Source organism: Microbacterium panaciterrae (assembly GCF_039541635.1).
Lineage (GTDB): Bacteria > Actinomycetota > Actinomycetes > Actinomycetales > Microbacteriaceae > Microbacterium > Microbacterium panaciterrae.
In genome coordinates this window covers 1-56695 of the sequence record NZ_BAABGP010000005.1, presented here as the reverse complement: position 1 = coordinate 56695, position 56695 = coordinate 1, and the positions used below count along the sequence as shown (strand labels likewise).

The following is a 56695-nucleotide window of genomic DNA, read 5'->3' as shown; positions in this document are numbered from 1 at the left end:
CTGCACCACGGCAGCCGCCTCGCCGAGCGCACCGTCGTCTACACGCATCGCGATCCGGCCAAGGTCATGGCGCCGTGGGCGGGCAAGCGGATCCATCGCTCCGAGGACATCCGGCTGTTCAGCTTCGACCCCGGCTTCATCGAGCAGGCCGTGCCCCTGCTCGAGCGCCGCAACACCGTCACTATGACCGTCACCGAGCACACGCTGTACCTGGACCTGAACGGCATGACGCTCAGCTCCGCCCTGCACGAGCACGAGCTCGCCTGACCGGTTGCCGGATCCGTCGGAGATGGAAACCGCTCCTCCGATGCCCGTCTGAGCGACACTTTCCATCTCCGAGTGCGGACGCGTGGGACCCGCGCTGTCCACGCGCCCCGAATGGTCGCTCAGTCGGCCTCGCCCGCCGTGGCGGGGCCGTGCTCGCGCAGCTCACGGCGGGTCAGCGCGTGCTCCACGGGGGCTTCCGCACTCGTCGCCGCGACCGCCGAATCCGAGCCCGCATCCGAGCCCGCACCCGCCTTCGCCGCGCGCTTCGCGGCCCGGCGCTCCCTGGCGCCCTCGACGAGGTTGTACAGGGTCGGCAGTACGAGCAGCGTCAGCACGGTCGACGACACGAGGCCGCCGATCACGACGATCGCGAGCGGCTGCGAGATGAACCCGCCATGCCCGGTGATGCCGAGCGCCATCGGGGTGAGCGCGAAGATCGTCGCGAGCGCGGTCATCAGAATCGGGCGCAGGCGCCGGGATCCTCCCGCGATCGTGGCGTCGTGCGCATTCATGCCCTTCTCGCGATACTGGTTCACCAGGTCCACGAGCACGATCGCGTTCGTCACGACGATGCCGATGAGCATCAGCACGCCGATCAGCGAGGCGACGCCCAGCGGCACGCCCGTCACGATCTGCAGCAGGATCGCGCCGGTCGCCGCGAACGGCACCGAGCTGAGCAGCAGGATCGGCTGGCGCAGCGACTTGAACGTCGCGACCATCACGATGTAGACGATCAGGATCGCGGCGAGCATCGCGAGGCCGAGCTGCCCGAACGCGTCCTGCTGCTGGGTCACCACGCCGCCCAGCGATGCGTCGGCCCCGGACGGGAGCTTCGCCTTCGTGATCGCCGCGGTCACCGCGGCAGAGGCGCTCGCCAGGTCGTTGCCCTTCGGGGTGATCGTCACCGTCGCCGTGCGCTGGCCGCGCTGGGTCGTGATCGAGGCGGGGCTCTCGCTCTGCTGCACGCTCGCGATCGCGTCCAGCCGGATGATCCCCGTGCGGGTCGGGATCGCCAGCGCCTTCAGCGCGTCGATCGTCGTCGGCGGGGTCGCGCTCTGCAGGTAGACGGTGAGGGCGGATCCGTCGATCTCCACGGATCCGAGCTGCTGCGGGCGCATCGCCTGCGACACGATGCCGCCGACGGCGACCTCGCTGAGGCCGTGCTGCGCGGCGGCGGCGCGGTCGACCTGCACCGCGATGTACGGCAGCGACGCGGAGAGGTTGCTGGAGACCTGGCTGAGCGCCGTCCCGGCCGCTGAGCCTGTCGAAGCGCCTGCCGATGGGTGCTTCAGCTCGGCCACGAGCGCATCGGTCGCGGCGGCGAGGGTCTTCTCGTCGGGCGCGGTGACCTTCACCTGGATGTCACTGGATCCGAAGCCCTGGGAGGCTGCGATCGTGAGATCTCCGACGCCGTCGAGCTTCTTCACGGCGGCGCGGACGTCGGCCTGCACCGTCTCCTGGTTGGCGGAGGGATCCGTCGTGATCGAGTAGGTGATGCCGGATCCGCCGCCCGAGAACGCATCGCGCAGCGCGGATCCGCTGGAGCCGATCGACACCTGCACGGTCTTGATGCCGTGGATGTCCTTGATCGCCTCCTCGACCTTCTGCGCGGCCTTGTCCTCGGCGTCCAGGCTCGGAGCCTGGCCCAGGGACTGCGTCATGGTGAACGTGTTCTGCCCGCTGGATCCGAGGAAGTTGACCTTCATCAGCGGCGCGATGGCCATCGTGCCGACCAGCACGACGACGACGAGCACGAGCGTGATCCAGGAGTGCCGGAGCGTCCAGCGCAGAATCGGCAGGTACGCCTTCTGCAATCGCGACGGCGGGGCGTCCTCGTGCTCGGGGTCGATCGCGCGGCCGTTCTCATCGAGCAGCTGCTTGCCGGGGCGCAGGAACCAGTACGCGAGCACGGGAACGATCGTCAGCGCCACGAGCAGGGAGGCGGTCATCGCGATCGTGACCGTGAGTGCGAACGGGCGGAACAGCTCGCCGGTCATGTCGCCCACGAACGCGATCGGCAGGAACACCGCGACCGTGGTGATCGTCGATGCGGTGACCGCCATCGCGACCTCGCGCACGGCGCTGAGGATCGCGGTCTTCTTATCCGCGCCGCCGACGTAGTGCCGCTTGATGTTCTCGATCACGACGATCGAGTCGTCGACCACACGGCCGATCGCGATCGTGAGCGCGCCGAGCGTGAGGATGTTCAGCGAGTAGCCGAACGCCTGGATCCCGATGAAGGTGATCAGCACGCTCGTCGGGATCGAGATCGCGGTGACGAGCGTCGAGCGCACCGACAGCAGGAAGATCAGGATGATGATCACCGCGAACAGAAGGCCCAGCAGGCCCTCCTGCGCGAGCGACTCGATGGACTGCTGGATGAACGGGGCCTGATCGAACACGGTCGTGAAGGTCGCGCCGGGCAGATCCTTCTTCAGCTGCGGGATCAGATCGGTGACGGCGTTGGACACGTCGACCGTGTTCGCGGCGGGCAGCTTGGTCACCGCGATCGTGAGGGCGGGCTTGCCGTCGACGCGGGAGAGCGAGGTGATCGGATCCCCGTCGAGCTTCACGCTCGCGACCGTGCCGATCGTGGTGCCGGGGGCGGCTCCGACGAGCGGGATCGCCTGCAGCTGCTCGACACTGGTGAGCTTGTCACCGGTCTGCACCGTGAGCGTCTTGTCCGCCTCTGTGATCGCCCCACCGGGGAAGAGCGTGCCGTTCTGCTGCAGGGCGTCCTTGATCGCGGTGGGCGCGGCGCCCGCCCGCAGCAGGGCGGCGTCATCCGGCGTGATCGTGACGCGCTTGCCCTGACCGCCGACGAGCGAGGCCGCGTTCACGCCCTTGAGCCGCTCGATCTTCGGGAGGATCGTGCTCGTGATCCGCTGCTGTGCCGTCTCGGCATCGGAGAATCCGGTGACGGCGAGCTGGATCACCGGGAAGGCGTCGATCGACGCGGTGATCACCTGCGGGTCGACGCCGTTCGGCAGCTGCGCCTTGATCCGCCCGATCGCCTGGTTGATCTTCTGCTCGGCGGTGGCCAGGTTGGTCCCGTAGGTGAACGACGCCTGGATCACCGAGGAGTTCGTGGTGCTCGTCGCCGTCGAGGTGTCCAGCCCCGGCACCCCCTGGATGGCCGTCTCGATCGGCGTGGACACGTCGTGCTCCACGACCTCGGGCGAAGCGCCCGGGTAGCTGGCCACGATCGCGAGCTGCGGGAACTCGATCGACGGGATCAGCTCCTGCTTCAGGCTCGTGAGGGCGAGTCCGCCGAACACGGCGGCGACGATCGTGATGAGGGCGATCAGGGCACGGTTGCGCAGACTCAGGACGGCGAGCTTTGACATTCGATTCCCTCAGATCCCCCTGCTTCGCGCAGGCGTTCCCCCGTGCGCGCGTACAGGGCCGAGTCTACGGGCGCCGGAGGAAGGGGCCCGGCTCGCCGAGTCAGCCGGCGAGCGCGGCGCCGAGTGCGAGCCCCGCCACGGCGGCGGCGATCCCGAGCAGCAGCATCCCGGCGGCGTTGAACGCGGCCGCGCGGGAGGATCCGTCCCGCCACAGCGCGACGGTGTCGAGCATCGCGGTGCTGAACGTGGTGTATCCGCCGAGCAGGCCCGCCCCGATGACGAACGCCGCGCCGGGGAAGCCTCCGGTGATCACGCCGAGCACGAAGGATCCGCTGACGTTGATCACCAGCACGCCCCACGGGTACCGCGTGCCGGTCAGCCGGGCCACGCCGAGGTCGACGAGATAGCGCAGGCCCGCGCCGGCGCCTCCGGCGAGCGCGGCGAAGAGGAACACCAGCGGGCTCATCCGTGCGCCTGGGTGTGCGTGGAGCGGGGGCGGGCGAGATCCAGCCCGAGCGCCGCGGCGCCGATGCCCAGCACGACGCTGATCACCGCGTAGCCCGCGGCGAGCCAGGGCTGCGTCTGCCACAGGGTTACCGTGCCGACAGCGAAGGCGCTGTAGGTCGTGAAGCCGCCGAGCGCGCCGGTGCCCAGGAGCACTCGCACCGCACTGGATCCGGGCAGCCGCGCCGCGAGCACGCCGATGAGGAACGCGCCGACGATGTTGGCGATGAGCGTCGCCCAGGGCACGGCGCCGAGCCCTGCCGCGGCACCCGTCGCGGGCGGCAGCGCGAGCCCGAGGCCGAGCCGGGCCGCGGTGCCGACCACGCCGCCCGCGACCACGAGCGCGAGACGGAGCGGGATGGGCGAGGTCACGCCCGCCAGCCTATTCCTCACCGTTGCCCGCATGCCCGCCCCACTCGAGCCATTCCCGGGCCGTTCTGCACCGAGCAAGGCCCGGTGGTCGGCACCGGCCACACCCGGGTTCCGTAGACTCGGCCGGGTGAGGGGCGGCCGATCCGAGGAGCCGATCCGCGGGCCGGGCCCGATCGAACCGGGGCCGGTCCCGACCGATCCGAGCCGACCGAGGAGGACGATGCGCGAGTGAGGATGAGGATCGCCTTCGGCTGGGCGCGGCTTCTCACCGCGGCCGTGTGCGTCTTCGCCCTCGTGGCCCGGCTGTTCTGGGGCCTGAGCTCGCAGACCGTCGCGGGGCAGAACTTCTTCGCCTACCTCACGATCGAGTCGAACGTCGTGTTCGCGATCCTCGCCGTGATCGCGGGCGTCATCGCGTTGCGTGCCCCGGAGGATCCGGCGTGGCTGACCACGGCCCGGGCGGTCGTGCTCAGCTGGACCATCACCGCGGGCCTGGCGTTCGCGCTCATCGTCTGGCAGGCCGGCGTCCGGGACATCCCGATCACCGTGCCGTGGTCGGACGTGGTGCTGCATTTCGCATTGCCCGCCTGGACCGTCGCCGCCTGGATCTTCGGGCCGGGCAGGCGCGCCGCCTCGTGGCGCATCGTGCCGTACGTGCTGCTGTATCCGGCGGCGTGGGGCGTGTTCACGATCTGGCGCGGCGCGGCGGTGGGCTGGTATCCGTACTACTTCCTCGATCCGCGGCAGGTGTCCGGCCCGCTCGAGATGGTGCTGACGTGCGCGATCGCGCTGGCGGTCTTCGCGCTCGTCGCCTGCGGTCTGGTCGCGGTGAGCACGCTGCACCTCACGGTTCCGACCGATCCGGATCGTGCGCAGGATCCGGCGCATCCGGCCTGAGGATCAGGGCGTCGCGGTCGCTGCCACGAAGAAGGCCAGGGACTCGCGCGCGGTCGCCTCGGCCTCGGTGTCGCCGAGCTTCGCGAAGGCCTCCGCCTCCGGGCCGCCGATCAGGCCGACGAGCACCGGCCGACCCGTGACGGGCTGGAGGTTCAGCCAGGTGCGGACGGGTCCGTCCCCTCCCACGACATGCCAGAGGTCGGCGTCGACGTTCCAGAACGTGCGGTCGAACTGCAGCCACACCGTCTCGACGTAGCCCGAGGCGAGGGCCGCGATCGCCCCGCGGTGCGCGAACGGCAGCGGGGGCGAGAACTCGATCGCGCGCTGCTGCAGCACGCCCAGCGGGACGGTGACCACCACGCGGTCGAAGGACAGGGACTCCCCCGTGCCCAGACGCAGGCTCACCCCCGAGTCGTCGTAGGCGACGCGGATCACGGGAGAGGCGAGCGTGACCTTCACGTCTTTCAGCGCGTCCTGCACGATCACGCCGAGATCGCCGTCCGCGCCCACGAGCGAATCGGGGGCGACCGTCGGCGGATACCAGCTCGACGCCTTCGCCGCATCGACCCCGCTCCTCGCCTGCAGCCAGGCGAGCGCGGCCGCGAGCGCCGGGTCGCCGGGATCGGATCCTGCCGCCTTCAACGCCGCCGCGATCGACACATCGGAGGCGCCGTTCGCCGCCTGCGCGACCGCCTTCTGCACAGGCCCCGCGTCGATCGTGGGCGCGACGCCGTCCTTCGACCAGCCGGTGGCGGTGCCGAACGAGAGCAGGTGGATCCCCTGCGCGGCCGCCACGCCGCCGAGCGTGCCCGCGTCCTGACCGGTCGACAGCCACGCGCCGAGCTGCACCGGGATCGGCCAGTCCTTGTCGACGATCGAGCGGATCCGCCCCCCGACGCGCTCGCGGGCCTCGAACACGGTCACGGCGAGTCCGGCGTCGGCGAGGGCACGGGCGGCCGCCGCACCCGCTGCACCCGCGCCGACCACGGCCACGCGTTCGCCGCTCGCCGCCGCGCCGATCACGGCGGCGGCGGCGCGTTGCCCGGAGGACACGGCGCCGGGCACCGTGCCGGGATGATCGGAGTCGGTCGCCTCCCCCGCCAGGAACACCCGATCGAGGACCGGGACGGCGAGGTCTTTGCGGAGCTGCGGGGTGGTGCCCGCAGGCAGATAGCTCATCGCACCGCGGGAGTAGGGATCCGTCGACCAGGTGCTGCGCATCCAGGTGGTCGGCTCCGGCACGGCCCCGGTCGGGATCGTCGGCCGCGGGGAGGGCGGCGCGGACGAGGTCGGCGTCGGGCGCGGCTGCCCCGTGCAGGCCGCGAGGACGACCGCGACGACGCCGGTTCCGGCGCCGACGAGCAGGGTGCGACGCGAGATGCCCATCGTGCAGTCAGCCTAGCCCGCGGTGTCTCGGCGAGGAGCGCGGCCAAGCGCGGCCTCCCGACGGAAACGGCGTTTCGTCTCGGTCGGCTCCGCCGTCCTCGCTCAACGACCCCGGGGAAGGCGCCCCTCGGGGTCGTTGAACGAGCACCGAGCGCAGCGAGGAGCGAGACGAAACGCGCTCGAGACGCCCTAGAGGTTCGACTCGGCGTAGATGCGCAGGGCGTCGCGGACGAACTCCGGGCCTGCGGTGCCGCCGGATGCCCGGTCCGACTCCGTGGCGTAGTTCGCGCCGAAGCGCGGATCCGCCACGTACATCTCGCCCAGCCCGATGACGTAGGCCCTGCAGTCGCCGCCGGCCTCGTTTGCGGGCGTGCCGGGGATCCCGGTCAGCCACTCCACGTGCCGGCGCGCGAGGTCCTGAGCCTCGGCGGATGCCGGATCCGTCCCGCTCGCGGCGAGCGCGATCCAGTCGGCGTTGAGGTCCGCGACGCGCTGCTTCCACGTCGCCTGTCCGTCCTTGCCCAGCCCGCGCCACCAGCGGTCGCTGTCGGCGTAGGCCTTCTTGCCCCAGCGGGTCTCGACCTCGTCCTTGTACTGCGTGTGATCGAATCCGTCGAACATGTTCTCGGCCATGAGCGGCCCTCCTTCTCTGAGCGTGGTGATGGTGGTCTCGACCGACGCGATCTGCCGCGCCAGCCGGGTCTGCTCCGCGCGCAGCAACGCGAGGTGCGTCTCGAGCGCGGTGGCTTCGGGTCCTGCCTCCGCGTCCGCGCCGTGGACGACCTCGGCGATGAGCGGCAGTCCGAGCCCGAGCTCGCGCAGCAGCAGGATGCGCTGCAGACGCACGAGCGCGCTCTCGTCGTAATGCCGATAGCCGTTCGCGGCGATGCGCGTCGGCGGCAGCAGGCCGATGTCGTCGTAGTGCCGCAGCGTGCGGCTGGTGGTGCCGGTCAGCCGGGCGATCTCCTGGATGGACCAGTCCCGATCCGTCATGGCGTGCTCCTTCCGTCGTCCATAAGGCCACGATAAAAGTTGACGTTGCGTCAATGTCAAGCGCCTTCTCTGCCTCGCCGACGCCGCGCGCGGTACGTTCGTCCCGTGACCCCCGCCGACACCGCCGCCACGCACCCGCTGCACGCCACGCACCCGCTCGCGCTCGCCCCGGTGGGAGCGCCGCCGCTCACGGTCGACGGGTTCGTCGCGCAGTTCCTGCACAACCTCAACTACGACGGCGGCGTGACCCTGTCCGCATCGAGCACGAACGACCGCTATCTGGCTCTCGCCTGCACGGTGCGCGACTACCTGATGGCGCGGTGGCTGGAGGATCAGCGCGCGCAGCTCCAGCACCAGGCGAAGAGCGTCTGCTACCTCTCCGCCGAGTACCTGCTCGGGCGCCAGCTCGACAACGACCTGATCGCGTCGGGGCTGGCCGAGATCGCGACCGAGGCCCTCGCCACCTGCGGGATCGACATCGCCGAGCTGCGCGGGCACGAGATCGAGCCGGGGCTCGGCAACGGCGGCCTCGGGCGCCTGGCCGCCTGCTTCGTCGACTCGCTCGCGACCCTGGGCGTGCCGAGCACCGGATACGGGATCCGCTACGAATACGGGATCTTCCGGCAGACGTTCGAGGATGGCCAGCAGGTCGAGCAGCCCGATGCCTGGCTCGCCCTGGGCTCGCCGTGGGAGTTCCCGCATCCCGAGCAGGCGCAGACGATCTCGTTCGGCGGTGCGACCTCGACCTCCGATGACGCCGGTGTCACCCGCACCCGGTGGACCCCGGCGTGGACGGTGCACGCCGTTCCCTACAACTACATGGTCCCGGGCTTCCAGAACGGCCGGGTCAACACCCTGCGGCTGTGGAGCGCCGTCGCGACAGACGCCTTCGACCTGCGCATCTTCAACGCGGGCGACTACGAGCAGGCCGTGCGCGCGCAGACGTTCGCGGAGAACATCTCGAAGGTGCTCTACCCCGAGGACTCCACACCCCAGGGCAAGGAGCTGCGTCTGCAGCAGCAGTACTTCTTCGTGGCCGCCTCGATCGCGGACTTCCTGGATCGCCTGCCGGCCGACTTCGATCTCGCACGCCTCCCCGACCGGGTGATCTTCCAGCTCAACGACACGCATCCCGTGATCGCGGTGCCCGAGCTGATGCGAGTGCTGGTCGACGAGCGCGGGATGGACTGGGACGCCGCCTGGGCCATCGCGCAGCAGTGCTTCGCGTACACCTGCCACACGCTGCTGCCGGAGGCGCTCGAGGTCTGGCCTGTCGAGCTGCTCGGCCGGCTGCTGCCCCGGCACCTCGAGATCGTCTACCGGATCAACGAGGAGTTCCTCGCCGCGGTGCGCGCACGATACGGCGACGACGAGATGAGGATCCGCGACATGTCGATCATCGCGGAGTTCCCGGAGCGCTCCGTGCGCATGGCCTATCTCGCGGCCGTGGCGGGCTCGCGCGTGAACGGGGTCGCGGAGCTGCACTCGCAGCTGCTGCGCGAACGGGTGCTTCCGGCGTTCGCGGAGTTCTTCCCGCAGAAGTTCACGAACGTCACGAACGGCGTCACGCCGCGGCGGTTCCTGCGGCTCGCGAACCCCGGCCTGTCCGCCCTCCTCACCGAGGCCCTCGGCGACGGCTGGGTCACCGATCTGGATCGGCTGCGCGGGCTCGAGCCGTTCGCGGAGGATCCCTCGTTCCGCGCGGCGTTCGCCGAGGTGAAGGCCGCCAACAAGCGTCGGCTGAACGACGTGCTGCAGGCGAGGGACGGCATGGCGGTCGGCGACGGACACCTCGTCGACGTGATGGTCAAGCGGCTGCACGAATACAAGCGGCAGCTGCTGAAGGTGCTGCACGTCGTGAGCTCCTACGAGAGCGTCGTCTCGGGACGGATCCCCGTGTCCGCCCTGCAGCCGCGCACGGTCCTGTTCGGCGCGAAGGCCGCCCCCGGCTACACGATGGCCAAGCGCATCATCCACCTCATCAACGCGGTCGGATCCGTGGTCAACACGGATCCTCGCCTGGACGGCCGGCTGCAGGTGCTGTTCCCGCCGAACTATAACGTCACGCTCGCGGAGAGCGTGATCCCGGCCGCCGACCTCAGCGAGCAGATCTCGCTGGCCGGCAAGGAGGCGTCGGGCACGGGCAACATGAAGTTCGCCCTGAACGGCGCCCTCACGATCGGCACGGACGACGGTGCGAATGTCGAGATCCGCGAGCTGGTCGGCGACGACAACTTCTTCCTGTTCGGCATGGCCGAGCCCGAGGTCGATCGGCTCGACCGCGCGGGCTACCGGCCGAGCGAGGTGTACCAGGCCGACGCCGAGCTGCGCCGCGCCATCGACCTCATCGCCTCCGGCGCGCTCTCCGGAGGCGACCGCTCGGTCTTTGAGCCGATCGTTTCGAACCTGCTCTACGAGGACCGGTTCATGGTGCTCGCCGACTTCTCCGCCTACGTCGCCGCGCAGGCCCGGGTCGACGCCGCCTACGCCGATCAGGACGCCTGGACACGCTCGGCGATCCTCAACGTCGCCCGCTGCGGTTTCTTCTCCTCCGACCGCTCGATCCGCGACTACATCGACCGGATCTGGCACACTCCGCCCACGCTCTGAGGACGCACAGGGATCTCTCAGGAGGAACCCTTGACAGACTCGAGATATATCGTGTTACGCTCGCAAACACGATATATCTCGATCCTGCGGGATCGGATCCTCACACCTCAGGAGAACAGACATGACCGAGAAGTGGCTCATCGCCCCCGGGCAGGAGCGCGTGATCGACATCGAGCGCGCGTCGAAGCTCAAGATCGGACTCGTGGGCGGGCAGGTCGACATCATCGCGCACGACGAGCCGGGCATCCGGATCGAGGTGCACAACGTCACGATCAAGGACCTGCGCGTCGAGTCCGACGGCACCCAGATCGAGATCGACCACCCGCAGATCGGCTGGGACAACTTCCTCGAGGTGTTCCGCAACTTCGGCGCCGGCGGTCCCAGGGCCGAGATCAGCGTCGCGGTCCCCCGCGACATCGCGCTCAACCTCGGCGTCGTCAGCGCCGGCGCGCTCGTCTCCGGCCTCACCGAGGACGCCCGCCTGAACACGGTGTCCGGCGAGATCATCGTCGACACCCACACCGGGGACGTGAACCTGAACACCGTCTCCGGCGACGTGCACGTGCGGGGTCTGGACGGATCCGCCGCGGCCAACACCGTGTCCGGCAGCGTGACGCTGACCGGAGCGATCCGCAAGGCCACGATCGACAGCGTCTCCGGCGCGATGCTCATCGACGCCACCGGAGCGGTGAACACCGTGTCGCTGAACAGCGTGGCGGGCGACGCCACCGTGCGCCTCGACGAGAACCTCGCCTCGAATTACGTCACGCGCACCATGAGCGGGCGGGTCATGATCGACGGCGTCCCGCGCGGATCCTCGGGACCCTCGACCTTCACCGGATCCCGCGGCGAGCTCTCCGGATCCTTCGCCGACGTCCGCGTGAACACCGTCTCCGGCGACATCACGGTGCTGCGCCGTGACGCCGCCGAGGCGCCCGTGGCGTTCACCGCCGACGGGGAGGACCTGCTGTGAGTCCCGCCGTCTTCTCCCATGGCGATCTGCGGCTGTACCTGCTCGCGCTGCTCGCCGAGTCGCCGCAGCACGGCTATGGCGTCATCCAGGCGCTGACCGACCGCACCGGCGGCACCTACACGCCGAGCGCCGGCACGATCTACCCCCGTCTCGCGAAGCTCGAGGAGGAGGGCCTGGTCACCAAGACCGCCGACGGCCGCACCACGATCTACGCGATCACGGATGCCGGCCGGGCCGAACTGGCCTCCCGTGAGGGCGACCTGCAGGGGATCGAGGCCGGGCTGAGCGACTCGGTGCGCCTGATCGCGAACGAGGTTCGTCAGAGCGTGCAGGAGGCGATGAAGAGCCTGCGCGCCGATCTCGCCGCCGCCGCGCACGAGGAGCGGACCGGATCCGCGAGCTCCTATCGCGAGGCGTCCGCCCGGGCCGATGACCGCATCGCGGGCCGCGAGGAGCTGCGCCGCGCCGACGCCTCGATCAACGCGTTCCGCGCCCAGGTGCGCGCCGACCTGCGCACGCATGTGGCCCGCGGCGGGGCGCTGCCCGCGAAGGTCGTGTCGGAGCTGGACGCCGCGCTCGACAACGCCGCGCACGCCGTCACCGCCGCCCTCGCCGCGCTCCGCCCCTGACCCGCGCCGAGCCCGGCCGGGCGCCCACTTTCTTTCCGCGAGACTGCATCTGCGCGACGAGACTGCTGCACGTTGCTGCAGTCTCGCCGCGCCGTTGCGGTCTCGCGGGCCAGGTGGGCGGGCGCGGGGCTACTCGGCCCAGGGGTCCTTCTTGTCGTCGGGGACGGGCTCCTCGAGCGGGACGACCAGGATCGGCGTGGACTGGCGGTGCGAGAGGCGGGCGGCGACCGAGCCGGTGAAGAACTCGCGGATCGACTCGCCGATCCCGCGGCTACGCGTGCCGACCACGATGAGCTGGGCGTCCAGTTCGTGCACCAGGTGCTTGATCGACAGGGCGGGATCGCCCACCAGCTGACGGGCGGTCCAGGTCAGTCCGGATCCGGCCAGCGCCTTCTCGGACTCGGCGCGCACCTGCGCGAACTCCTCCGCGCCGGTGTCGATGTTCAGGTCGATCGGGGCGGAATGCACCATCCCGTCGGGATCCTCGAAGGTCACGAACCGGGTCACGTCGACGTGCACGACGACGAGCGGGGCGTTCAGCAGGGCGGCGTATCGCTTGCCCTCGGCGAGCACACGCGGCCGCTGGCCGGCACGGACGGCGACGATCACCGCCTTCTGCAGTCGTTCGTTCTGGGCTTCATCGACGTGCTCGTCATCACCGGGGGAGGAGGCGGTCTCCGACATGATCGTCCTTCCGTTCCGCGGGTCCGATCACGGCGGGGTGATCCGGCCCTCGTGCTATCCTGGATGCTACTCTTACCGGCCGCGAGCCGGTGCCGTAAATAGACATCGGGCCCCGTTCCGCCCGTTGCTTACAGTAAGGGGGTCTCGCGCATGGGCCGTGGCCGTCAGAAGGCAAAGCACACCAAGATTGCCCGCGAACTCAAGGCGTACAGTCCGTCGGTGAACTACTCCGCGCTGGAGCGCGAACTCGGGCACCCCGAGTCCGAAGACCAGTACGTCGACAAGTGGGCCGACCAGTACGCCGACGAAGACGAGGACGAGCTCGAGAAGGCCTGAGCTCGCACCGTCGGAACCCCGCCCGCGCGCACCGGGCGGGGTTCGTCGTTCCTGCGCATGCTCCAGAGCGCCGGTGCGGGCGCGCAGCCGTCGAACAGGCGGTGCCGTCAGCGCCGGGCCGGCGCCGCGGTACTGGCCCGCACGACGAGTTCCGTCGGGATGAGCTGCACGTCCGGAAGCCCGGATCCTGATCCCTCGGATCCTCCCGTCGCTCCATCGAGCTCCGCGATGAGCGCGTCGACCGCGAGCGCCCCGACCTCCTCGAAGTGCTGCCGCACCGTGGTCAGCGGAGGCCACACGTACCCCGCGTCCGAGCTGTCGTCGAATCCGACGACGCTCACGTCCTCCGGCACCCGCCGCCCCGCCTCGTGCAGCGCACGCAGGACGCCGACGGCCATGCCATCGTTCGCCGCGAACACCGCGGTGACGTCGTCGCGGGCGGCGAGCCGCTTCCCCGCGGCGTAGCCGGACGCGGCCGACCAGTCCCCCACCAGCGCCGCGGGCACCTCCGCACCGTGCTCCTCCAGCGCGGCCTTCCAGGCGTCTCGGCGTCGCGAGGCCGCATACGACGAGTCCGGACCGGCGACATGCCAGACCGTGCGATGCCCGAGGGCGAGCAGGTGATCGGTCGCCTGGCGCGCTCCGAGGGCCTGGTCGTTGTCGACGAACGGGTGCGGGAGCCGCTTGTTCGAGTCGATCACGACGATCGGCAGACCGCGAGGGATCTCGATCTCTGAGCCGTCCAGCTGATGCGCCTCGATGAGGATGATGATGCCGTCCACCGCATGCTCCGCGAGACGGTGGAACGCCCCGTTCACGGTCGACAGGTTGCCGGCCTCGACCGGGATGAGCGTGAGGGCGTAGCCGGCCTGCGCCGCCCGCACCGCGATCGCGTCGAGGGTGCGGTGGTTGCCATAGGGCGCGAGCGTGAACATGATGACGCCGATCGCGCGGAAGCGTCCGGAGCGCAACGCCCGCGCGGCGCTGTTCGGGCGATAGCCGAGCTCGACCATCACGGCCTCGACCTTCGCCCTCGTCGCCGCGCCGACGTAGCCGCGCGCATTCACGACACGGGAGACGGTCTGCCCGGAGACGCCGGCCGCGCGCGCCACATCCTCCATCGACGGCTCGCGACGCCGCGCGCCCCCGCTTCCGGCTCCGACACCCGCAGCGACGCCGGCTGCAGGATCCGGACGGGAAGACTCCGTGCTGTCCATGGTGCGCGCCCTCCTTCTGTTGACGTTGACACATTAGCGCTGATCTGTGTATGTTGACGTTGCCATATGGGGAGTCTCCCGCTCCCGTCATTTTTCAAGGAGGCGTCGATGACGACACTGCAGGAGGCGCGACGCGCGACGCGACGCGACCGGGCGGACTGGCGAGGATGGGCCTTCGTCGGCCCGTTCCTGGTGGTCTTCGCCCTCGTCTTCCTCGCCCCCCTCGCCTACTCGATCTACCTGAGCCTGTTCCGTCAGCAGCTCGTCGGCGGCAACGCGTTCGTCGGTCTGGACAACTACGTGCAGGCGCTGACCGATCCGCAGTTCTGGGAGTCGTTCGGCCGCGTGCTGCTGTTCCTCGTGGTGCAGGTGCCGATCATGCTGGCCCTCGCCCTCGGCGCGGCGCTCGCGATCGACAGCGGCCGGCTGCGCGGGGCGTCCTTCTTCCGAATCCTGGTGTTCCTCCCGTACGCGGTGCCAGCCGTGGTCGCCGTGCTCATGTGGGGCTACATCTACGGCGACCAGTTCGGTCTCGCCGGGAACATCAACCACCTCGTCGGCTTCGAGCTGCTCACCCCGTTCGCCCGGCAGTGGATCCTGGCGTCGATCGGCAACATCGTGACCTGGGAGTTCGTCGGCTACAACATGCTGATCTTCTACTCGTCGCTCAAGACGATCCCCGGCGAGCTCTACGAGGCCGCTGCCCTCGACGGCGCGGGGCAGTGGCGGATCGTCACGGCCATCAAGATCCCGGCCGTCCGAGGCGCACTCGTGATCGCGACGATCTTCTCCCTCATCGGCAGCTTCCAGCTGTTCAACGAGCCGAACATCCTGCGCCCGCTCGCCCCGAACATCATCACGACGTTCTTCACCCCGAACATGTACGCGTACAACCTCTCCTTCGCCGGCCAGCAGTTCAACTACGCCGCGACGATCGCGATCGTGATGGGCGTGATCACCGCCGTGATCGCCTACGTCGTGCAGCTGCGCGGATCCCGGGCGGAGGTGCGCTGAGATGACCACCGCCACCTCGCCCACGCGCAGCGCCCGCACCGGCACGCGCAGCTCGAAGCTCCTGCTGCTGGTCATGGTGCTCTACGCGCTGTACACGCTCGTGCCGCTCGCCTGGCTGCTGATCAGCGCGACCAAGACGCAGGCCGGTCTGTTCGGATCCTTCGGGCTCTGGTTCTCGGGGGACTTCGCGTTCTTCGACAACCTCGCCCAGACGCTCACATACCGCGACGGGATCTTCCTGCGCTGGCTCGGCAACACCGTGCTGTACGTCGTGATCGGCGCCGGCGGGGCGACCCTGCTCGCGACCCTCGCCGGCTACGGGCTCGCCAAGTACCGCTTCCCCGGCCGCCGTGCGGTGTTCGCCGTCGTGCTCGGCGCGGTCGCCGTGCCGGGTACCGCCCTGGCCGTGCCGACGTTCCTGCTGTTCAGCCAGATGGGCCTCACCAACACGCCGTGGTCGGTGATCATCCCGTCGCTGATCAGCCCGTTCGGGCTGTACCTGATGTGGGTCTTCGCCTCCGACGCCGTGCCCACCGAGCTGCTCGAGGCCGCGCGGATCGACGGCGCCGGCGAGTTCCGGATCTTCTTCATGATCGCGCTGCGCCTGCTCGCGCCCGGTGTCGTGACCGTCATCCTGTTCACGGTCGTCGCGACCTGGAACAACTACTTCCTGCCCCTGATCATGCTCAGCGATCCGTCCTGGTATCCGCTCAGCGTGGGGCTCAACCAGTGGGCGGCGCAGGCCTCCGGCGTCAGCGCGCAGCCCATCTACAACCTCGTGATCATGGGGTCCGTCCTCACGATCATCCCGATCGTCATCGCGTTCCTCCTGCTACAGCGGTTCTGGCAGGCCGGGCTCAGCGCTGGCGGCGTCAAGCAGTGACGCAACCCCTGCACCGCACCACGAAGATGTGAAGGAGAAACACATGGCACGCACTCGCACCGTGCGCCGCACCCTGATCGCGGCGACCGCCGTCCTCGCGACGGTCGGCGCCCTGGCCGGCTGCTCCAGCGGAGGCTCGACCGGCGGATCCGGATCCGCCGGCGACCTCGACGCCGCGCTGAGCAAGGGCGGAGAGATCACGTACTGGTCGTGGACGCCGAGCGCGGAGGCGCAGGTCGCCGCATTCGAGAAGGCCTACCCGAAGGTGAAGGTCAAGCTCGTCAATGCCGGGACCAACACCGAGGAGTACACGAAGCTGCAGAACGCCGTCAAGGCGGGATCCGGCGCCCCGGATGTCGCGCAGATCGAGTACTACGCGATGCCGCAGTTCGCGCTCTCCGACTCGCTCGTCGACCTGTCCGCGTACGGCATGGCCGACCTGAAGTCGAAGTACAGCGCGTCGACCTGGGGGGCCGTGAACATCGGCGGCAAGCTGGTCGGCCTGCCCCAGGACTCCGGCCCCATGGCGCTGTTCTACAACAAGAAGGTGTTCGACACCTATGGCATCGAGGTGCCGAAGACCTGGGACGAGTACGTCGCCGCCGCCAAGAAGCTGCATGCCGCCGACCCGACGAAGTACATCACCGCCGACACCGGCGACTCCGGCTTCGCGACCAGCATGATCTGGCAGGCCGGCGGCAAGCCGTTCACGACCGATGGCACGAAGGTGACGATCGATCTGGCCGACGAGGGCACCAAGAAGTGGACGTCCGTGTGGAACCAGCTCTCCGAGCAGGGCCTGCTCTCCACGACTCCCGGCTGGTCCGACGAGTGGTACAAGGGCCTGGGCGACGGCTCGATCGCGTCGCTCGTGATCGGCGCCTGGATGCCCGGCGTGCTCGAGTCGAGCGTCGCGAACGCGTCGGGCGACTGGCGGGTCGCGCCCACGCCCAGCTATGACGGCACCGCGGTCAACTCCGAGAACGGGGGCGGCGGCCAGGCCGTCATGAAGCAGTCGAAGAACCCGGCGCTCGCCGCCGCGTTCCTGCGCTGGCTGAACAGCGACCCCGCCTCGATCAAGGTCTTCCTGAAGTCGGGCGGGTTCCCCTCGACCACCGCAGACCTGGCCGACCCGACCTTCCTCTCCGCGGCACCCGAGTACTTCGGCGGTCAGAAGATCAACGAGGTCCTCACGCAGGGATCGAAGGACGTGCGCCCGGGCTGGAGTTACCTGCCGTTCCAGGTGTACGCGAACAGCATTTTCGGCGACACCGTCGGCCAGGCGTATCAGAACAAGACCGACCTGAACGCCGGGCTGAAGGCCTGGCAGGAGGCGCTCGTCACGTACGGCAACGCCCAGGGCTTCACCGTCAACAAGTAATCGCACCTCGGGGAGGGGGCGCCGAGCCCCCTCCCCGATCCAGCCGGCGCCGCGCGCGCCCCCAGGGAGCACCCCCGTGACCACCTTCTCGATCGGCGAGACCGACTTCCTCCGCGACGGAGAGCCGCACCGCGTCCTCTCCGGCGCGATCCACTACTTCCGGGTGCATCCCGATCACTGGGCGGATCGGATCCGCAAGGCCCGCCTGATGGGGCTGAACACCGTCGAGACCTACGTCGCATGGAACGCGCACGAGCCGCGGCACGGGGAGTGGGACACGACCGGGGCGAACGATCTCGGCCGTTTCCTCGACCTGATCGCCGCGGAGGGGATGGATGCGATCGTCCGGCCCGGGCCGTACATCTGCGCCGAGTGGCACAACGGCGGACTCCCCGTCTGGCTCACCCGCGACGAGCGGATCCGGCTGCGCAGCTCGGATCCCGCCTTCCTGGCCGAGATCGAGACGTACCTGCGCCGGGTCTCCGAGATCGTGGTTCCGCGGCAGATCGACCGGGGCGGCCCCGTCGTGCTGGTGCAGATCGAGAACGAGTACGGCGCCTACGGCGACGACGCGGCCTATCTGCGCGCGCTCGTCCGCATCACCCGGGACAGCGGCATCACCGTGCCGCTCACCACCGTCGACCAACCGCAGCACCAGATGCTCCGCGATGGCAGTCTCCCCGGCCTGCACCGCACCGGATCCTTCGGCTCGCAGGCCGCTCGGCGCCTCAAGACCCTGCGCGCGCACCAGGAGACGGGCCCGCTCATGTGCTCGGAGTTCTGGGACGGCTGGTTCGACTGGTGGGGCGGCGTTCATCACACCACCAGCGCCGAGGACGCGGCCGCCGAGCTCGACACGCTGCTGAGCGCCGGCGCCTCGGTGAACATCTACATGTTCCACGGCGGCACGAACTTCGGGCTCACCAACGGCGCCAACCACAAGGGCCGCTACCTGCCGATCACGACCTCCTACGACTATGACGCCCCGCTGGACGAGGCCGGAGATCCGACCGCGAAGTTCCACGCCTTCCGCGCGGTGATCGCGAAGCACGCTCCTGTCCCGGCCGGGGAGCTGTCCGCCGCGCCGCCGCGCCCTGCCGCGACGGCATCGCTCGTCGCCCGCGGACCGTGGGTCGTTCCGCCCGCCGCCGGAACCGTGCACACGGACCCGCCGACCTTCGAGGCCCTCGACACCCTGGCGCCGCTCGTCTGCTACCAGACGACCCTGCCCGGGACCGATCGGACCGTCGCGGATCCGTCCCGCGCGGCGACGGACGCGACGTGGCTGCTGGCGTTCGGAGAGGTGCGCGACGCCGCGCTGGTCAGCGTCGACGGGGTCGTCGTCGGGCGGATCTCCCGCACGGCCGCGCAGAACTCTCTTCGGATCCCTGCGGGCGGCCGCACGCTCACCGTCCTCGTCGAAGAGCAGGGCAGGGTGAACTACGACCACCGACTCGGCGAGCGCAAGGGGCTCATCGGCGCCGCCACGCTCGACGGCGCACCGCTGCAGCACTGGCGGGCTGCTCCTGTCGATCCCGCGGCGGCGCTCACCGCCCTGGACGCCGCAACGGCGACGGGGCAGGACCCGACGGGGCCCACCGGGCCGGGCGCGATGGCCGGGCCCACCGGGCCGGGCGCCGTCGCCGGGCCGGGCGCCTGGCGTGCCGAGGTCTGGCTGGACGCGGCGTCCGACCTGTTCCTGGACACGAACGGGTGGGGCGATGGCTTCGCGTTCGTGAACGGGTTCCTGCTGGGTCGCTATCGCCGCACCGGTCCGCAGCGGACGCTGTTCGTGCCGGCGCCGGTGACGCGGGCCGGAGCGAACATCGTCGACGTCCTCGAGCTCACGCACCTCGACGATCCCACAGTGCGATTCGTGCCGGAGCCGCTGCTCGGCCCGCTCGAGGAGTGAGCGGATCCGCGACGTGATCCCGCGCGCCCCGCACCAGTGAGGTCGATCCGCCGGCGCACCGCCCGTCGGGAGACCCTGCGAGGATGGACCGCATGCCCCGCGTCGTCGCCCTGTACCGCCACCCCGTGAAGGGCTTCACCCCCGAATCGCTGGATGCCCTCACCGTGCAGGCCGACGGTCGGATATCGGGGGACCGGGTGCTCGCCTTCCGGTTCGCCGAGGCCGCCGCCCCGGAGGATCGCGACGGGCTGGACCACTGGCCGAAGTCGAAGGGGCTCGCGCTGGAGTCGTTCCCCGCGCTCGCCGCGCTGCGGCTGACATACGACCACGCGTCGACCCGGGTGCGGATCGACCACGACGGGACGACGCTCGTGGATGCAGGGCTGGACGACGCCGGACGGGCCGCGCTCGTCGACGCGGTCACGGCGTTCGTACGGGCGTCGCCGGGGGGCGGACGTCTGAAGCGGCCCGGCCGGCTGCCGCTCGTGCTCGTCGGCGACGGCGTGACCGCGCGGTTCCAGGACCGCCATCGCGGATATGTCTCCGTGCACAGTGCCGCCAGCGTCACCGCGCTGAGCGCCGCCCTCGGGCAGCCGATCGACGACCGCCGATTCCGCTCGAACATCGTGATCGACGACGTCGAGGCCTGGGACGATCTCGGCTGGGAGGGCGAGGTGCGCATCGGCGACGTGCGCCTGAGCACGGCCGGACCGATCGTGCGCTGCCTGGCCACCCACGCGAACCCCGACAGCGGCGAACGCGACGCGAAGGTCCTGACGACGCTGACCGGGCGGGTCGGTCAGGCCGAGCCGACCCTCGGCCGACTGCTGATCCTGCCCGGGGTCAGCGGTGCGGTGGGTGACGGATCCGGCACCGGGGGCATGATCCGGCTCGGCGACGAGGTCGTCCTCGCCAGCGGTCCGAAAGCGGCCCCGCGCCCGTGACCGGTTCCGCTACCAGCGCCGGCCGTGCCGGCGCTCCCACGCCGCCTCGACCGTGATGTGGCGGCCGGCGTAGATCCCGGCGGGGATCGACGCCACCAGCAGCGCCACCAGCACGATCAGCGGGATCTGCCAGCCGTCAGTCGCCGTGTGCACGAGTCCGAGCAGCAGCGGGAAGATCGCGGCGATCACGTAGCCCGCGCTCTGCACGAAACCGCTCAGGGCGACCGCGGTCTCGGGTTCGCGCGCCCGGATGCTGATCAGCACGAGCGCAAGCGGGAACAGGAGCCCTGCGAGCCCGTACAGCAGCACCCACAGCCAGGCGAGCGCCGGATCCGGGGCGAAGAGCAGACCGAGCAGGCCGCCCGCCGCACCGACCGCGCCGATCACGTACAGCACGCTCGTGGCGCGGAAGCGCACGATCAGCACCGGCACGACGAGCGAGGCGGGCAGACCCGTGAACGCGAACAGCGACAGCAGAAGCCCCGCCGCCTGCGGGGTCACTCCGGTCTGATCGATCAGGATCGTCGGCAGCCACGCGAACGCCGTGTACGCCATGCTCGCGGACGTGCCGAACACGGCGGCGAGCACCCAGGCCAGCGGTATCCGCGCCAGCCGTGCGAACACCCGCGAGCTCGACGGCGCCACGATGATCGGGCCGGTCGAGAGGGCTGCGGCGCTCTCGAACGAGAGCCGTTCGGGCTGTTCGGACCCTTCGAGCCGGTCGGGCCCTTCGACGGGCTCAGGGACCGACGAAGCCCGGGTGCGCACCAGCATCACGATCCACGGGATCGTGCCGGCGAGCGCGAACACCGCCCACATCGACAGCGACAGCCGCCACCCCGCGGCGTCGGCGACGGGCACGGCGACCAGCGGCGGCAGGAAGGTGGAGAACGCCATCACCGTCGTGTACAGCGTCATCATGAGGCCGAGCCGGTCGGGGAAGTACTTCTTCACCAGCGGCGGCATCAGGATGTTCGTCATCCCGACTCCGGCGAACACGAGCGCCGTGGCGATCAGCAGCGTGGTCGCGTTCACGGCGACGCCGCGCGCGACGAGCCCGACGGTCACGGCGGTGAGCGCGATCACCGTGACGCGCTCCAGGCCCAGCCTGCGCTCCATGAGCGGCGTGAGCAGGCCGAACAGGGCGAAGCACACCGGCGGCGCGGTGCCGATCAGGCCCACCACCGCCGCGGGCATCGGGAACTCGCGGGCGATGTGATCCACCACCGGCGACAGCGAGGCGACGGCCGAGCGCAGCGAGAACGCGACCAGCACGATCCCGAGCACCGCCAGGGTGCGACCGTGCCACAGCGGACGGGCGACCGGTCCGCCCGTCGTCACGAGCTCTGCGCCCCCTCGAGCCACCCCAGGTACTCCTCGGTGACCGTGCCGGTCACGTAGCGGCCGTCGAACGGACTCATGTCGAGATCGGTGAGGGAGGATCCCTCGGTGATCGCGGCCTTGAGGTCCTCGACCTCCTGATAGACCAGCCGGTCGGCGCCGAGCTCTTCGGCGATCTCGGGGATCGTGCGCCCGTACGCGATGAGCTCGTGCTTGGACGGCATGTTGATGCCGTAGACGTGCGGATGGCGGATCGGCGGCGCCGCCGAGGCGAAGATCACGGACTTCGCTCCGGCGTCGCGGGCCATCTGGATGATCTGCTTGGAGGTGGTGCCGCGCACGATCGAGTCGTCGATGAGCAGCACGTTCTTGCCCTGGAACTCGGTCGACATCGCGTTCAGCTTCTGCCGCACGCTCTTCTTGCGCACCGCCTGACCCGGCATGATGAAGGTCCGGCCGACGTAGCGGTTCTTGTAGAAGCCCTCGCGGTACTCGATGCCGAGCTTGCGGGCGACCTCCATCGCGGCGGGGCGGGACGAGTCCGGGATCGGCATGACGACGTCGATCTCGTCCAGCGGCACGTGCTTCGCGATCGTGTCGGCCAGCCGGTCGCCCATGCGCAGGCGCGACTCGTACACGGAGATCCCGTTCATGACCGAGTCGGGGCGTGCCAGGTACACGTACTCGAAGGCGCAGGGCGCGAGCACCGGGGCGGCCGCGCACTGCTTCGAGAACAGCGTGCCGTCGTTCGTGATGAACACGGCCTCGCCCGGCTCGATCTCGCGGACGACCTGGTAGTCGCCGTTCTCCAGAACGAGCGATTCGCTCGCGACGACCCACTCGTCCTTGCCGTCCCGGAGCCGCTTGCCGAGGATGAGCGGGCGGATCCCGTACGGGTCCCGGAACGCGAGCAGGCCGTAACCGGCCAGGATCGCGATCACCGCGTAGGCGCCTTCGATCCGCTCGTGCGTGCGTGCCACGGCCTCGAAGACCCGCTCGGAGTCGAGGTCGACCGTGGACGTGGTGGCCTGCAGCTCGTGCGCGAGCACGTTGAGCAGCAGCTCCGTGTCGCTGGACGAGTTCAGATGCCGGCGGTCGCGCTGGGCCATGTCGGCGGTGAGCTCGCGCGTGTTGGTGAGGTTGCCGTTGTGGATGAGGATGATCCCGTACGGCGCGTTCACGTAGAACGGCTGGGCCTCTTCCTCGCTCGACGCCGTGCCTTTGGTGGCGTAGCGCACATGCCCGAGCCCGACGTTGCCGAGCAGCGAGCGCATGTCGCGGGTGCGGAACGCCTCGCGCACCATGCCCTCCGCCTTGGCCATGTGCATGACCCCGCTGGGCTCAGCCGTGGCGATGCCTGTGGCGTCCTGCCCGCGGTGCTGCAGCAGCAGGAGCGCGTCGTAGATGTCCTGGTTGACCGGGGAATGCCCGACGATTCCGACGATGCCGCACATAGGGGTCAGTTCGCTCCGTTCGCGTAGGCGCCGACCAGACGCACCGCACCGCCGTCGACGCCCTTGGCGCCCTGCTCGAAGTCTCCGGCCGGGCGTGCCGCGACGGCGTCGAGCCGCACCGTGCCGACCTGCCAGGTGTCGATTCCGCCCGCCGTGAGCGACGCGGCGATCGCGGACGCGGATCCGGCGTCGACGACCGCGAGGAAGCCGATGCCGAGGTTCCAGGTGCCCTCACTCGATTCGAGCGTGGTGCCAGCGATGTCGCTCAGCGCGCGGAACACCGGGGCGGGCGACCACGTCGAGCGGTCGACCTCGGCCCAGGATCCCTGCGGCAGCACGCGCGCGAGGTTGGCCGCGATGCCGCCGCCGGTGACGTGACTGAGCGAGTGCACGGCACCCTCGAAGCGGTCAGTCAGGGCGAGCAGCGGAGTCGTGTAGAGGCGGGTGGGGGTCAGCAGGGCCTCGCCCCAGGTCGTGCCGAGATCGCCCGCGCGGTCGCCGTAGCCGATCCCCGCCTTGGCGAGGATGTGCCGCACCAGCGAGTAGCCGTTCGAGTGCAGGCCGCTCGAGGCGAGGGCGAGCACCACGTCACCGTCCTGCACGCGCTCGGATCCGAGGATCCGCTCCGCCTCGACGATCCCGGTCGCCGCGCCCGCGACGTCGTAGTCGTCGACGCCGAGCAGCCCGGGGTGCTCGGCCGTCTCGCCGCCGACCAGGGCGGTGCCGGTCAGCTCGCACGCCTCGGCGATGCCGCGCACGATGTCGGCGATCCGCTCGGGCACGACCTTGCCGCACGCGATGTAGTCGGTCATGAACAGCGGCTTCGCCCCGACCACGACGATGTCGTCGACGACCATGCCGACCAGGTCGTGCCCGATCGTGTCGTGCTTGTCGATCGCCTGCGCGATCGCGACCTTCGTGCCCACGCCGTCGGTGCTCGACGCGAGCAGCGGGCGGCGGTAGCCGAGCAGGGCGGAGGCATCGAACAGGCCCGCGAAACCGCCGACCCCTCCCAGCACCTCGGGTCCGTGCGTGGCACGGACGGCGGATTTCATGAGTTCGACGGCGCGATCGCCGGCTGCCGTATCGACGCCGGCCTCAGCATAGGTGCGGGAGGACACCCGGCAATCCTACCGGCGAGCGGCTGTGCCCCGCCCCGGATCCGTACCATAGGGCCATGATCGAGAAGCCGCAGTGGCTGGTGACCGAGGAGGCCGGCGTTCCGACCCTGGTCGCGCTCGCTCTGCGGCAGCGGCTGGGGATCCGCGTCCCGGTCGCACTGCCGGTCCTGCGCGACCATCCGCTGCGCGCCTTCGACGACGGCACGACGGACGACGCGCTCGAACGGCAGTGGCAGTCGTATTGGGAGATGACGGTCGAACCGGTCTCGCATCCCTCCGCCGCGCCACTGGAGCTGGTGGACGGCTTCGACACGATCGTCGCACTGCCGACCGTGGGCGCCGAGCGGCTGCGGGCGGCCATCGCCCCCCTCGCGGCCGAGGTCGTGCACTACGCCACCGAGGCGCAGCGGCGGTACGCGCGCTCGATCGCGGGCAGCGGCGATCCCTATCGCGCGTACGCCGCAGCTCTCGCGGAGTTCGAACGCGAGACCGGGCGCCGCGCGCATTCCTTCGAGCTGAACGTGCACGTGCTGCCGCTGGCCCAGCGTGGGATCTGGCGGATCGGCGCCTACAGCGTCGCGGTCACCGACCGCCTGCGGCACGACCCCGTCGACTTCGACGAGGCGATCAAGCCCATCATCGCCGAGCTGGCCTGATCCCGGGGGCTTGCCGGCGGGACTATTCGGTGACGGTCTCGCGGTCGACGCGGACGACGCGCTCGGTGCGGCGGGCGCGACGCTCCAGGATCAGCGCGACGACGCCGAACACGGCGATCCCGAGCGGAACCGTCCACAGCAGGAGGAACCCGAACACCTGGCCGAACGGGTAGGACACCTGCGTCGCCGCGGAGGCCTGGAAGCTGCCGCCGATCGTGAGCAGGAACGCCAGGACCACTCCCGCACCCGCTCCGATGCCGAGGAAGACACCCCAGCGCGGCGAACGGTGCACGCGGGCCTCGAGGGTCTGCTCTGTGCGGTGCGGCTGCGGCGTGCTCATGCCCCTATTGTCCCACGTGCGCCTGTGCGCGGCGCCGGGCCCGGGTTCTGGTCGGTGTCGGTCTGCACGTCCCGAGATCAGGAGGGTTGACCGAGATCCGGACGATTCTGCAGGATCCTCCGGATCTCGGTCACTTGTCCTGATCTGGGGACGGCTTCAGACCCGCGATCCGCCTCACGGCCGCAGCGGCAACAACCCGGTCAGGTCGGCGCGAGTGCCGGAGGCGTGGATCCGCCCGGCGGCGAGCGCCGCGGACCACGGTTCGGATCCGGTCGCGACCGCGATCCAGGTCGCCGGATCCAGCTCGACCACATTCGGCGGAGTGCCGCGGGTGTGCCGCGGCCCCTGCACCACCTGTACGGCCCCGAACGGCGGCACCCGCACCTCGACGCTGTTGCCCGGCGCCTTCTCGTCGAGCAGTTGCAGCAGGTAGCGCACGGCCGTGGCGTAGTCGGATCGCGCGGGCTTCTCCGCCGCGACGAGCGCGGCGCGGGTCGCGTCGAGCGCCGCCCGCCCGGCCGTCGTGTCGATCCTGTTCGCCATGGATCCAGCCTAGGCAGGGCACGGCGGGCATAGGCTCGGCTCGATGACTTCCTCCGCCGAGATCCCCGCCGGCGCCGGCGCGGGCAGCGCCACGGGCACCGCCGCGGGATCGAGCACGGCCGCCGGGGCGCGCGCCGATCTGCTCGCCGCAGCGGCGAAGGGCCCGCTCGGTCGTGGCGGGTTCCCCGCGGTCGAGGACGGCGCGCACCCCGCGTCGGTGCTCATCCTGTTCGGGCGTCTGGACGACGAACCGTCCGGCGCAGAGACGGCGACCGTCCCCGCCGACCTCGACGTCCTCCTGCAGCGCCGGGCCGCGACGCTCTCCTCGCACCCCGGACAGGTCTCGTTCCCGGGCGGGCGGCGGGAGCCGCAGGATCCGGATGTGGTCGCGACCGCCCTGCGCGAGGCGCAGGAGGAGACCGGACTGGATCCGGCCGGCGTGGAGATCCTCGCCACGCTGCCCGAGATCCCGCTCGCAGCCAGCAACCACCTGGTCACCCCGGTGCTCGCCTGGTGGCGTTCCCCCTCGCGCGTGGTGGCCGTCGATCACGCCGAGACCGTGGAGGTGTTCCGCGTGCCAGTCGCGACGCTGCTGGATCCGCAGACGCGGTTCACCTCGACGCTCACCCGGACTGGGCAGACCTTCCGCGCCCCCGCGTTCGACGTCGACGGCACGATCGTGTGGGGCTTCACCGCGATGGTGCTCGACGGCCTGTTCGACGCCGCCGGCTGGACGCTGCCGTGGGATCGCGCGGACGAGCGTCCGATCGTGCTCGAGGTGTGACGCCGGCCGTCATCCCGCACCGCGCGCTCGGTAGGCTGACGGGGTGAAGATCCTCGTCCTCGGTTCCGGTGCCCGTGAGCACGCGATCATCCTCGCCCTGCGCGCGGAGGAGCAGACGCACGAGATCCTCTGCGCCCCCGGCAACGCCGGAATCGCGCAGGATGCGACGCTCGTCGAGGTCGATCCCATGGATGGATCCGCCGTCAAGGACTTCGCCGACACGCACGGTGTCGATCTCGTGATCGTCGGCCCCGAGGCGCCGCTGGTCGCAGGCGTCGCCGACGTGGTCCGGGGGCACGGCATCCCCGTGTTCGGCCCCGGGAAGGCGGCCGCGCAGCTCGAGGGCTCGAAGGCGTTCGCGAAGCGGATCATGGAGGCGGCCTCCGTGCCGACCGGGCGGGCGGTGCGCGCCGCGACGGTCGCCGAAGTCGAGGCCGCGTTCGACGACCTCGGCGCCCCCTACGTCGTCAAAGCCGACGGCCTGGCCGCGGGCAAGGGCGTCATCGTGACCTCCGACCGTACGGCGGCGCTCGCGCACGCCGAGCACTACCTGCCCGGCGGGCCGGTGCTGATCGAGGAGTTCCTCACCGGCCCCGAAGTGTCGCTGTTCTTCCTCAGCGACGGCGACACCGTGCGCGCACTCAGCCCCGCGCAGGACTTCAAGCGCGCGCTCGACGGCGATGAGGGTCCGAATACCGGCGGCATGGGCGCGTACTCTCCGCTGCCGTGGCTCGATGAGCAGTTCGGCAGCGAGGCCGCGTTCGTCGACGAGGTCACCCGCGACGTGGCCCTGCCGGTGATCCGCCAGCTGGATTCCGAGGGCACGCCGTTCATCGGCCTGCTCTACGCCGGCCTGATCCTCACGCCGGACGGCGTGCGCGTGATCGAGTTCAACGCGCGCTTCGGCGATCCCGAGACCCAGGTCGTGCTGCCGCGGCTTCGCACCCCGCTGTCGCGGCTGCTGCTCGCCGCCGCCGTCGGCACGCTCGAGGACGAGCCGCAGCCAGTCTTCTCCGACGACGTCGCGATCACGGTCGTGCTGGCGAGCGAGGGCTACCCCGAAGCTCCGCAGACCGGACGCCCGATCGAGGGCCTCGCCGAGGCCGCCGCGGTCGAGGGCGTCGGCATCGTGCACGCCGCGACCGTCGGTCCCGATGCGCCGGGCGGATCCCTCATCGCAGCCGGGGGGCGCGTGCTCAACGTCGTGGCGACCGGATCCGATTTCGCCGACGCCCGCGCCCGCGCCTACGAGGCGATCGGCCGGATCCGCCTCGACGGCGCGCACTACCGCACCGACATCGCCGCCCGCGTCGCGCAGTAGCGGCCCGCACGCCGTCGGCGCGCCCTCGCAGCATCGAGGAGGCGCCGATACGGCGAGCAGTGTCAGCGCTTCACGAGGTGCTTCGGACGCTGCATGAACAGGATCCCGATCACGCCGACGAGGATCACTGCCGCCGGCAGGATCATCGACTGCGACATGGCGGTCGAGAACCCGCCGATCACGAAGGCGGGCAGCTTGCCGGTGCCGAAGTCGCCGCCGTGGCTGGCCGCCCCCGGCAGGTTCGCCTCGAGGCGGGCCTGCATGAGCGCGGCGATCGCCGCCGATCCGAGCACCGATCCGATCGTGCGGGTGGTGTTGTAGATGCCCGCGCCGGCGCCGGCCTGGCGCGGTTCGAGGTTGCGCGTCGCCGTGGTCGCCAGCGGGCCCCACATCCCCGCCTGGCCGATGCCCATGAGCGCCGACGGCAGCAGGAACATCCAGACCGGGGTGTCCGGGTTCATCAGGAGGCCGTACCAGATCAGCGCGACCGTGGTGAGGCCGAGTCCCGGCACCAGCAGCATCCGCGGGTCGACCCGGTCGAGGATCCGTCCCGCGATCGGGGCGAGCACGCCGGAGAGCACCGCCATCGGGATCAGCAGCAGCGCCGCCTGGGTCGGCGTGAGGCCGCGGGCGAGCTGGTAGAAGAACATCATCGGCAGCGACATCGAGGTCACGGTGAAGCCGACGGCCGCGATCCCGAAGTTCGCGACCGAGAAGTTGCGGTCGCGGAAGAGCTCGAGCGGCACCAGCGGTTCGCTGCGGGTCTTCGCCTGCTGCCAGATGAACACCGCCATCACGACGACGCCCGCCGCGATCATCGCCCAGATCCATCCGTGCCAGTTGTAGTGCTGGCCCTCCTGCAGCGCGAACACGATGAGGAACAGTCCGATCGCACTGAGGAAGACGCCGACCATGTCGAATCGGTGCTCGTGCGTCTTCAGACGCGGGACCAGGATCCAGGCGAGCACGAATCCGATCACCCCGACGGGCAGGTTGATGAAGAAGATCCACTCCCAGCCGAAGCCGTCCACGAGCAGACCGCCGGCGAGCGGGCCGACGAGGGTCGCGACGCCCGCCGTGGCGCCCCACAGCCCCATCGCAGCGCCCCGGCGCTCGGCAGGGAAGGTGCGCGTGATGACCGCCATCGTCTGGGGGGTCATCAGCGCGGCGCCGAGGCCCTGCACGGCGCGGAACGCGATCAGCAGCTCCAGCGAGCCGGACAGACCGCAGCCCAGCGACGCGAGCGTGAAGATGGTCAGCCCGACCAGGTAGATGTTCTTCGGGCCGAACCGGTCGCCGAGGCGCCCGGTGATCAGCAGCGGGACCGCATAGGCGAGCAGGTAGGCGCTCGTGACCCACACGACGTTGTCGAGGTTGTTGGTCTTCGGGTCGAGCGCGGCCTTGATGGCCGGGTTCGCGACGGAGACGATCGTGGTGTCCACGAGGATCATGAAGAAGCCGATGACCAGCGCCCAGAGGGCGGGCCAGGGGCTCTTCGGCTTGTGACCGACGGCGTAGGCGCCGGTCGACGTGCCGATCTGACCGGCAGAGGGTCCGTCGGCGCGGGTGGGTTCAGTCATTCTGACGTGCCTTTCGCTGGGCAGGAAGGTGTTCCGGATCCGGTCCCCACGCGAAGTCGGGGGAGGCCATCCGGGGGATGAGATCGTCGAGCCACGCGATCTCGGCCTGCAGCAGGATCCGATGGCGCGAGACTTCGAGGAGGTACTGATCGGGGACGTCACGAGCTGCGGCGCCGTCCAGCGCCTGGGAGAGGGACGCGAGCTCCTGATCGAGCAGCGTGCGACGGGTGCGGAGCAGCTCGAGGGCCTCGTACCGCTCCAGGTTGTGCGCCTCGGCGAGCGCGACGGGGAAGGTCGTGCGCCCCGTGACACCCAGCTCGCGACGCACCCAGTCTCCGACCGCAGCGTGGCCGGCCGGCGTGAGTGTGTATGTGGTGCGCTCCGGCCGATTGCCGTCGCGATCCACGCCCACCTCGTCGATGAGCCCCCGCCCGTGCAGGCGCGAGACCGTGTGGTACAGCGTGCCGTTCGTGATCGGAACGATCCGGTCGTCCCGGCGCGCGCGCAGCAGCCGCACCATCTCGTACGGGTGCATGTCGCCCTCGCGCAGCAGCGCGAGCACCATCACCCCCAGAGGGGTGAGCGCGGAGTGCTTCACGTTCACTCCCTTCGATTAGTCCATTTGAACTATACCGCTAGGACTATACGCCCATGCCAGGCACAGCACCAGTCCGCGCAGCCCGATCGGCACGCGGGAAGCAACCTACGCCGGGCTTCCGACATCGACGCCCTCGCAAGACTCCGCTTCCGGCATGAGACGCCACCCCTGCCCCGGCGTCTCATGCGAGATGTGGAGTCTCGCGTCGGCACGATAATGGACGGGTGAGCACCGCATCCGCATCTGCGCCCCTCGAACTCTCCGGCTGGCGTCACCTCTATTCGGGCAAGGTCCGCGACCTCTACGCCCCCGAGGATCCGGCCGACCGGCGCCTGCTCGTCGTCGCGAGCGACCGGGTGAGCGCGTTCGACTTCGCCCTCGAGCCGGGGATCCCGGAGAAAGGCGCCCTGCTCACCGCGCTCAGCCGCTGGTGGTTCGACCGGCTCGCCGACGGTGCGGATCCGGTCTCGAACCACCTCGTCGCCGGCGCGATACCGGCCGAGGTCGCCGACCGCGCCATGCTGGCGATGTCGCTGGAGATGCTGCCGATCGAATGCGTCGTGCGCGGCTACCTGACCGGATCCGGCTGGGCGGAGTACCAGCAGAGCGGCACCGTGTGCGGGATCCCGCTGCCGAGCGGCCTGCAGAACGGCGATCGGCTGCCCGAGCCGCTGTTCACCCCCGCCTACAAGGCGCCGATGGGCCAGCACGACGAGAACATCACGTTCGAGCGCACCGCGGAGCTGGTCGGCGCCGAGCGTGCGACGCAGCTGCGCGACGTGTCGCTCGCGGTCTACCGCCGCGCGGCCGCGATCGCCGAGGAGCGCGGGCTCATCCTCGCCGACACGAAGTTCGAGTTCGGCGTGGACGCGGACGGCGTGCTGCGCCTGGCGGACGAGGTGCTCACCAGCGACTCCTCGCGGTACTGGGACGCCGAGGCGTGGCGCACCGGATCCACGCCCACGGAGCGGATGGCCAGCTTCGACAAGCAGATCGTGCGCGACTGGCTGAGCGCGCACTGGGACAAGCAGGGCACGCCACCGCTGCTGCCCGCCGAGATCGTCGCGCAGACCGCCGCCCGCTACGCCGAGCTGCTCGAACGCCTGACGGCCTGACCGGGAGGCCGAGCCCCCGTCGATGGGCCCCGGTGCTGAGCCCGGTCGCCGAACCTGGTCGCCGAGTCCGTCGAAGCGCCCGGCCGGGGTCGGATCCCTGACCGCCTGCCCTCCCAGGCAACGCCCAGGATAGGGTTTCCCCAGCCCCCAGCCCCAACCCCGATCCCGAGGAGCACACGCATGGCCCTGTGGAAGATCCACGGCAACGGTCGCACCGTCGAACCCGGCGCCGTCGTGCGCCCGGACGAGCGCCTGAACTGGCCCGCCACGATCGCGATCGGCGTGCAGCACGTCGTCGCGATGTTCGGCGCGACGTTCCTGGTGCCGATCCTCACCGGCTTCCCCGTGCCGACGACGCTGCTGTTCAGCGGCGTGGGCACGATCCTGTTCCTGCTGATCACGCGCAACAAGCTGCCCAGCTACCTGGGATCCTCGTTCGCGTTCATCGCCCCGGTCACGGCGGCGACGGCCGCGCACGCAGTCGGCGGATCGGATGGACGCGGGGCCGCCCTCGCCGGCATCGTCGCGGTCGGCGTGCTGCTGGCGCTCATCGGCGTCGTCGTGCACACCGCGGGCGTGAAGTGGGTGGATCGGTTCCTGCCGCCCGTGCTGGCCGGCACCATCGTCGCGCTCATCGGCTTCAACCTCGCCGGCGCCGCCTACGGCAACTTCGCGAAGGCCCCGATCACGGCCACCTTCACGCTCGCGATCGCGATCCTGTTCGCGGTGCTGTTCCGCGGGTTCCTCGGCCGGATCTCGATCTTCCTCGGCGTCATCGCGGGCTACATCTTCGCGGCCTTCCGCGGCGAGCTGGACTTCGCGGCGGTCGACAAGGCCGCGTGGGTCGGGTTGCCGACGTTCCATCTGCCCGACTTCGGCACCCCTGGCGTGTGGAGCGGGATAGCGATGTTCCTGCCGGTCGTGCTCGTGCTGATCGCCGAGAACGTCGGTCACGTGCGCGGCGTCGCGACGATGGTCGAGGATCCGGAGATCAACAGGCAGACCGGCAAGGCGCTCATCGCCGACGGCATCTCGACCACCCTCGCCGGCGCGTTCGGCGGATCCGGCACCACCACCTACGGCGAGAACATCGGCGTCATGGCGTCGACCCGCGTGTACTCGACCGCCGCGTACTGGGTGGCCGGCATCGCCGCGATCCTGCTGAGCCTGTCTCCGAAGTTCGGCGCGATCGTGAACTCGGTACCGCCCGGGGTGCTCGGCGGCATCACGACCGGGCTGTACGGCCTGATCGGCGTGATCGGGATCAAGATCTGGGTGGACAACCGGGTCGACTTCTCCCGTCCGGTGAACCAGTACACCGCGGCCGTCGCGCTCATCATCGCGGTGGGCGGGTTCTCGATCGCGATCCAGGACTCCGGGTTCGTGCTCGGTGGCATCGTGATCGCCACAGTCGCCGCGATCGTCATCTACCACGGCGGCAATGCGATCGCCCGCCTGCGCCGGTCGGGGGCGGACGACCCGCGCCCGATCGAGCCGGTCGGCCCGCTCGGCGGCGACCCGGCCTGAGCCCGAGCACGCCTGAGCCCGACGCGACGGTCACGCCGACCCGCGCACCACCAGCTCGGTGTCGAGGATCGTGTGCTGCGGCGGATGCCCGCCGGAGAGCAGGTCGATGAGCACGCTCGCCATCGCCTCGCCCTGCGCGTGCATGGGCTGGCGGATCGTGGTGAGCGGCGGATCGGTCGACACGGCGACCGACGAGTCGTCGTAGCCCACGATCGCGACGTCCTCGGGGATCCGGATCCCGGCAGCCCGGAGGGTCTGCAGCGCCCCGCGCGCCATCAGGTCGCTCGCGGCGACGATCGCGTCGGGCAGCTCCCCGCCGGGCCGGGCCGCGGCGGCCAGCAACGACCGCGCCGCCTCTGCGCCGTCGACCTCGGCGTAGTCGCCGGGCAGCTCCGCGAACGGCGTGAGGCCGGCATCGGCGAGCGCCTCACGGAACCCGCGCAGCCGATCCACCGCGCCCGCCATCGACAGCGGCCCCGTGATGGTCGCGATCCGGCGCCGTCCGCCACCGATCACGTGCTCCGTCGCCAGCCGGGCGCCCGCGACGTTGTCGACGTCGATGATGTAGTCGGTGTCGCGTTCGGTCGAAGGACGCCCGCCGAAGACCACCGGCACCGCCTCGACGATGCGATCGATGAACACGTCGCTGGTGTGGTGCGACAGGATGATCGCGCCGTCCACGCCCCCGTTGCGCACGAACCCGGTCATCCGCCCGCCGGGGTCATCGCTCGCGATCAGCAGGTTCAGGATGTAGTCGGAACGGCCGACGCGATCGCTGATCCCTGCGACCACCGCGCCGAAGAACGGATCCCCGAAGAACCGCGTGGTGTCCTCGGGCACGACGAGCGCGATCGCATGCGTCTGCCGGCTGGCCAGCGACCGGGCGGCCCTGTTCGGCACGTAGTGGAGCCGCGCGATCGCGTCCTGCACGGCCGCGAGCGCCTCGGGGCTCACCGCGGTCGACCCGTTCACGACGCGCGACACCGTAGATCGGGAGACCCCGGCGGCGACCGCCACCTCCTCGATCGTCGCGCGCGCCGGTCGCGGCATCGGATCCGCCCCCCTCTGGTCCGTCATGCGCTCAGACGGCACGCGCGGCGATGATCCGTGCGTACTCCCGGCCGGAGTCCTTGACGGTGCGTTCCTGCGTGTCGTAGTCGACCCGCACGATCCCGAAGCGCTTGTCGAAGCCCCACGCCCATTCGTAGTTGTCCAGCAGCGACCAGGCGAAGTAGCCGCGCACGTCGACCCCCTCCTCGATCGCGTCGTAGGTCGCGGCGAGGTGCTCGCGCAGGAACATGGCCCGCTCGGCGTCGTGCACCTGACCGCCCTCGAGCACGTCGTCGTAGGCGGCGCCGTTCTCGGTGACGTAGAGCGGGATCATCGGCGCGTACTCCGTGCCGATCCGGCGCAGCACCCGGGTGAGCCCCTCGGGCTGCACCTCCCAGTCCATGCCGGTGCGGGGCAGGCCGCGCTCGACCCAGTGCACGTCATCGGCGGCCGGGAACGGCGAGCGCGTGCGACGGCCGGTCGCGCCGTCGCCGGCGCCGTCGTGCGGCGTGCCCTCGACGCCCGGCTGCGGTGTCCCGGAGACGAGCTCGCCGTGGTAGTAGTTGATGCCCAGGCAGTCCAGGGGCGCCGCGATCGTGTCGAGGTCACCGTCCTCGATCGCGCTCGCCCAGCGGCGCACCGCGATCGGATCCACCGCACGGATGTCCTCGACGACGTCGGCCGGGTAGGCGCCGCGCAGGATCGGATCCAGGAACCAGCGGTTGAACTGGCCGTCGATGCGGCGAGCGGCGTCGACATCGCCGGGATCGCGCGCGTCGGCCGGATCCGCGACCGTGAGGTTGAGTGTGATGCCGAGGTCGAGCTGCGGATCGCGCTCGCGCAGGGCCTCGATCGTGCGGCCGTGCGCGAGCAGGAGGTGGTGGGCGGCGAGGATCCCGTCCTCGACGCTGGTGCGCCCCGGCGCGTGCACGCCCGCCGTGTAGGACAGGAAGGACGAGCACCACGGCTCGTTCAGAGTGGTCCAGTGCTGCACCCGGTCTCCGAGCACGTCGTGCACACCGAGCGCGTAGTCGACGAACCGGTCGACCGTGTCGCGCGAGGCCCAGCCGCCCTTCTCCTCGAGCGCCTGCGGCAGGTCCCAGTGATAGAGCGTGAGCCACGGCACGATCCCGGCGCCGAGCAGCTCGTCCACGAGCCGGTCGTAGAACGCGATGCCCTCGGGGTTCTGCGCGCCGCCGTCGGGTCGCACCCGGGCCCACGACGTGGAGAAGCGGTAGGTCTGCAGGCCGAGCTCGGACATCAGCGCCACGTCGCCCGGATAGCGGTGGTAGTGATCGCAGGCGACGTCGCCGGTCTCGCCGTTGTGCACGGCGCCGGGGACGCGGGCGAACGCGTCCCAGATCGAGGCGGTGCGTCCGTCCTCGAACGCGGCGCCCTCGATCTGATATGCGGCGGTGGCGGCGCCGAACAGAAAGTCGTCGGGAAACCGTCGGAAGGATGAGTTCGCGGCGTTCATGGGGTTCGGGTGCTCCTTTGTGAGGCCGTGCGGGATCGAGCGTTCGGTCGCCAGCGTATGGGAGCGCTCCCACGGCTGTCAACGCTAACCCATGCACCCGCGTACCCTGGACCGGTGACCTCCTCGCCCGCGCTCGTCCGCGCCGAATCGCTCATCCGCTCGATCGCCGACTACCCGCAGCCCGGGGTGCTGTTCCGCGACATCACGCCGCTGCTGGCCGATCGCGAGGCGCTGCACGCGACCACCGAGGCGCTCGTCGCCCCGTTCCTCGGATCCTTCGACGTCGTCGCCGGAATCGAGGCGCGCGGGTTCATCCTTGCCGGCGCCGCCGCGATCGCCGCCGGATCTGGTTTCGTGCCGATCCGCAAGGCGGGCAAGCTCCCGGCCCCCGCCGCATCCGTCGACTACGCGCTGGAGTACGGCACCGCCACGATCGAGATGCACGACGACCTGCCGGCCGGATCCCGGATCCTGCTCATCGACGACGTGCTCGCCACCGGAGGCACCCTGGCCGCAGGGCGGCGCATCGTCGAGGAGCTCGGCTACGTCGTGACCGGGATCTCGGTGCTCTTCGAGATCGAGGCGCTGCACGGCCGCGACATCGTCGGCGACGTGCACACCGTGTTCCGGAGCTGACCGGCGCCGCGACGCGGCCGGAGCGGCGCACCCGTCGCGGCGCACCCGTCGCGGCCCGCCCGCACACCGGCCGGAGGGCCCGTGCCCGCGCGATAGACTGGCCTCTGCCCCCGCCCGCGACTTTTCGGAGCCCGTCATGCCCACCATCGTCGTCGACGTCATGCCCAAGTCCGAACTGCTCGACCCGCAGGGGAAGGCCGTCTCCGGAGCGTTCGCCCGCACCGGCGTGACCGCGTTCAGCGACGTCCGCATCGGCAAGCGCTTCGAGCTCACGGTCGACGGCGAGGTCACCGACGCCGTGCTCGCCGAGGCCCGCCGTGTGGCCGAAGAGGTGCTCTCCAACGCGGTGATCGAGGACGTCATCGGCGTCGAGGTCGCCGAATGACGGTCCGGATCGGGGTCGTCACGTTCCCCGGATCCCTCGACGACCGCGACGCGCAGCGCGCCGTCCGCATCGCCGGCGCCGAGCCGGTCGCGCTCTGGCACGGCGCGCACGACCTCGAGGGCGTGGACGCCGTGATCCTCCCCGGCGGCTTCAGTTACGGCGACTACCTGCGCTCCGGCGCGATCGCCGCGCTCTCGCCGATCATGACCGAGGTCAAGGACGCGGCCGCCAAGGGCATGCCGATCCTGGGCATCTGCAACGGGTTCCAGATGCTCGTCGAGGCGCACCTGCTGCCCGGCGGCCTGATCCGCAACGACCACCAGCACTTCGTGCGTCGCGACCAGCGCCTCACGGTCGAGAACGCCGACACCGCCTGGACCAGCGTGTTCTCCCGCGGCCAGGAGATCGTGATCCCGCTGAAGAACGCCGAGGGCGGCTACATCGCCGCGGACGAGACCCTCGACCGCATCGAGGGCGAGGGCCTGGTGGCGTTCCGGTATGCGGGCGTGAACCCGAATGGATCCCTCCGCGACATCGCCGGCCTCACCAACCCCGGCGGCAACGTCGTCGGCCTGATGCCGCACCCCGAGCACGCCACCGAGCCGGGCTTCGGCCCCGACACGTCCGCGGCCATGCGCAGCGGCGTCGACGGACTGGGCTTCTTCACGAGCGCGATCGCCGCCGTCGCCCGCATCGCGGCGTAACCTCCGTCGGGCTCACCTCGGCCGTTGTGCAGGGCTGGCCGGCTTTTATGCAGGGCCGCGGGGGTGAAACCGGTCGTTTCCGGGCCCCGAACACGCGTTTCGGGCGCCAGCGCCCCGCAGAACACACCGGCCTCCCTGCAGAATGGCCCGGCAGCCGTCGTGCCATGCCACGCTGGGGCGGTCTTACGTGCAGGAGCCAGACCGGATCAGCCGAGCGCGGGATCAGCCGAGTGCCTGATCAGCCGAGTGCGGGATCAGCCGAGCGCGGGCGGCCAGACCCCGATGAGCACGGCCATGATCACGACCGTGACGAGCTCGTGCGCGATGTTCAGCACCGTCAGCGAGCTCGGGCGGCCCTCGAACGCGTCATGCGTGATGAAGCGCGCCGCGGTGAACCCCATCCACAGCGTGATCGCCGTGACCAGCGCGGAGACGAAGAAGGATCCGCCGTAGAAATGCCAGGCGATCGCCGTCGCGCCCGCGAGCACCCAGGCCGTGAGGAAGCTGACGATCACTGTGGCGATGATCGCGAGGACCGGACTGCCCTTCGGGTGGTCGAGGTCGATATCGGCCAGGCGCGCCCACCGCGTGCCGAGCACGCCGCGGGCGTACCAGATGGATCCGACGACCATGCTCGACGCGGTCGCCAGCAGAACGGCCCAGTAGTTGATCTCGGGAATCATGATGCGCTCCTCGGGTCGATCCCGATCGCGCGTCGCGATCCGGATGCGCTCAGGGTACTCCCGCACCGGCACGCATCCGCGGACGCCACCCGCGCCGAGGCGCCCGAGGTCGCGCTCGCGACCCGGGGGCAGTATCGCGCACGGATCCTGCCCCGCCAGCGTCGAGCGGCCGCGAAGGTCGTCTCGGGTCAGGCCACCTCGCCGCGCGTCGCGGCGAGCTCCTGGCCGTACGTGCGCGCCTTCTGCTCGGCGTTCTCCTTGAGCTCGAGTGCCATGTCTGTGAAGGCGTCGAGCGCCGGGTTGACCCCGACCAGGGTGAATGGCCGCTGCACGACGCGCAGGTCGAGACCCCAGACGTCTTCCAGCACCCGGCGCAGCCATGCGGTGGAGTGATCCCAGCCGTCGCGCGGAGTGCCGGGCGCGTAGTTGCCGCCGAGCACGGTGACCAGGGTCGCCGGCTTGCCCTTCAGCGCCGTGCCCGACGGGTCGATGCGCGGGTCGGTGTAGGCGAGGTCGAACCACGTCTTGAAGTGCTGCGAGACGCCGAAGTTGTACAGCGGAACGGCGAAAAGCAGGGCTTCGGCGTCGATGAGCTCGTCGGCGAGCGTGGCGGCGAGAGCACGCGCCTCGTTCTGCTCCGCGCTGCGCTGCTCCGGCGCGACGAAGCCGGCGGTGGCCGCGGCTGGCCAGGCCGTGGCGGGAATCGGGTCGGCCGCCAGATCACGCCGGGTGACGGACGAGTCGGGGTGCGCTGCAGTCCACTCGGCTTCGACGATGTCGGCGAGCGCGCGGCTGGCGGATGTCGCGGGCATGATGCTCGCATCCAGGCGGAACAGAGTCATGAGCTACCTTTCATTTCATAGTCACTAGGTTTTTCTTAGTGATAGAGATTAACGTAGCACGAGTAGAATGCTGTCATGGCAGGTGCGGAGCAGAACGCACACATGTGTGACGCGTCGGTCACACTGGCTTTCAGCGTGCTCGGCAAGCGCTGGAACGGCATGATCGTCTCCGCCGTCGGCGACGGTGCGGCCACCTTCGTCGCCCTGCGCCGGGCCGTCCCCGGCATCAGCGACACCGTGCTGTCCGACCGGCTCGCCGAACTCGGCCAGGCGGGCCTCGTCGATCGCACGGTCGAGCCCGGCCCTCCCGTGGCCGTCTCCTATGCGCTCACCGACAGCGGCCGCGGGTTGCTGCCCATCCTCGACCAGCTCGGCAAGTGGGCGTCGGCAAACCTCCAGGCCCGTATCGGATCCTGAGCAGGCGACACGAGGCCCGCCCTTCGGATCGCACTGCAGAGCGCTCAGTGCAGGCGACGCGACAGCCTCACCAGGGGCTGGCTTCGTAGTCCTTGAGGAACACGCCGTACACGTCTTCGCCGGCCTCGCCGCGCACGATCGGGTCGTACACGCGGGCGGCGCCGTCGACCAGGTCGAGCGGGGCGTGGAAGCCCTCCTCGGCGAGGCGCACCTTCGTGAAATGCGGGCGTTCGTCGGTGATCCAGCCGGTGTCGACGGCGGTCATCAGGATCCCGTCGGTCTCCAGCATCTCCTCCGCGCTGGTGCGGGTGAGCATGTTCAGCGCGGCCTTCGCCATGTTCGTGTGCGGATGGCCCGGGCCCTTGTACCGGCGGGAGAACTGCCCCTCCATCGCCGAGACGTTCACGATGTGCTTGCGCCGCGCGGCCGAGGCCGCCATCGACGGGCGCAGCCGGCTGATCAGCAGGAACGGCGCCGTGGTATTGCACAGCTGCACCTCGAGCATCTCCAGCGGATCCACCTGGTCCACGCTCTGCACCCAGCTGTTCACCCGGTTCACATCGGGCACCAGCCCGCCGGCGTCGATCGCGGTGCCGTCCGCGTGCTTGGCGAGGGACGAGGATCCCGGCGCCATCGCCAGGCGGGCGAGCTCTTCGGCGGTGAGCGCCTGCCCTCCGCGCTCGGCGATCGTGCCGCCCAGTGCCGCGACGGAGAGCAGCGGATGCGCATCGACCGAGGCCTGCAGCGCCTCGGGGTGCGGATCCGCCGTGTGCCCGAAGGTCTCCATCTCGGGCAGCGGACCGTCCGGCAGCGGCTGCAGCTCGGCGTCGGTGAGCAGCGAATACGCGCCGGGGGAACGGCGCACGGTCTGCGCGGCGTTGTTGATGAGGATGTCGAGCGGCCCCTGGGCGGCGACCGAGTCCGCGAGCGCGATCACCTGGGCGGGGTCGCGCAGGTCGATGCCGACCACCCGCAGCCGGTGCAGCCAGTCGGCCGAGTCGGGCAGCGCGGAGAAGCGCCGAACCGCGTCGCGCGGGAACCGGGTCGTGATGGTCGTGTGCGCGCCGTCGCGGAGCAGGCGTAGCGCGATGTGCATGCCGATCTTCGCGCGACCGCCGGTGAGCAGAGCGCGCTTGCCGGTGAGGTCGGTGCGGGCGTTGCGCTTGCCGTGGCTGAACCGGGCGCAGTCGGGGCAGAGCTGGTGGTAGAAGGCGTCGACGACCGTATACGGCTGCTTGCAGATGTAGCAGTTGCGCGGCTTGAGCAGCTCGCCCGCGATCGGCGCATCGACCACGCTCGTGCTCAGGTCGAGCCCTCGCGTCTCGTCGTCGATCCGATCCGGCGCACCGGTGGCGGTCGCCGCGATGACCGCACGGTCGGCCTCGGCGATCGCGTCGCGGATCTCCCGGCGGCGCACGCGCTTGGCCGCCTTGAACATGGCCGAGGTGGCACGCCGCACGGCGACGAAGTCGGGGTGGTCCTGCTCGATCTCGTGCAGTTCGGCGAGGACGCGGAGCGTGGTGGCGAGGTCGGCGGGATCGACGCCCGCTCCGACGGCGTCGCCGGACTCGGTCGTGTCGGCGGAGCGGTCGGTCATTGTCCCGATTCTACGCGAGTCGTCCCCGCCAGCGGCGGCCCTGGGGTGCGCTGACGGGGACGACTCGAATGCGCGGCGGGGTGCGGCGGGCGCGCCAGGGCGCACCGGGGCGCCGCATGCACGGCTTGCTGCCGAGCGCACGGCATCGCGACGTGTGGATCCGGTGCACTCGGCAGGATCCGGTGCACTCGGCAGGATCCCGTGCACTGGGGGCAGGATCCCGTGCACTCGCGCAGATCCGGTGCACTCGCGCGCCGGATCCGGTGGCCGCAGGCCTACGCTCGGAGGGTGAGCTTCCTCGTGACCGTCCCCACCACCGAACTCGCCGCCGACGTCGTCACCTCCGGCCCCCTGCCCGACGGCGTCGAGGTGCACGTGTGGGACATGGCGACGCCTCCCCCGGCGCCGCGCATCGACATCGTCGTGCCGTCGTATCTCGGGCGTCAGCACCTGTCCTCCCTGGCGGACATCGAGGTCGGTCTCGTGCAGGGGCAGATGATCGGCTACGAGACCGTGATCGAGCGGATCCCCGCCGGGATCCCGTTCGCGAACGCCGCGAGCGTGCACGAGACCGCGACCGCCGAGCTCGCCCTGGGCTTGACTCTCGCCGCGCAGCGCGAGCTGCCGCGGTTCGTGCGCGCCCAGGACGCGGGCGTGTGGGATCGCGGATTCACCTCGAGCCTCGCCGACCGGCGCGTGCTGCTGGTCGGGATCGGCGGGGTCGGCAAGGGCATCGCCCGTCGCCTGGCCGGGTTCGAGACGTCGATCACGGCCGTGGCGCAGTCCGCCCGCACCGAGACGGTCGAGGGCGTGGGAGAGATCGCCGTGCACCCGCTCTCCGCGCTGCCGGCGCTGCTGCCCGAGGCGGAGATCGTGATCCTGTCGCTGCCCGGCGGGCCGGCCACGAACGGCCTGTTCGACGCGGCGATGCTGGCCCGCATGGCCGACGGCGCCCTGCTCGTGAACGTCGGCCGTGGCACCCTCGTCGACACGGACGCGCTGGTCGCCGAGGGCGGACGGATCCGTGCCGCGCTCGACGTGATGGATCCGGAACCGCTGCCCGAGGGGCATCCGCTGTGGACGCTGCCCGGGGTGCTGCTCACCCCGCACATCGGCGGCGCGTCGACGGCGATGAGCCCGCGCATCGCCGCGCTGATCCGCACGCAGATCGACCGCATGCTCGCCGGCGAGGATCCGGTGAACCTGATCCGGCGATGATGTCCGCCGGTGGCGCGCCGGACGCGACAGCCGCGGGCTCGAACCGATTCGATCCGCACGATTCCGCGGTTCCAGGATTCCGCGGATACCCCCTGTGATCCCGTACCCTGATCGCATGGCCGAGATCGAGCAGTCTTCCGCACCGGGTTCCGAATGGTGGCGCACCGCCGTCATCTATCAGATCTATCCGCGCTCCTTCGCAGACGCGAACGGCGACGGCATCGGCGACCTGCCCGGCATCACGGCGCACCTCGACGCGCTGAGCGAGCTGGGCGTCGACGCGATCTGGCTGAGCCCGTTCATGCCGAGCCCGCAGAAGGACGCCGGCTACGACGTCTCGGACTATCGCGGCGTCGATGAGCTCTTCGGCACCCTCGACGACTTCGACGCGATGCTCGCCGCCGCGCACGCGCGGGGGATCCGGGTGATCGTCGACCTCGTGCCGAACCACTCCTCCGATCAGCACCGCTGGTTCCAGGAGGCGCTGAAGGCCGCACCGGGCAGCCGCGAGCGCGCCCGCTACATCTTCCGCGACGGCAAAGGCCCCGGCGGCGAGCTCCCGCCGAACAACTGGGAGAGCGTGTTCGGGGGCGGCATGTGGACGCGGGTGACCGAACCCGACGGCACACCGGGCCAGTGGTATCTGCACATCTTCGATGTCAGCCAGCCCGACTTCGACTGGACGAACGAGGAGGTCCGCGAGGAGTTCCGCGGCGTGCTGCGGTTCTGGCTCGACCGCGGTGTCGACGGCTTCCGGGTCGACGTCGCGCACGGCCTCATCAAGAAGGACGGCCTGCCCGACTACACGCCGTCCCCCGACGGCGGATCCATGGGCGGCGACCAGGACGACGTCCCGTACTGGGGTCAGCCCGGGGTGCACGACGTCTACCGCGACTGGCACCGGGTGCTCGCGGCCTACGACGGCGATCGCGCACTGTGCGCGGAGGCCTGGCTGCCGACGCTGGAGAAGACCGCACTGTGGGTCCGCCCGGATGAGATGAACCAGGCGTTCAACTTCAACTACCTGATGACCCCGTGGGACGCGACCGAGCTGCGCACCGTGATCCGCGACTCGCTGGACGCGTTCGGCGCGGTGGGCGCCCCGAGCACCTGGGTGCTCTCCAACCACGACGTGGTGCGGCACGCGTCGCGCCTCGCGCTCACGATCGACAACCCGCAGGGCGAGGGCATCGGCCCGGCGACCGAGCCGAAGCCCGACCGCGCGCTGGGCCTTGCCCGCGCCCGCGCCGCGACGACCGTGATGCTGTCGCTGCCCGGATCCGCGTACCTCTACCAGGGCGAGGAGCTGGGGCTTCCCGAGGCGATGGAGATCCCGGACGAGTTCCGGCAGGATCCCTCCTGGTTCCGCACGAACGGGGAGCGCTACGGCCGCGACGGCTGCCGGGTTCCGCTGCCGTGGACCGCTGCCGGCCCGGCCTACGGTTTCAACGACACCGGCGCCTCGTGGCTGCCGCAGCCCGCGGAATGGGCCGAGTACGCGCGCGGCGCCGAGGAGGTCTCCGCCGACTCGACCCTGTCGCTCTACAAGACGCTGCTGCGGCTGCGTGCGGAGCGCGGTCTCGGATCCGGATCCCTCGTCTGGGAGGATCTGGGCGCCGATTCCGTGGCCTTCCGCCGCGGAGACCTGCACGTGGCGGCGAACCTCGGCGACGCGCCGCTCGCGCTGCCGTCCGGGGCGTCCATCGTGGTGCGCAGCGGTCCGCTCGACGGCGACGTGCTCCCCCCGAACACGGCCGCCTGGTACACCCTGGCCGGCTGAGGCCGGGACGCGGGGCCGGCCCTCGCGAGGCCGGCCCGCTCTGGTGTCTCATGCAGAAAGTGGAGTCTCGCGCAGGAGATGCGGCGGCTCAGACCGGCTCGACCGCGCCCACCGGAGGCTCATCGGCGCCGATCCCGCCCCGCCCGGCGCGGCCGCGCAGCGTGCCCACCGTGATCAGGTGCGCGATAAGCGTCACCCCGAGAACCGCGCCGGAGAGCAGCGGCAGCTGATCCGGCAGCGCCCCGGCCGCGAGCGCGATCCCGCCCAGGGCACTGCCCAGTGCGCTGCCCAGCATCATCGCGCTGTTGTTCAGCGCGAGCACGAGGGCGGCGACCGAGTCGGACACCATGGTGGCCAGGCGCGTCTGCGCGGTCACGCCGGATCCGCCGTTGAAGAAGGCGCAGATCAGGAACCACGCGAGCCCCGCGACGGCTCCGGCGAGCCCGGGGAGCATCAGGCCGAACCAGCCGAGCAGCGCCGCGGCGAGGACCGTGGCCACGATGACCGTCAGCACGGCCACCGGACCGCGGCGATCCGTCACGCGCCCCGACACGATGTTGCCCACGAGGCTCACGATCCCGTAGCCGAACAGGGCGCCGATCATCGGATAGCCCTCGCCGATGCGCGGGCCCAGGATGAGCGTGGCATAGGTGAAGCAGAGATAGCTCGCGCACATGAGGCCCATCGGCACCAGTAGCACGGACAGGATCGCCGGCCGGGTGAGCGGGCTCAGCGCCTCGCGCAGCGACACCGGCGGTAGGGTCAGCCGAGGAACCTTGAGCAGGATCCCGACGAGCGCGGCCGCCCCGACGCCCACCACGAGGAACAGCGGGATCCGCCAGTCCGACTGGCCGATCGCGAGTCCGATCGGCACGCCCAGGGCGGTCGCGAACAGGAACCCGCCCATCACCAGCGAGAGGGCCCTGCCGCGGTACCGCTCGGGCGTGCGGGCGATGACGTACGAGCCGATCACCGCGTTCAGCAGCGCACCGCCGAGGGCCGAGACGACGCGGCCGGCCATCGCCCAGAAGTACGTCGGGGCGAGGGCGACCAGCAGATTGCCGAGCACGAAGACCCCGAGCGCGAGCATGATCGTGGCCTTGCGCTCCCAGCGGCCGGTGAGCGCTCCGAGCACGGGCCCGGCGAGCGCGCCGGTCGCCGCGAACACGCTCATGAGCTGCCCCGCGGCGGCCGCGTCCACGCGCAGGCCGGTCGCGATCTGCGGCAGCAGGCCCGCCAGCACGTAACCGTCGATCCCCATCGAGAACGTGGCGACGGCGAGCCAGATCAGGGCCCCGGGCCGGAATCCCGCCTCGACTTCGTTCGTTCGCACCACGTCATCCAACCAGAGCGGATCGGATTGCGCCCACTTTTGCGAGGAATCCGGACGAACCGTCGGACGGCCGCCCGAGACGTCCCTCCCCGCCTCCCGGCAGATCCGCGAGACTCCAGTTTCTGCATGAGACTCAGCGGCAGGCGGGGAGTCTCATGCAAAAACAGGAGTCTCGCGAAAGAGCGGCCTCAGCCCACGACCTCGAAGGCGGCGGAGAGCAGCGCCTCGTCGCGGGAGGACGGGCCGACGAGCAGCTCGAACGCGCCGGGCTCGACGCGGCGCACGCCCGCGGCGTCCACGATGGTGCAGTCGGCGACGGGCAGTTCGATCGCGACCCGGGCGGATTCGCCGGGGGCGAGCGCGACCTGCCGGTAGGTCTTCAGCTCCTTGTCGGTCCAGCTGACGCTGGTGACCGTGTCGCGCACGTACACCTGCACGGTCTCGAGCACGGGCCGGGATCCGGTGTTGGTCACGGTGATCTCGCCGAGGATCGTGTCGCTGGCGGCGAGCGCCGACGACACCAGGGCGAGCGCCGAGTACTCCACGGTCGTGTACGACCGGCCCTCGCCGAACGCCCACGTGGGCGACTGGGTGAGATCGGCGTAGCGGTTGCCGTGCTGCCCGCGGATCTGGTTGTAGTACGTGGGCTGCTGGCCGACGTGCCGCGCGAACGAGATCGGCAGGCGGCCCGAGGGCTCGATCGCGCCGGAGAGGATCTCGGCGAGCGCCCGCCCGCCGTGCATCCCCGGGTTCGCGGCCCAGAGCACCGCGGCCGCCTTCGCCGCCGACGCGGGCAGCACGAGCGGCTTCGATGCGAGCAGCACGACGACGACCGGCTTGCCGGTCGCGATCACGGCGTCGAGCAGCGCGTTCTGCCCGCCGATGAGCTCCAGGGTCGCCGTCGAGCGCCCCTCGCCGACGAGTTCGATGCGGTCGCCGACCACGGCGACGACGACGTCCGACGCCTCGGCGGCACGCACGGCCTCCGCGATCATCCGCGGGTCGGGCTCGCACGGCACGACCACCTTCGGCCGCGGCTGGCCGTCCGGGAAGGTCGCGCCGAGCGGGTCGTCCTCGAGGGTCAGGATCTCCGCGCCCTGGGCATACCGCACCGCATACCCCTCCACGGCGCGCAGGCCATCGAGGGCGGTGGTGATCATGTCGCGCGGCTGGCCGTCCAGCCAGCCGGCCTGACCGGATCCACCCGCCCAGTCGCCGAGCTGGGTCTGCGCGTCGTCCGCGAGCGGACCGACCACCGCGATCCGGATCGGATCCACCTCCGAGAGCGGGGCGGAGGATCCGAGCGGCAGCGTGCCGTCGTTCTCCAGCAGCACGATCGAGCGGCGGGCGACCTCGAGGTTGAGTGCGGAGTGCGCGCCGGATCCGACCACCGCGTCCAGCTCGGACGAGGGCAGCCGCGGGTTCTCGAACAGGCCGAGATCGAACTTCAGGGTGAGGATGCGGGCCACCGCGGCGTCGAAGGCGTCCTCCGCGAGCAGGCCGAGTGAGACGGCCTCCAGCGCCCCCTCGTAGAAGTACGGCGTGGTCATGACCATGTCGTTGCCGGCCTTCACCGCGGCGGCCGCGGCGTGGGCGTAGTCGGGCTGCACCTTCTGCTCCCAGACCATGCGACCCACGTTGTCCCAGTCGGTGATGAGCGTGCCGGTGTAGCCCCACTCGCCGCGCAGCACCTCGCTGAGCAGCCAGTCGTTGACCGTGATCGGCACGCCGTCGGTGGTCTGGTAGCCGAGCATGAACGTGCGGCAGCCCTCGCGGGCGACGCGTTCGAACGGCGGCAGGAACCAGCTGCGCAGCTTCCGGCGCGAGATGTCGGCCTCGCTCGCGTCGCGGCCGCCCTGCGTCTCGGAGTACCCGGCGAAGTGCTTCGCTGTCGCGAGGATCGCGGTCGGGTCGTCGAGTCCGTCGCCCTGGTAGCCGCGCACCATCGCACTGGCCAGCTCGCCGATGAGGAACGGATCCTCGCCGAAGGTCTCGCTGATGCGGCCCCAGCGCAGGTCGCGGGCGATGCACAGCACCGGCGAGAAGGTCCAGTGGATGCCGGTGGCCGCGACCTCTTCGGCGGTCGCCCGCGCGACCCGCTCGAGCAGATCCGCGTCCCACGACGCCGCCATGCCGAGCTGGGTCGGGTAGATGGTCGCGCCCGGCCAGAACGAATGGCCGTGGATGCAGTCCTCACCCACGAGCAGCGGGATCCGCAGCCGGGTCTGGGCGGTGAGGCGGTTCGCGTCCAGGATCCGCTCCGGGGAGGTGTGCAGGATCGAGCCGACGTGGCGGCGCAGGACATGATCGCCGAGGTCGTCGCGGGCGTCGAGCTGCAGCATCTGCCCGACCTTCTCCTCGACGCTCATGCGGCCGAGCAGGTCGGCCACACGCTCGGCGGTGGAAAGCCCGGCGTCTTGGTACGGCGCCGAGTCCTGAAGAAGGGAGGTCATGCGGTGGTGCCTTCCGGGTGGGATCCGGCCGCGGCGGTCGCGGAGGCGGGAGTGCGGACGAGGGTCACGGCCGAGTTCGCGTCGATGCCGCGCTTCTTCAGCGCCCGCGCGCGCTCACCGGCGGAACGCAGCCGCGGGTTGACGTACTCGTCGATGCCGAAGTTGATCAGCGCCAGCGCCACGCCGAGCAGCGCGATGCAGAGCCCGGCCGGCACGTACCACCACCAGTAGTCGGGGAACGCGCTGTTCTGCTGCGCCCAGAACAGGATGGTGCCCCAGTTCAGGTTCGACACGGGGATGACGCCGATGAAGGCCAGTGTGGTGAGCCCCAGCACCGCGGCGGTCATCGTGCCGACGAAGCTCGAGGCGATGATCGCCATCAGGTTCGGCAGCATCTCGACCAGGATGATGCGGTGCAGCGGCTCGCCGTTGGCCCGCGCGGCCTGGATGAAGTCGCGGTTGCGCAGCGACATGGTCTGCGCGCGCAGCACGCGCGCACCCCACGCCCAGCCTGTCAGCCCCAGCACGGCCGCGATGACGGCGAGCGGCGGATCCTGGAACTGCGAGGCGATGATGATCATCAGCGGCAGGCCCGGCAGGACGAGGAACACGTTCGACAGCGCCGACAGCGACTCGCTCTTCCAGCCGCGCAGGTAGCCGGCGGTCACCCCGACGACGATCGCCACGACGGTGGCCATGATCGTCGCGAGGAAGCCGACCACGAGCACGCCGCGGGTTCCGTAGATGACCTGGCTGAGGATGTCCTCGCCGATGTGCGTGGTCCCGAGCAGGTGCTGCCAGGAGGGCGGCTGCAGCGTCGCGTCCAGGTGCTGCGCGTTGGGCGGGTAGGGCGAGATCCACGGGGCCAGGATCGCGACGAGAACGAAGACGCCGAGGATGATCAGGCCGGCCGCGGACTTGCGGTTGCTGAACATCGCCAGCGAGGCCCTGAGCTGGCTCCAGAACGTCTTCCTGGAGGGGGCCGACGGCGCGGCGGTCGCGAGCATCGCGCCGGTCGCCGGTGCGCCGACGCCCTCGGGCTGCGCGAGGGCGGACTTGTCTGCGGGAGTCGTCATGATCAGGCCTCCGACTGACGGGTACGGGGATCGAGGATGGCGTAGGCGATGTCGGCGATGATGTTCGCAACCAGCACGGCCATCACCAGGACCAGGAAGATGCCCTGCATCAGCGCGTAGTCCTTCGCGTTGGTGGCGCTGAGCAGCAGCAGCCCGATGCCGGGGTAGGAGAACACCATCTCCATCACGATCGTGCCGCCCACGATGAAGCCGAGCGAGAGGGCGAAGCTCTGGATCTGCGGCAGCACCGCGTTGCGGGCCGCGTAGCGCCAGAGCACCCGGCGATTCGGCATGCCCTTCGCCTGCGCGACCGTGATGTAGTCCTCGTCGAGGACGGTGAGCATCATGTTGCGCATGCCGAGCACCCACCCGCCGAGCGAGGCGATCACGATCGTGATCATCGGGAGCGCGGCGTGCGAGACCACCTGGGAGATGAACTCCGGGTTCCACCCCGGATCCACCCCGACCTCGTACGCATGCCCGGCCGGGAACCAGCCGAGCATGCTGGAGAACACGGCGATGAAGATCAGGCCGAGCCAGAAGTACGGCACCGTGCCGAGGAACGTCGTCACCGGCACGAGCACGTCCAGGCGCCCGCCGCGCCGCCAGCCGATCACGGCGCCGAGGCTGGTCCCGATGAAGAACGAGATGATCGTGGCGAAGCCGACGAGCCCGAGGGTCCACGGCAGTGCGGACGCGATCGCGTCGCCCACCGGCGCCATGCCGGTGGAGATGGAGACACCGAGGTCTCCGTGCAGCAGCATGCCCCAGTAGTTCAGGTACTGCTGCCACAGCGGCACCGAGGTGTCCAGGCCGAACAGGGCGCGCAGCGCCTTCTCGGCGACCGGCGTCAGCTGGCCCTGGCTGCGCGCCATGTACGCGTCGACGGCATCGCCCTTCATCATCCGCGGGATGAAGAAGTTGATGGTGATGGCCGCCCAGGCGGTGAACACGTAAAAGGCCACGCGGCCGCCGATGAACCGCCAGGGCACGCGGATCCCGCCCTGCTCGGCCCTCGCCGCCGTCGTGCCGACGAGCGTCGGGTCGACGGGTGCCGCATCGCCGAGCACCGCGTCGCCGGTCGCGGGTTCTGGCGCGTCCGCGGCGGCGCGGTCGGTGGGCGCGGACGTGTCGGCGCTCATCGCACGCCTCCGGAGGTCTGGGCCGACATGGTGCGGAAGTGCTCCTCGGGATCGGGGGACGCGGCGCGCAGCGCGCGGGTGTAGGGGTCCTTCGGATGCAGGATGACGTCGTCGGCGGGCCCGCGCTCGACGACCCTGCCCTGGTTCAGCACCATGATCTCGTCGCTGAAGTGCCGGGCGGTGGCCAGGTCGTGGGTGATGTAGAGCACGCCGAGCCCCTCTTCGCGCTGCAGGTCGGCGAGGAGGTTCAGCACGCCGAGGCGGATCGACACGTCGAGCATCGACACGGGTTCGTCGGCCACGAGCATCGCCGGGCGGGAGGCGAGGGCGCGGGCGATGGCCACGCGCTGGCGCTGACCTCCGGAGAGCTCGTGCGGGCGCCGCTCCATCACTGCGTCGGCATCCAGGCGCACGCGTTCGAGCAGCCGTCGCACCTCGCCCTCGACCTCCTGGCGCGGCACGACGTGGTCCAGGCGCAGGGGGCGCTCGATGTGGTGGCGGATCGAGTGATAGGGGTTCAGCGAGGCGAACGGATCCTGGAACACCATGCGCAGCTGCTGCCGGTACCTGCGCAGGCCCTTGCCGCTGCGCGGGATCGGCGCGCCGTCGAGCAGCACCTGGCCGTGCGTGGGCGTCTCCAGCTGCGTCAGGATCTTCGCGATCGTGGACTTGCCGCTGCCGGACTGGCCGACCAGGCCGATGGTCTGGTGCGAGCGGAGCGTGAAGCTCACGTCGTCCAGCGCCTTCATCTGGCCGGATCCGCGGACGTTGTAGATCTTGGTGACGCCCCGGAATTCGAGCGTGGTCATCGCACCACCACTCCTCTCTCGCCGGTGAGGCGGGGGAAGGAACGGAGCAGGTCCCTGGTGTATTCGTGCTGCGGATCCGTCCAGATCTGCTCGGCATCGGAGAGCTCGACGATCTCGCCCTCGCGCATGATGGCGATGCGATCGCTGATCTCCAGCAGCAGCGGAAGGTCGTGCGTGATGAACACCACGGAGAACCCGAACTCGTGACGCAGCTGCGAGATCTGCTTGAGGATCTCGCGCTGCACGAGCACGTCCAGCGCGGTGGTCGGCTCGTCCATCACCATCAGCTGCGGGCGCAGCGCGAGGGCCATCGCGATCATGACGCGCTGGCGCATGCCTCCGGAGAGCTCGTGCGGGTAGGAGCGCCGTCGCTGGCCGCCCACCTTCACGATCTCCAGCAGCTCGACCACCGCGGCGCGGCGCTCCGCCCGGCTCATGCCGGGGCGATGCACCTGGAACACGTCGTCCAGCTGCGAGCCGATGGTGGCCACCGGGTTGAGAGCGTTCATCGCCCCCTGGAACACCATCGAGATCTTGTTCCAGCGGAAGCGGCGCATCTGCTCGACGTCGAGCGTGTGCAGATCGATGTCCTCGCCGCTCTCGTCGTGGAAGACGACGCTGCCGCTCGTGATGACGGCCGGCGGCTTCAGCAGCCGCTGCACGCCGTAGGCGAGCGTCGTCTTGCCGCTGCCGCTCTCGCCGGCAAGGCCCACGATCTCGCCGCGCCGGATGTCGAGGGTGACGTTCTTCACCGCTTCGACGGGGGGATCCACGTCGTACACGACGGAGAAGTCGCGCACGGTGAGGAGGGATTCAGTCATGAGGAGGATGCTTTCGGGCTCGTGGAGGTCGGGCTCGGGAGGGCGCGGGATGATCCCGCACCCTCCCGAGACGTGCCGGGGTTACTTGACCGGCTTGAGCTTCATGAGCACCTGGACGGCCGTCGCCTGCGTCGGGTCGGCGGTCGCGTACTGATCGGTCTCGCTCGGCCACCCGGTGAACGCGCGGGTGTTGTACTCGGCCAGCTGCGGGTGGGTTCCGATCGGGATGGCCGGGACGTCGTCGACGAAGATCTTCTCGATCTTGTGGAGAGCCGCGGTGCGCGTGGCGTCATCCGAGGCCTGCGCGTACTCCTTGAGCAGCGCCGTCGCCTCGGGGTTGCTGTAGCGCCCGAAGTTGTCGGAGACCTTGCCTCCGGCGGCCTGATCGATGTAGGCGCCGTTCATGACGTCGTCATAGATGTGCCACGGGTTGGATCCGGATCCGGTCCAGTGCAGGGCCGCGTCGAAGTTGCCGGTCGCCATGTTGGTGAACCAGGTGTCCGCGTCGGGGGTCGCGACCTTCGCGTCGGCGCCGAGCGTGCTCTTGATCTGCGTCGCGACCAGCTGGATGCCGGTGACGTAGTCGTTCCAGCCTTGCGGATCCTGCAGCGTGAAGGACACCGGGTTGCCGGACGGATCGATCAGCGCGCTGTCCTTCCAGGTGTATCCGGCGTCGGTGAGCACCTTCTTGGCACCCGCGACATCGATCGAGAAGGTCGTGTTCTTGTACTCGGGGGCGATGTACTGGTCACCGGTCGGCTGAGGGATGCCGGTGACGTTCGTGAGCTCGGGGCCGGCGTTGCTGCGCGCCTTCTCCGCGTGCGCCTTGCGGTCCACGACCATGTTCACGGCCTTGCGGAACGCGACGTCGTTGAACGGCGCCTTCGTGGTGTTCACCAGGATCATGTCGGGGCTCAGCACGTTCGCGCCCCAGAACACGTTGTGCTTCGGGTCCTTGTCGACGTAGTTCGTCTTGTAATCGGTGATGAAGATCTGCGCCCAGTCGGCCTCCTTGGTCTGCAGCGCACGCAGCAGGCCGGTGTTGTCGTTGTACTCGAGGTACTTCAGCTGCGCGACCGGGACGGTGCCGCCCCAGTAGTCGGAGCGGGCCTTCAGCACGACGCCCTGCGAGGAGAAGCTCTTGATCGTGTACGGCCCGGTGCCGATCGCGTCCTTGACCGGATCCTTCGACGGGTCGGCGATGTCCTTCCACTGGTGCTCCGGGACGATGCTGACCTGCAGCACGTCGCCCTGCTTGACGAACTTCGACTCGCTGAAGGTCATCACGACGTTGTCGCCGTCCTTCTTGATGTCGGCCAGCTTCAGGCCGCCCGTGTCCAGGGCGGGCGTGTTCTTGATCATCGTGTACGTGAAGATGATGTCGTCTGCGGTGAACGGCTTGCCGTCGTTCCACTTCACGTTCGCCCGGGGGGTGACGGTGAGCTGCGTGTAATCGCTGTTCCACTCGACCTTCGAGGCCAGCCACGGGGTCGTCTCGTTCTTGCCGACCGGGTTCACCATCGCGAGCGGTTCGTAGATCATCCGGTCATAGCCGAGCGACGGGCCGGAGCCGGTGCCGATGAACGGGTTGTTGATCTGCGTCGCGAGGACGGCGGCGCCGTCCGGCTTCGCGATCGTGAGCGAGCCGCCGCTCGCCGCCGACGAGCCGCCACCGGAGCCCGTCGAGCAGCCGGTCAGCGCCAGGGTACTGAGGGCCGCGAACGCCGTGAGGGCGAGCAGGGTCTTCTTGAGCCTCATTGCTTCTCCTTCGTGAGGGGACACGGTCATCGTGCCACCTGGGTTGACGCAGGGTTTCCGGCCAGGTCGGAAATTAACTTACTGTCGAGAAAGTAAGCTTTGCTGAAAGCTACTCGACGTTAGTCTGATTTGACAAGAAGAGGTGGGGAACGAAATGGTCACGACGACCTCGTCAGCCGTCAAGTCTCGACCGGAGACCGAGCGCAAGCGCACCGAGATCCTGAAGGCTGCGATCGAGATCTTCGGCGCCAAGGGATCCACGAACGGCACGCTCGCCGACATCGCGGAGCAGGTCGGCATGACCCATGCCGGGGTGCTGCATCACTTCGGCTCGAAGCAGAAGCTGCTGCTCGAGGTGCTCGCCTACCGCGACCAGAGCGATGTCGCCGAGCTCGCCGAGCAGCACATCCCGAACGGCCCCGCCCTGTTCGCGCACCTCGTGCGCACCGCGTTCGCGAACGCCCTGCGCCCCGGCATCGTGCAGGTCTACACGGTGCTGTCGGCCGAGTCCGTCACCGACCGGCATCCGGCCAGGAGCTTCTTCGAGGATCGCTACACGGTGCTGCGCAGAGAGGTCGTCGCCGCGTTCGGCGAGCTGTGCGCGCAGGAGGGCGTGACCGACACCGACACGATCGGACACGCCTCCGCGTCGATCCTCGCGGTCATGGACGGCCTGCAGCTGCAGTGGCTGCTGGATCCTTCGGCGGTCGAGCTGGCCGAGGCGAGCGAGTTCGCGATCCAGGCGATCGTGAACGGCGTGCTGCGCCCGGGACCCCGCATTGGCACGTACGTCGCAGACTGACCCCGGCCCCCCGATCCGCCCCCGATCCGCGAGACTCCCGATTGCGCATGAGACTGCGTGACCGGTCTGGCGTCTCCTGCGAGAAGTGGAGTCTCGCGGATAGGCTCGGCGGCATGACGATCGACCTCGAAGCGCTCTTCATCGACCTGCACCGCAACCCCGAGCTCTCGTTCCAGGAGGTGCGCACTGCCGCCATCGCCGCCGGGCACCTGCGCGATCTGGGACTGGACGTCACCGAGGGCATCGGGCAGACCGGCGTCATCGGCGTGCTGCGCAACGGTTCTTCGGCGAGCACCGCGGCCGGACCCGTGGTCTGGCTGCGCGCCGACATGGACGCGCTCCCGGTGGTCGAGGAGTCCGGGCTGCCCTATGCGAGCACGGCGATGGGCGTGGATCCCGAGGGCCACGAGGTCGGCATCATGCACGCGTGCGGCCACGACATGCACGTCACGGCGATGATCGGCGCCGTCGAGGAGCTCGTGCGCACGAAGGACGAGTGGTCGGGCACCGTGGTCGTCGTGATCCAGCCTGCGGAGGAGTACGGCGCCGGTGCCCGCGCGATGCTCGACGACGGCGCGCTGGACCGCTTCCCCCGCCCCGACGTGGTGCTCGGCCAGCACGTCACCCCGTTCCCCACGGGCGTGATCGGCGTGCGCCCGGGACCGCAGATGTCGGCCTCCGACGGCCTGCACGTGGTGCTGCACGGACGCGGCGGACACGGATCCCGGCCGCACTCCACGATCGACCCGATCGTGATGGCCGCCGCCACCGTGATGCGCCTGCAGACCGTGGTGTCGCGCGAGGTGGATCCGCACGACCTCGCCGTGGTGACCGTCGGCGCGATCCACGCCGGCACGAAGAACAACATCATCCCCGCCGAGGCCACGCTCGAGCTGAGCCTGCGCTACCCCGACGACGCACTCCGGACGAAGGTGCTGGCCGACGTCGAGCGGATCATCCGGGCCGAGGCCATGGCCTCGGGGGCGACCGAGGATCCCACGATCGAGACCCTGCACACCCTCCCCGCCACGATCAACGACGCCTCCGCCACCGAGCGGGCGACCGCCGCGTTCCGTGCCGCGTTCGGGGACGACCGCGTGATCGATCCCGGCCTGTTCACCGGCAGCGAGGACGTGTCGTGGTTCGCCCGCGACGCCGGCGTCCCGCTCGTGTTCTGGTTCTGGGGCGGCGTCGATCCGGCCCGCTACGCCGCGGCCGTCGCGGCGGGCACGGTCGACAGCGAGATCGCGACGAACCACTCCCCGTTCTTCGCGATCGAGATCCACCCCACGATCGAGATCGGCGTGCGCGCTCTCACAGTCGCGGCGCGCGAGTTCCTGGGCTGAGCCGCAGGGCCTCTTGCCCTGCAGAATGGCAACACCAGCACTGCAGAACGGCAACGAGAGAAAGATGCGGCTGAGGTTTCCGGAATCCAGCATCCCGACCGCCTCCGCCCGCTGTTGCAGCTGTTGGCCATGGAGAGTGCGTCGGAATTCGTCGCCGCGTCCTATGCGCGCAGGCTCGATGTGCCGTCCCGCAGCATTCCGAACTATCTCTGCGCACTCCGCGACGTGTTCCTCGTGCGGGAGCTCTCCGCCTGGGGGAACAATCTGAGCGCGCGAGTCGTGTCCAAACCGAAAGTCACGATCGCCGATCCTGGCCTCGCCGGAGCCTTGGCCGGAGCCGACGTCACCGGGCTGGAGCGGGACGTCTCGAGCGCCCTCACCGGCGGTCTGGTGGAGGGATTCGTCACCTCGGAGCTGGCCAAGCAGCGAACCTGGTCCGCGATCGATTATCAGATGTCGCACTTCCGCGACAGCACAGGACCAGAGGTCGATCTCGTTCTCGAGAACCCTCGCAGAGAGGTCGTCGCCATCGAGATCACGGCGTCGACCTCTCTCACCGGACGACAGTTCCGCGGATTGGACTTCCTCAAGGAGAAACTCGGCGAGCGCTTCATCGCCGGGATCGTGCTGTACACCGGCACCCGCGCGCTGCCCTTCGGGGATCGCCTCTGGGCGCTGCCGATCGGCTCGCTGTGGCGAGCGCAGCCTGCCTGAGGGGGCGCGCTCGTCGCCGTGCTCAGACCTCGACGGTCATCGAGGGGAGGGCTGCGAGCGGCGCGTGCGCCTCGCGGTGCAGCTGCTCCATGCGCTCGTCGAGCTCGGTCGCCGCATCGGCCGCGGCCGTCAGGCTGTCCACGAGGTGCGCGGGGACCTGCCCCTGGAACTTGTAGTGGATCTTGTGCTCCAGGCTCGCCCAGAAATCCATCGCGATCGTGCGGAACTGCACCTCGACCGGCACCATGATCGGGCCGGAGGAGAGGAACACCGGCACCTCGAGGATCGCGTGCAGGCTGCGGTAGCCGTTCGCCTTCGGGGTCGCGATGTAGTCCTTCACGATGCGGACGGTGATGTCGTCCTGCGCGGTGAGCAGATCGAACAGCCGGTAGACGTCGGCGACGAAGCTGCAGGTGACGCGCACACCGGCGATGTCCGTGATGTGCTCGCGGATCGAGTCGAAGTCGGGCTCGATCCCCCGGCGCGCGACCTTCTCCACGATGCTGTCCGGCGACTTCACCCGGCTCTTCACGTGCTCGATCGGGTTGTAAGAGTGGTGATGCGCGAACTCGTCGCGCAGGATCGAGATCTTCGTCTCGATCTCGCGCATCCCGAACTCGTACTCGTGCAGGAACCGCTGGAACTCGTCGCGGAGCTCCCGCGCCTCGGTCAGGGTCTGGTGCAGCGTTTCGTCATCGACGGGGGCCGTGCTCATACCCGCGACGCTACGCACTCGGCGTTCGGATCTCCTGTGTGTTCGTTCTGAGCGGATCCAGGATCCGGCAGGCGCGGAGAGCGCTCTCCGCGCCTGCGCGGTTACCCGCTTCCGACACGCGCGGGCCCGACGACGGCAAAGAGGGGTGCGTCCCGTAGCGTGGTGTCATTTCCCGCGGGGTTCTCGTCGTCGGAGACGGTGAAGGGCC

General features: G+C 70.2%; 52 protein-coding genes (1 of these 52 cut by a window edge). 25 read left to right on the top strand and 27 right to left on the bottom strand.

Annotation, left to right across the window (positions count from 1 at the left end; translation table 11 throughout):
* Positions 1–267 carry the end of a YaeQ family protein gene (locus ABD882_RS03845; protein WP_345184541.1) on the top strand. Its footprint begins 273 nt before the window's first position, so only the last 267 of its 540 coding nucleotides appear in the window; its start codon lies off the left edge, out of view; it ends in the stop codon at positions 265–267.
* A 119-nt stretch (positions 268–386) separates the two neighbouring features.
* Here the strand turns inward: ABD882_RS03845 and ABD882_RS03840 are convergent, their stop codons facing one another.
* The 3 genes from ABD882_RS03840 to ABD882_RS03830 form a co-directional block, all read right to left on the bottom strand.
* Positions 387–3614 (bottom strand): efflux RND transporter permease subunit, encoded by a 3228-nt coding sequence (locus ABD882_RS03840; RefSeq protein WP_345184539.1) that lies wholly within the window; start codon positions 3612–3614, stop codon positions 387–389.
* 100 nt (positions 3615–3714) lie between these two features.
* Positions 3715–4080 carry a fluoride efflux transporter FluC gene (locus ABD882_RS03835; RefSeq protein ID WP_345184537.1) on the bottom strand — a complete coding sequence of 122 codons (366 nt, stop codon included), beginning with the start codon at positions 4078–4080 and terminating at the stop codon, positions 3715–3717.
* Complete coding sequence (locus ABD882_RS03830) at positions 4077–4490, bottom strand: fluoride efflux transporter FluC (RefSeq protein ID WP_345184535.1); 414 nt, start codon at positions 4488–4490, stop codon at positions 4077–4079. Before ABD882_RS03830 ends, ABD882_RS03835 begins: the two co-directional genes overlap by 4 nt.
* A gap of 234 nt (positions 4491–4724) precedes the next feature.
* On the opposite strand from ABD882_RS03830, the gene ABD882_RS03825 reads away from it, so the two are divergent.
* Positions 4725–5387 (top strand): Pr6Pr family membrane protein, encoded by a 663-nt coding sequence (locus ABD882_RS03825; RefSeq protein ID WP_345184817.1) that lies wholly within the window; start codon positions 4725–4727, stop codon positions 5385–5387.
* A 3-nt stretch (positions 5388–5390) separates the two neighbouring features.
* On the opposite strand, the gene ABD882_RS03820 is transcribed toward ABD882_RS03825, so the two are convergent.
* Together ABD882_RS03820 and ABD882_RS03815 are read right to left on the bottom strand one after the other, a co-directional pair.
* Positions 5391–6773 (bottom strand): flavin monoamine oxidase family protein, encoded by a 1383-nt coding sequence (locus ABD882_RS03820; RefSeq protein WP_345184533.1) that lies wholly within the window; start codon positions 6771–6773, stop codon positions 5391–5393.
* Positions 6774–6962: 189 nt separating this feature from the next.
* Entirely contained in the window at positions 6963–7766 is an 804-nt protein-coding gene (locus ABD882_RS03815; protein WP_345184531.1) for a MerR family transcriptional regulator, read from the bottom strand.
* 171 nt (positions 7767–7937) lie between these two features.
* Here ABD882_RS03815 and ABD882_RS03810 point away from each other — a divergent pair, with 171 nt between their 5' ends.
* The 3 genes from ABD882_RS03810 to ABD882_RS03800 all read left to right on the top strand — a co-directional run bounded on the left by ABD882_RS03810 (position 7938) and on the right by ABD882_RS03800 (position 11978).
* Positions 7938–10376 (top strand): glycogen/starch/alpha-glucan phosphorylase, encoded by a 2439-nt coding sequence (locus ABD882_RS03810; RefSeq protein WP_345184815.1) that lies wholly within the window; start codon positions 7938–7940, stop codon positions 10374–10376.
* A 121-nt stretch (positions 10377–10497) separates the two neighbouring features.
* Positions 10498–11349, top strand: a complete 852-nt coding sequence (locus ABD882_RS03805) for a DUF4097 family beta strand repeat-containing protein (protein WP_345184528.1) — start codon at positions 10498–10500, stop codon at positions 11347–11349.
* Positions 11346–11978, top strand: coding sequence for a PadR family transcriptional regulator (locus tag ABD882_RS03800; protein WP_345184527.1), 633 nt, complete (start codon positions 11346–11348; stop codon positions 11976–11978). The genes ABD882_RS03805 and ABD882_RS03800 overlap by 4 nt, the downstream gene beginning before the upstream one ends.
* A 129-nt stretch (positions 11979–12107) precedes the next feature.
* Here the strand turns inward: ABD882_RS03800 and ABD882_RS03795 are convergent, their stop codons facing one another.
* Positions 12108–12662 (bottom strand): universal stress protein, encoded by a 555-nt coding sequence (locus tag ABD882_RS03795; RefSeq protein ID WP_345184526.1) that lies wholly within the window; start codon positions 12660–12662, stop codon positions 12108–12110.
* A 150-nt stretch (positions 12663–12812) separates the two neighbouring features.
* On the opposite strand from ABD882_RS03795, the gene ABD882_RS03790 reads away from it, so the two are divergent.
* Positions 12813–12998: a DUF3073 domain-containing protein gene (locus tag ABD882_RS03790; RefSeq protein WP_345184524.1), complete on the top strand. Its 186-nt coding sequence runs from the start codon at positions 12813–12815 to the stop codon at positions 12996–12998.
* A 107-nt stretch (positions 12999–13105) separates the two neighbouring features.
* On the opposite strand, the gene ABD882_RS03785 is transcribed toward ABD882_RS03790, so the two are convergent.
* Positions 13106–14119 carry a LacI family DNA-binding transcriptional regulator gene (locus tag ABD882_RS03785; RefSeq protein ID WP_425563327.1) on the bottom strand — a complete coding sequence of 338 codons (1014 nt, stop codon included), beginning with the start codon at positions 14117–14119 and terminating at the stop codon, positions 13106–13108.
* 204 nt (positions 14120–14323) lie between these two features.
* On the opposite strand from ABD882_RS03785, the gene ABD882_RS03780 reads away from it, so the two are divergent.
* From ABD882_RS03780 to ABD882_RS03760, 5 genes are all read left to right on the top strand, one after another.
* Positions 14324–15229, top strand: coding sequence for a carbohydrate ABC transporter permease (locus tag ABD882_RS03780; protein ID WP_345184520.1), 906 nt, complete (start codon positions 14324–14326; stop codon positions 15227–15229).
* Position 15230: 1 nt separating this feature from the next.
* Positions 15231–16112, top strand: a complete 882-nt coding sequence (locus ABD882_RS03775) for a carbohydrate ABC transporter permease (RefSeq protein ID WP_345184518.1) — start codon at positions 15231–15233, stop codon at positions 16110–16112.
* Positions 16113–16155: 43 nt separating this feature from the next.
* The gene (locus ABD882_RS03770) at positions 16156–17493 is read left to right on the top strand and encodes an ABC transporter substrate-binding protein (RefSeq protein ID WP_345184516.1); all 1338 of its coding nucleotides are present in this window, start codon (positions 16156–16158) and stop codon (positions 17491–17493) included.
* Between the two features lie 76 nt (positions 17494–17569).
* Positions 17570–19405 carry a glycoside hydrolase family 35 protein gene (locus ABD882_RS03765; protein ID WP_345184513.1) on the top strand — a complete coding sequence of 612 codons (1836 nt, stop codon included), beginning with the start codon at positions 17570–17572 and terminating at the stop codon, positions 19403–19405.
* A 92-nt stretch (positions 19406–19497) separates the two neighbouring features.
* The gene (locus tag ABD882_RS03760) at positions 19498–20349 is read left to right on the top strand and encodes an MOSC domain-containing protein (protein ID WP_345184511.1); all 852 of its coding nucleotides are present in this window, start codon (positions 19498–19500) and stop codon (positions 20347–20349) included.
* Positions 20350–20358: 9 nt separating this feature from the next.
* On the opposite strand, the gene ABD882_RS03755 is transcribed toward ABD882_RS03760, so the two are convergent.
* From ABD882_RS03755 to purM, 3 genes are read right to left on the bottom strand one after another with little or no spacing between them, the layout of a single operon-like run.
* A complete protein-coding gene (locus ABD882_RS03755) occupies positions 20359–21714 on the bottom strand; it encodes an MFS transporter (RefSeq protein ID WP_345184509.1) in 1356 nt (451 codons plus the stop codon).
* Complete coding sequence (gene purF / locus ABD882_RS03750) at positions 21687–23144, bottom strand: amidophosphoribosyltransferase (protein WP_345184507.1); 1458 nt, start codon at positions 23142–23144, stop codon at positions 21687–21689. Before purF ends, ABD882_RS03755 begins: the two co-directional genes overlap by 28 nt.
* 5 nt (positions 23145–23149) lie before the next feature.
* Positions 23150–24265, bottom strand: a complete 1116-nt coding sequence (purM, locus tag ABD882_RS03745) for a phosphoribosylformylglycinamidine cyclo-ligase (protein WP_345184505.1) — start codon at positions 24263–24265, stop codon at positions 23150–23152.
* A gap of 56 nt (positions 24266–24321) precedes the next feature.
* On the opposite strand from purM, the gene ABD882_RS03740 reads away from it, so the two are divergent.
* Positions 24322–24921: a zinc-binding alcohol dehydrogenase gene (locus tag ABD882_RS03740; protein WP_345184502.1), complete on the top strand. Its 600-nt coding sequence runs from the start codon at positions 24322–24324 to the stop codon at positions 24919–24921.
* A 22-nt stretch (positions 24922–24943) separates the two neighbouring features.
* Here the strand turns inward: ABD882_RS03740 and ABD882_RS03735 are convergent, their stop codons facing one another.
* Both ABD882_RS03735 and ABD882_RS03730 read right to left on the bottom strand, forming a co-directional pair.
* Positions 24944–25261 carry a potassium transporter Trk gene (locus ABD882_RS03735; RefSeq protein WP_345184500.1) on the bottom strand — a complete coding sequence of 106 codons (318 nt, stop codon included), beginning with the start codon at positions 25259–25261 and terminating at the stop codon, positions 24944–24946.
* A gap of 174 nt (positions 25262–25435) precedes the next feature.
* The gene (locus ABD882_RS03730; RefSeq protein WP_345184498.1) at positions 25436–25804 is read right to left on the bottom strand and encodes a sterol carrier family protein; all 369 of its coding nucleotides are present in this window, start codon (positions 25802–25804) and stop codon (positions 25436–25438) included.
* Positions 25805–25847: 43 nt separating this feature from the next.
* On the opposite strand from ABD882_RS03730, the gene ABD882_RS03725 reads away from it, so the two are divergent.
* A complete protein-coding gene (locus tag ABD882_RS03725; RefSeq protein WP_345184496.1) occupies positions 25848–26588 on the top strand; it encodes an NUDIX hydrolase in 741 nt (246 codons plus the stop codon).
* 43 nt (positions 26589–26631) lie between these two features.
* Positions 26632–27909: a phosphoribosylamine--glycine ligase gene (gene purD, locus ABD882_RS03720; protein WP_345184493.1), complete on the top strand. Its 1278-nt coding sequence runs from the start codon at positions 26632–26634 to the stop codon at positions 27907–27909.
* Between the two features lie 62 nt (positions 27910–27971).
* Here purD and ABD882_RS03715 read toward each other — a convergent pair whose 3' ends face one another.
* Positions 27972–29489 (bottom strand): DHA2 family efflux MFS transporter permease subunit, encoded by a 1518-nt coding sequence (locus ABD882_RS03715; protein ID WP_345184491.1) that lies wholly within the window; start codon positions 29487–29489, stop codon positions 27972–27974.
* A complete protein-coding gene (locus tag ABD882_RS03710; RefSeq protein ID WP_345184489.1) occupies positions 29482–30087 on the bottom strand; it encodes a PadR family transcriptional regulator in 606 nt (201 codons plus the stop codon). The genes ABD882_RS03715 and ABD882_RS03710 overlap by 8 nt, the downstream gene beginning before the upstream one ends.
* Positions 30088–30311: 224 nt before the next feature.
* On the opposite strand from ABD882_RS03710, the gene ABD882_RS03705 reads away from it, so the two are divergent.
* Positions 30312–31202 carry a phosphoribosylaminoimidazolesuccinocarboxamide synthase gene (locus ABD882_RS03705; RefSeq protein WP_345184487.1) on the top strand — a complete coding sequence of 297 codons (891 nt, stop codon included), beginning with the start codon at positions 30312–30314 and terminating at the stop codon, positions 31200–31202.
* Between the two features lie 180 nt (positions 31203–31382).
* Positions 31383–32729 carry a uracil-xanthine permease family protein gene (locus ABD882_RS03700; protein WP_345184485.1) on the top strand — a complete coding sequence of 449 codons (1347 nt, stop codon included), beginning with the start codon at positions 31383–31385 and terminating at the stop codon, positions 32727–32729.
* A 30-nt stretch (positions 32730–32759) separates the two neighbouring features.
* Here the strand turns inward: ABD882_RS03700 and ABD882_RS03695 are convergent, their stop codons facing one another.
* Both ABD882_RS03695 and ABD882_RS03690 read right to left on the bottom strand, forming a co-directional pair.
* Positions 32760–33806 carry a LacI family DNA-binding transcriptional regulator gene (locus tag ABD882_RS03695; RefSeq protein WP_345184482.1) on the bottom strand — a complete coding sequence of 349 codons (1047 nt, stop codon included), beginning with the start codon at positions 33804–33806 and terminating at the stop codon, positions 32760–32762.
* Between the two features lie 4 nt (positions 33807–33810).
* Positions 33811–35256: a glycoside hydrolase family 1 protein gene (locus ABD882_RS03690; protein ID WP_345184480.1), complete on the bottom strand. Its 1446-nt coding sequence runs from the start codon at positions 35254–35256 to the stop codon at positions 33811–33813.
* Between the two features lie 114 nt (positions 35257–35370).
* Here ABD882_RS03690 and ABD882_RS03685 point away from each other — a divergent pair, with 114 nt between their 5' ends.
* The 3 genes from ABD882_RS03685 (at position 35371) to purQ (ending at position 36981) form a co-directional block, all read left to right on the top strand.
* Positions 35371–35892, top strand: a complete 522-nt coding sequence (locus ABD882_RS03685) for an adenine phosphoribosyltransferase (RefSeq protein ID WP_345184478.1) — start codon at positions 35371–35373, stop codon at positions 35890–35892.
* A gap of 136 nt (positions 35893–36028) precedes the next feature.
* A complete protein-coding gene (gene purS, locus ABD882_RS03680; protein ID WP_345184476.1) occupies positions 36029–36277 on the top strand; it encodes a phosphoribosylformylglycinamidine synthase subunit PurS in 249 nt (82 codons plus the stop codon).
* The gene (purQ, locus tag ABD882_RS03675) at positions 36274–36981 is read left to right on the top strand and encodes a phosphoribosylformylglycinamidine synthase subunit PurQ (RefSeq protein WP_345184474.1); all 708 of its coding nucleotides are present in this window, start codon (positions 36274–36276) and stop codon (positions 36979–36981) included. The genes purS and purQ overlap by 4 nt, the downstream gene beginning before the upstream one ends.
* 254 nt (positions 36982–37235) lie before the next feature.
* Here the strand turns inward: purQ and ABD882_RS03670 are convergent, their stop codons facing one another.
* Positions 37236–37664, bottom strand: coding sequence for a DUF1761 domain-containing protein (locus tag ABD882_RS03670; protein WP_345184472.1), 429 nt, complete (start codon positions 37662–37664; stop codon positions 37236–37238).
* A 188-nt stretch (positions 37665–37852) separates the two neighbouring features.
* Positions 37853–38506 (bottom strand): FMN-dependent NADH-azoreductase, encoded by a 654-nt coding sequence (locus tag ABD882_RS03665; protein WP_345184470.1) that lies wholly within the window; start codon positions 38504–38506, stop codon positions 37853–37855.
* A gap of 75 nt (positions 38507–38581) precedes the next feature.
* Here ABD882_RS03665 and ABD882_RS03660 point away from each other — a divergent pair, with 75 nt between their 5' ends.
* Complete coding sequence (locus tag ABD882_RS03660) at positions 38582–38923, top strand: winged helix-turn-helix transcriptional regulator (RefSeq protein WP_345184468.1); 342 nt, start codon at positions 38582–38584, stop codon at positions 38921–38923.
* 67 nt (positions 38924–38990) lie between these two features.
* Here the strand turns inward: ABD882_RS03660 and ABD882_RS03655 are convergent, their stop codons facing one another.
* Positions 38991–40520, bottom strand: a complete 1530-nt coding sequence (locus ABD882_RS03655; protein ID WP_345184467.1) for an SDR family NAD(P)-dependent oxidoreductase — start codon at positions 40518–40520, stop codon at positions 38991–38993.
* Between the two features lie 288 nt (positions 40521–40808).
* Here ABD882_RS03655 and ABD882_RS03650 point away from each other — a divergent pair, with 288 nt between their 5' ends.
* Positions 40809–41738, top strand: a complete 930-nt coding sequence (locus ABD882_RS03650) for a 2-hydroxyacid dehydrogenase (RefSeq protein WP_345184464.1) — start codon at positions 40809–40811, stop codon at positions 41736–41738.
* Positions 41739–41853: 115 nt separating this feature from the next.
* Positions 41854–43518, top strand: a complete 1665-nt coding sequence (locus ABD882_RS03645) for a glycoside hydrolase family 13 protein (protein WP_345184462.1) — start codon at positions 41854–41856, stop codon at positions 43516–43518.
* Positions 43519–43606: 88 nt separating this feature from the next.
* Here ABD882_RS03645 and ABD882_RS03640 read toward each other — a convergent pair whose 3' ends face one another.
* The 7 genes from ABD882_RS03640 to ABD882_RS03610 all read right to left on the bottom strand — a co-directional run bounded on the left by ABD882_RS03640 (position 43607) and on the right by ABD882_RS03610 (position 52910).
* Complete coding sequence (locus tag ABD882_RS03640) at positions 43607–44851, bottom strand: MFS transporter (RefSeq protein ID WP_345184461.1); 1245 nt, start codon at positions 44849–44851, stop codon at positions 43607–43609.
* Positions 44852–45039: 188 nt separating this feature from the next.
* Positions 45040–47304, bottom strand: a complete 2265-nt coding sequence (locus ABD882_RS03635) for an exo-beta-d-1,3/1,6-glucosidase (protein WP_345184459.1) — start codon at positions 47302–47304, stop codon at positions 45040–45042.
* Positions 47301–48380 (bottom strand): ABC transporter permease, encoded by a 1080-nt coding sequence (locus tag ABD882_RS03630; protein ID WP_425563319.1) that lies wholly within the window; start codon positions 48378–48380, stop codon positions 47301–47303. The genes ABD882_RS03635 and ABD882_RS03630 overlap by 4 nt, the downstream gene beginning before the upstream one ends.
* A 2-nt stretch (positions 48381–48382) precedes the next feature.
* Positions 48383–49522 (bottom strand): ABC transporter permease, encoded by a 1140-nt coding sequence (locus tag ABD882_RS03625; RefSeq protein ID WP_345184458.1) that lies wholly within the window; start codon positions 49520–49522, stop codon positions 48383–48385.
* Complete coding sequence (locus tag ABD882_RS03620; protein ID WP_345184456.1) at positions 49519–50331, bottom strand: ABC transporter ATP-binding protein; 813 nt, start codon at positions 50329–50331, stop codon at positions 49519–49521. The genes ABD882_RS03625 and ABD882_RS03620 overlap by 4 nt, the downstream gene beginning before the upstream one ends.
* Positions 50328–51152 (bottom strand): ABC transporter ATP-binding protein, encoded by an 825-nt coding sequence (locus ABD882_RS03615; protein WP_345184454.1) that lies wholly within the window; start codon positions 51150–51152, stop codon positions 50328–50330. The genes ABD882_RS03620 and ABD882_RS03615 overlap by 4 nt, the downstream gene beginning before the upstream one ends.
* A gap of 81 nt (positions 51153–51233) precedes the next feature.
* Positions 51234–52910: an ABC transporter substrate-binding protein gene (locus ABD882_RS03610; RefSeq protein ID WP_345184453.1), complete on the bottom strand. Its 1677-nt coding sequence runs from the start codon at positions 52908–52910 to the stop codon at positions 51234–51236.
* Between the two features lie 154 nt (positions 52911–53064).
* Here ABD882_RS03610 and ABD882_RS03605 point away from each other — a divergent pair, with 154 nt between their 5' ends.
* The 3 genes from ABD882_RS03605 (at position 53065) to ABD882_RS03595 (ending at position 55772) form a co-directional block, all read left to right on the top strand.
* Positions 53065–53712, top strand: a complete 648-nt coding sequence (locus ABD882_RS03605) for a TetR/AcrR family transcriptional regulator (protein WP_345184451.1) — start codon at positions 53065–53067, stop codon at positions 53710–53712.
* Positions 53713–53825: 113 nt separating this feature from the next.
* Entirely contained in the window at positions 53826–55058 is a 1233-nt protein-coding gene (locus ABD882_RS03600) for an amidohydrolase (RefSeq protein WP_345184449.1), read from the top strand.
* Between the two features lie 18 nt (positions 55059–55076).
* Entirely contained in the window at positions 55077–55772 is a 696-nt protein-coding gene (locus ABD882_RS03595) for an ATP-binding protein (RefSeq protein WP_345184810.1), read from the top strand.
* 22 nt (positions 55773–55794) lie between these two features.
* Here the strand turns inward: ABD882_RS03595 and ABD882_RS03590 are convergent, their stop codons facing one another.
* Positions 55795–56487: a GTP pyrophosphokinase gene (locus ABD882_RS03590; RefSeq protein ID WP_345184447.1), complete on the bottom strand. Its 693-nt coding sequence runs from the start codon at positions 56485–56487 to the stop codon at positions 55795–55797.
* Positions 56488–56695: the final 208 nt, after the last annotated feature.

Excerpts from the sequence above, each read along its gene's own strand:
- ABD882_RS03840 (WP_345184539.1), bottom strand. The coding sequence starts at position 3,614 with ATGTCAAAGCTCGCCGTCCTGAGTCTGCGCAACCGTGCCCTGATCGCC.
- ABD882_RS03835 (WP_345184537.1), bottom strand. The coding sequence starts at position 4,080 with ATGAGCCCGCTGGTGTTCCTCTTCGCCGCGCTCGCCGGAGGCGCCGGC.
- ABD882_RS03825 (WP_345184817.1), top strand. The coding sequence starts at position 4,725 with ATGAGGATCGCCTTCGGCTGGGCGCGGCTTCTCACCGCGGCCGTGTGC.
- ABD882_RS03820 (WP_345184533.1), bottom strand. The coding sequence starts at position 6,773 with ATGGGCATCTCGCGTCGCACCCTGCTCGTCGGCGCCGGAACCGGCGTC.
- ABD882_RS03815 (WP_345184531.1), bottom strand. The coding sequence starts at position 7,766 with ATGACGGATCGGGACTGGTCCATCCAGGAGATCGCCCGGCTGACCGGC.
- ABD882_RS03805 (WP_345184528.1), top strand. The coding sequence starts at position 10,498 with ATGACCGAGAAGTGGCTCATCGCCCCCGGGCAGGAGCGCGTGATCGAC.
- ABD882_RS03795 (WP_345184526.1), bottom strand. The coding sequence starts at position 12,662 with ATGTCGGAGACCGCCTCCTCCCCCGGTGATGACGAGCACGTCGATGAA.
- ABD882_RS03790 (WP_345184524.1), top strand. The coding sequence starts at position 12,813 with ATGGGCCGTGGCCGTCAGAAGGCAAAGCACACCAAGATTGCCCGCGAA.
- ABD882_RS03785 (WP_425563327.1), bottom strand. The coding sequence starts at position 14,119 with ATGGAGGATGTGGCGCGCGCGGCCGGCGTCTCCGGGCAGACCGTCTCC.
- ABD882_RS03780 (WP_345184520.1), top strand. The coding sequence starts at position 14,324 with ATGACGACACTGCAGGAGGCGCGACGCGCGACGCGACGCGACCGGGCG.
- ABD882_RS03775 (WP_345184518.1), top strand. The coding sequence starts at position 15,231 with ATGACCACCGCCACCTCGCCCACGCGCAGCGCCCGCACCGGCACGCGC.
- ABD882_RS03770 (WP_345184516.1), top strand. The coding sequence starts at position 16,156 with ATGGCACGCACTCGCACCGTGCGCCGCACCCTGATCGCGGCGACCGCC.
- ABD882_RS03760 (WP_345184511.1), top strand. The coding sequence starts at position 19,498 with ATGCCCCGCGTCGTCGCCCTGTACCGCCACCCCGTGAAGGGCTTCACC.
- purF (WP_345184507.1), bottom strand. The coding sequence starts at position 23,144 with ATGTGCGGCATCGTCGGAATCGTCGGGCATTCCCCGGTCAACCAGGAC.
- ABD882_RS03740 (WP_345184502.1), top strand. The coding sequence starts at position 24,322 with ATGATCGAGAAGCCGCAGTGGCTGGTGACCGAGGAGGCCGGCGTTCCG.
- ABD882_RS03735 (WP_345184500.1), bottom strand. The coding sequence starts at position 25,261 with ATGAGCACGCCGCAGCCGCACCGCACAGAGCAGACCCTCGAGGCCCGC.
- ABD882_RS03730 (WP_345184498.1), bottom strand. The coding sequence starts at position 25,804 with ATGGCGAACAGGATCGACACGACGGCCGGGCGGGCGGCGCTCGACGCG.
- ABD882_RS03725 (WP_345184496.1), top strand. The coding sequence starts at position 25,848 with ATGACTTCCTCCGCCGAGATCCCCGCCGGCGCCGGCGCGGGCAGCGCC.
- ABD882_RS03715 (WP_345184491.1), bottom strand. The coding sequence starts at position 29,489 with ATGACTGAACCCACCCGCGCCGACGGACCCTCTGCCGGTCAGATCGGC.
- ABD882_RS03700 (WP_345184485.1), top strand. The coding sequence starts at position 31,383 with ATGGCCCTGTGGAAGATCCACGGCAACGGTCGCACCGTCGAACCCGGC.
- ABD882_RS03695 (WP_345184482.1), bottom strand. The coding sequence starts at position 33,806 with ATGACGGACCAGAGGGGGGCGGATCCGATGCCGCGACCGGCGCGCGCG.
- ABD882_RS03690 (WP_345184480.1), bottom strand. The coding sequence starts at position 35,256 with ATGAACGCCGCGAACTCATCCTTCCGACGGTTTCCCGACGACTTTCTG.
- purS (WP_345184476.1), top strand. The coding sequence starts at position 36,029 with ATGCCCACCATCGTCGTCGACGTCATGCCCAAGTCCGAACTGCTCGAC.
- purQ (WP_345184474.1), top strand. The coding sequence starts at position 36,274 with ATGACGGTCCGGATCGGGGTCGTCACGTTCCCCGGATCCCTCGACGAC.
- ABD882_RS03670 (WP_345184472.1), bottom strand. The coding sequence starts at position 37,664 with ATGATTCCCGAGATCAACTACTGGGCCGTTCTGCTGGCGACCGCGTCG.
- ABD882_RS03665 (WP_345184470.1), bottom strand. The coding sequence starts at position 38,506 with ATGACTCTGTTCCGCCTGGATGCGAGCATCATGCCCGCGACATCCGCC.
- ABD882_RS03660 (WP_345184468.1), top strand. The coding sequence starts at position 38,582 with ATGGCAGGTGCGGAGCAGAACGCACACATGTGTGACGCGTCGGTCACA.
- ABD882_RS03655 (WP_345184467.1), bottom strand. The coding sequence starts at position 40,520 with ATGACCGACCGCTCCGCCGACACGACCGAGTCCGGCGACGCCGTCGGA.
- ABD882_RS03645 (WP_345184462.1), top strand. The coding sequence starts at position 41,854 with ATGGCCGAGATCGAGCAGTCTTCCGCACCGGGTTCCGAATGGTGGCGC.
- ABD882_RS03635 (WP_345184459.1), bottom strand. The coding sequence starts at position 47,304 with ATGACCTCCCTTCTTCAGGACTCGGCGCCGTACCAAGACGCCGGGCTT.
- ABD882_RS03630 (WP_425563319.1), bottom strand. The coding sequence starts at position 48,380 with ATGACGACTCCCGCAGACAAGTCCGCCCTCGCGCAGCCCGAGGGCGTC.
- ABD882_RS03625 (WP_345184458.1), bottom strand. The coding sequence starts at position 49,522 with ATGAGCGCCGACACGTCCGCGCCCACCGACCGCGCCGCCGCGGACGCG.
- ABD882_RS03620 (WP_345184456.1), bottom strand. The coding sequence starts at position 50,331 with ATGACCACGCTCGAATTCCGGGGCGTCACCAAGATCTACAACGTCCGC.
- ABD882_RS03615 (WP_345184454.1), bottom strand. The coding sequence starts at position 51,152 with ATGACTGAATCCCTCCTCACCGTGCGCGACTTCTCCGTCGTGTACGAC.
- ABD882_RS03610 (WP_345184453.1), bottom strand. The coding sequence starts at position 52,910 with ATGAGGCTCAAGAAGACCCTGCTCGCCCTCACGGCGTTCGCGGCCCTC.
- ABD882_RS03605 (WP_345184451.1), top strand. The coding sequence starts at position 53,065 with ATGGTCACGACGACCTCGTCAGCCGTCAAGTCTCGACCGGAGACCGAG.
- ABD882_RS03600 (WP_345184449.1), top strand. The coding sequence starts at position 53,826 with ATGACGATCGACCTCGAAGCGCTCTTCATCGACCTGCACCGCAACCCC.
- ABD882_RS03590 (WP_345184447.1), bottom strand. The coding sequence starts at position 56,487 with ATGAGCACGGCCCCCGTCGATGACGAAACGCTGCACCAGACCCTGACC.